The following is a 57,671-nucleotide window of genomic DNA, read 5'->3' as shown; positions in this document are numbered from 1 at the left end:
TACGCGGACTGCCTTCAGGTCGCCCAGGGCTTTCAAATCCAGATTATTATAGCCTGCGCAGCGCATAGCCACCAGCTTCACGCCCAGAGCCTTCAGCTCGTCCAGCACCTCCGCGTCAATGGTATCATTTACAAAGGCACACACCACGTCGCAGCCCTTCGCGGAGTCCACGGTCTGGACATTGAGCTTATGCTCCATGTAACGGATATCAATTTCTCCATCGCTGTTCCATTTTCTGAAAGCCTCAATTTCATAAGGTTTTGCATCGAAAAACGCCATTTTAATCATAATATTTCCTCCTGTCCAGGCCGCGGGGGAATATTTATTACAAATTTTCCCTCGCCCACTGCTTTTTAATATTGTGTATACATTTGATTTTTGTTATACTAATAAAATAACAGGTGAATCCTGATTTGACAATACCGAAAATGATATTTTTTTAACAATATTGTGTATTTTTTAACGAACAATTTGGGGTGGAGGAGTTTCATGAGGGTTTTAGTCTGTAACGCAGGGAGTACGTCCCTCAAATTCAAGCTATTCAACATGCCTGAGGAAGAAGTGCTCGCGGAAGGAAAGGTGGAGCGCGTAGGCACGGATACTGCGATTTTCCATTTTTCCAAACCGGATGGGTTCCGCGTTTTTCAGGAGAATCTTCATGTTCCGACTTATACGGAAGGAATTCAGCTCTTTCTCGATCGGATTCTCGATAAAGAGAACGGTGTTTTATCGGATCTGTCCGAGCTCACGCGCGTGGGCTTCAAGACAGTTCTCTCCAAAGACCATTACGGTATCCATGAGCTGACCCCGGAAGTTCTTCAGGGCATGGAGGACTACATGGTGGTAGCGCCGGCCCACAATAAACCTTATCTGGAGGCTATCCTCCAGTTTCAGAAGCTGACACCCGACGCTATGCTGGTGGGTGCTTTTGAGACAGCTTTCCATCAGACCATCCCGCTGGAACGACGTATCTATGGCATTCCCTGGGAGTGGTATGAAGAATATGGCATCCAGCGCCTGGGATATCACGGCGCTTCCCATAGCTATGTGGCTGAGACGCTTACCGATATGTATGGCTCCACCGGCAAGGCTATCTCCTGTCACCTGGGCGGCAGCGGTTCGCTGTGTGCCATCGACGACGGCAAGAGCGTTGATACCAGCTTCGGTATCTCCCTGCAGGTGGGCGTAATTCAGTCCAACCGCTGCGGCGACATCGACCCATTTATCGTTCCGTTCCTGCAGAAGAAAGGGCTTTCTCTGGACCAGGTTCTGGATGGCCTGACGAAGCGTGGAGGACTCCTTGGTATCTCCGGCGTCAGCAATGATCTGAGAGACGTCCAGGAAGCTGCCGACGCCGGAAATGAGCGCGCCCGGCTCGCCATTGACGTCTTCTGCAACGGCATTGTCCGTCATATCGGCGCGTACTACGCGGAGCTTGGTGGTCTCAACCATCTGGTCTTCACCGGCGGCATCGGAGAACACGGTACCCGCATCCGCGAAGCAGTCTGTCATCAGTTAAAGCATATGGGTATCTTGCTGGATGATGAAAAAAATCAGAGCTGCACCGGAGCGAATACTGTGATTTCCCGTACAGATTCCCCTGTCACCATACACGTTATCCCAGCCAATGAAGAGCTGGGGGTAGCAAGAAAAACCTTCGCCTATCTCAGGGCCTAATACGGTCCGTTTACATTCCCCTCGAAAGGGCCCCGTCCAATGGACGGGGCCCTTTCTTTTTTATTTATTGTATTTCTGTATTTAGATGGAACTGATATTCATATCCACATTACCCGGTACGCCGTCTACGGAGCCCTTGGAGGTGTTCTGCCAGATATCGTAGCGTCCGCCGTAGCCGCACTTGTCTGCGTAGTGCGCTACCCAGATGCGGTAGCTGCCGAACTTGGATACATCCAGGTGAGAAGAGAACCAGCTCTTGCTTGCGTATACCATCGGTCTGTAACCGGAGTTGGCTACAGTGTTGCAGAATGCCACGGTAATCTTGGTTCTGTCGGCCTTGGAAAGTCCGTCCGCACGGCCACGTCCGCCTGCCGCGTACTCACTGTCGATGGCGATCGGCATATTAATGCCGTACTGATTCGCCAGCTTCACGGCCATACTTGCTTCCTCTACGGCCTCAGCCTCGGTGATAGCCTGGCTGAAGAAATAGATACCTACGCGCAGGCCTGCTGCCTTGGCGCCGGAGATATGGGACGCAAACTTCGGATCCTGTACCAGGACACCGGATCCATAGCCACGATAACCACAGCGGATAATCGCGAAGTTGATGCCAGCGTTCTTTACCTTCTGCCAGTTGATGCTGCTCTGGTACTTGGATACGTCGATTCCGATGGTGCCGGAGCGGACGCCCTCGCTGCTGAAGGTGTACTGGATACCCTGGATAACCTGGGTTCCGGTAACTTTATTACCATTCTTATCAAAATAGTAGGTTGCGCCGTCGATGGTCTGCCAGCCGGTATATTTCACACCGTTTGCTCCGTCCTCATAGACCGGAGCGCTGCTGGTATCATAGACCGGAGCGCTGCTGGTATCGTAGACAATCTTGTCTGTGGGCGCTGCTTTCAGGAACATCAGGCCGCGGACTACGACGCCTGCGGTCGGCGCTTCTATCTTCTGAGTCTCTGTGCTGCCCTCGCTGCCATTGTTATTACCGGTGTTCTCGCCGGAATTACCACTGTCGCCGGGATCCGGGGTGGTCGGCTTCTCTGTGAGCTGCGCGCCGCAACGGGTGCATTTTCCATCTGCATCCGGCTCTGTGTGGCCCAGCGCGTCGATCTCGCCCTCTTCCTTCACATCACCATCTGCCTTGCAAACCAGACGATAAGTACCCTTCTCGGTACAGGTCGGTTCTTTGGTAACTTCTTTTTCATATGTATGCGTATGCGCCGGAGTCATATCCGCGCCACAGCGATCACACTTATTATCGTTATTGTTGTCCACATGATCAGACGCCGGCTCTGAGATAATCTTCGCGTACATGGGTGTACCGTACTTATCCAGCTTCTGCTTGGAATATACCGGCTGTCCCCACTGATCTACCTTCTGCTTCGGCTCCGTCTTGGTGGAAGCCACATATTCTACCGTATCCTTCAGGGTCTGGGCAGTACCTGCGCTGTCATTGCCGGAAGTATTGGTATCCTCTTTTGCCACATTGATCTGGCTCTCACTCTTGATCTCCGCGCTGACATCCACGGCCTTATACTCGATATTGGCCTTAACGTCGGCTGTAATATCAGCCGGTGCCGCGTAACCTCCGGACGCCTTCATGGAAATCTTGCATTTTCCGGGAGTCATGGACTTCACGTAAATGATGCCGTCCTTATCCTTATCTGTATAGCTCTCTGTCTTATTTTCAGAATCCTTGACTGTCACCTCAAACGCAGTTCCTGTAATAACCTTTCCGGTCGCCTTGTTGACAATCTTTACCTTCAGATCCTTGTCAAGAGAGGTCGCCTTCAGCACAACCTGGATCTCCTTTGCGGATACCTTCGCCTTCTCGGTGTTATCTCCATCCAGACGGGTCAGCTCCGCCACATAGGACTTGTTCATGGAAAGTCCTATGACGCTGGCCTCTGCCACTTCTTCGCCGGAATCCTCCTGTAAATCTGTAACGGTCGGAATCATATCCTCGGTTACCTGACTTCTGGAGCTGCAGCCGCTAAGCAGCGACACAGTCAGAACTGCAGAGAGCAGTAATGCCCCCACTCGTTTCGCTTTCATAATGCCTCCTCATTCGTCTATGGCCCATTTCCCGGGCTATATTTCTGCTGCCCTCGACTGGCAGTCATTGTCTTCTATAATATAACACCTCTATCTGCGGTTTTCAACCGCCGCAGCTGAAATTTTTACAAAATTATTACAACAATTTCTGGTAATCCTCTTTCAGAAAGCGATGGTAAATGAGATGGCCCATCTCTTCTTTTACGCAGTAATAATACTCGTCTATGGACGGATCTTCAAAATACAGGGCCTCGTCGAAATCAGAGCCCTCCGGCATCTCCTCGCAGATATAAGCTCCAAACTGTCCGAAGACCTTCTTCACATCCTCCACACTCTTGTCGTGGGGATTGGAAAACAGGTCGATAATGGCCTTTAAGAATGCCACATCACCCATATGCTCATGCACATAGCGGGCTCCCGCCGGCGGTACACTGACCTCGATACGTCCTGCACTTACCCGGAAGCTCATAGCCCCCAGCACGCCCGTTCCATCCGCAAATAAATCCGTAAGCTCCGCTACCATTTCCTTCGCTGTCTCACAATTTGTTCCCAGTAAAAGATTCAAGGAGGCCACGGGGTAGTAAAGCCTCATGGTCTCCTCTTCAAACCCAAGCTTCAGCTGGGCCTCTTTCATCTGGTCAATGAGATTCTGTTCCAGTCTCTCTTTTCCCATAATGATTTTATTTCTCCGTACTTCCGGTGTTCAGTGTATAAATCCGATCAAAGGTCAGCTCTGCCAGTACGTCATCCTTGATATCAAAAGAATGCTGTTCTTCCAGATCCGCGCATTTTTCCTGATACAGGGTATTCTTACGCTCGGTTACGATGGAATCTTTCTTATTGGCGGTCGCTTCCTCATCAAAGGTGCTGACCATCTGTACCGCATAATATCCGGTATCTGTCTCGATAATCGGAGCCAGTTCGCCGTCCTTCAGCGCGTCTGCCGCTGTACGAACCTCTTCTGCCGGTGTGGTACTGTCCGCGCCGTAAGTGGTCTCGCTGGCTGAAAGCTGGGAATTCTCATCGCGATTCTCATTAGCTGCGTCTACTGCTGCCTTCAGATCTCCACTCTCTGCTGCCGCGTCCAGAATGTCCTGAAGCTCCTGCTTCTTTGCTGCCTTCTCCTCATCCGTCAGGTCAACCGTATTGCCATCCTCATCCGTCTCAGTACCTGCAGTAGACATGTATACATAGACAATGCGCTTCTGAGCCGCTTCCTCATCGGAAACCTCAGTATCCACATCTTCGGTCAGCGGCGCGTACATCTTCTCCTGGATAGTCATCAGGGTCAGCACATGCTCCACATCCGCCTCGGTTACGCCCAGGGTCTTCTGCACGCCTGCGGAATTATCCTTCATGAACTGGGCAGCCGCATCGGAAATAGCGGTCTTCTCGTCGTCTGTCAGCTCTACGCCGTAATTTGCCGCCTCTGCTTCCAGTACATACATCTGGTTAAACTGCTCCATCAGGCTCTGCTTCGCTGTCTCGCCGTATACGGTTCCGGTACCGGACAGATCCTGTCCATACACATTGGTCATGCCAAGCATGGCCCCGTAGTAGGATTCCATCTGCGCCTGCTGATAACGAAGCAGAAAGCTTACCTCTGCCAGCGGCACATTGGTCGTCTCATCCATCACTGCCACAGTCTGCGTACCGTCCAGTGTATTGCCTTTTCCACATCCTGTCAGTGAGCCTGCAAGCATCAGACCTGCTGCCAGAACTGCGATTCCTTTTTTCATCATTTCCGTAAATCCTTTCCTGCCCGCTTCTTCTCTGAAAAACGGAGTATTCTAAAACTACTGTCCACTTACATCATTCCGCCAGGTGTTTCCGTACAAAATGTGCGGAAATCCCGAGCTCTTCAGCGCGAAACCGCATAAGATGCGATTTCTGTGCATCGCAAGCGTATTACTGTGAAGAAAGGGAACAGTAACATTCTGGGTTTATTATAGACGCTTTTTCCGCTGTGGGCAAGGCTTTCTTGCGTTTCCTGCGAGATTTCACGCTCTTTTCACAGCTGCGTATCATTCGTGGCTTCCGTCTCCGCCAATCTCGGTGATCAAGCCGTCGATTTGCACCGTCTCCCAGACATTTTCATCCACTTTTAGCGGCGTTTCCTTCGCCCAGGAATCTTCCAGATTCTGTAAATATTCCTGTTTTGCGGATTCTTTCAGTTCCTCCAGCCGATCCGACGTGGCGTCCGCATCCAGATCTGAGACATGCTGCACCACATACCAGCCCTCGTCGCTGGCAATCACACCGGACACGCCGCCCACCGGCAGCTCCCGGGCTTTCCCCGCCACATCCGGGTGGGCTCCTCCGTCAGTGTCCTCATTAAAATACACGTCGATAACCGTGTGGGGAAATTGTTCGCCTGCAGCGGAAATATCGCCCAAATCCGCCGCCAGCGCTGCGAAGTCATCCGCTTCCTGCTGAATTTTGGCTAACTCCTCCTCTGTAAATGGCGTGAAATTACCCTCCACATCATAAAGTCCCGTATTAGAAAACAGCGCGTAGGTCAATCTGCCCACCTGTGCCTCTTCTTCGCTTATCTCCGGCTCATAATCCGCCCGGATGGCTTCCGCCACCTTTCCGGCCAGTTCATTCCGGGCAAGATAACGCTCCACACTTTCCCGATCCGCGCCTGCCGCCTCCAGCACCGCCTTTGTATTATTTTCCATAAAATTCTGTGCCCGGCGGGCGATCTCCTCCTGCTCCCCGTCGGTCAGGCTCACGCCGTATTCTCCCGCGTGGGCGCAGAGCAGATGGAGCTCCGTCAGGGTATCCAGCACGCTGCTTTTCAAAAGCTCCTCCAGGGTCTGACCACTGTCGTCCGCCTCCTGCTGCCACATAGTTTCCCCGAAGCTTTCATAGTAGACATATTCCCACTGCTCCTGCAGCATCCTGGTATAGAACAGGGCTTCCTCCAGGTAAATAGGTTCGTCGCCCAGAGTGGCCAGGGTGGTTCCGCTCTCCTGCTCAAGGACCCGGGGGACTCCCGCCTCCTTTTTGCCGCACCCGGCCAGAGCCACAGCTGCCAGCATCATAAGGATTCCCAGCTTCTTTAACCTTTTTCTCATGTACGCTCCTCCAGCAAATCCTGCATTTTGTCGAGGATGCTCTCCGCCAGCTTCAGGGGATCCGCCTCCTCGCCGCGGCTGTTCTTCTGACGGCGGTAGCAGAACGCCGGTTTCTCTCCCTTGATGAATTTCATCCGTCCGTTGAAGCGGGCGAGAAATTCTGGGAAAGCCGCCGGATTCAGCTTTGCCTTTTCATACAGAGCCAGCCGTATCTCATCAGGTTTCTCAACTATCTCCTTAACATATACGTTGTGAGCCCTGATTTTCAGACAGGCTACGGCAAGAAGATTCTGTACGGCCTTCGGAAGATCGCCGAAACGGTCCAGAAGCTCATCCTGCATGTCTTCACTCTCTTCGAAGGTCTCGATACCGGCGATACGCTTGTAGATATCCAGCTTCTGGCTTTCGCTGCGAATATAGGTGGTTGGGATATAGGCGTCGATATCCATATCCACCAGAGTCTGGAATTCGTCCTCCTCCCAACTGAGACCCTTTTCCCGCTTGACGGCCTCGTTCAGCATCTTACAATACAGGTCGTAGCCGACAGCCTCCATATGGCCATGCTGCTGCTCACCCAGAAGATTACCCGCACCCCGGATCTCCAGATCCCGCATGGCGATTTTGAAGCCGCTGCCCAGCTCGGTAAATTCCCGGATGGCGCCCAGACGTTTCTCCGCCACTTCTTTGAGCATCTTATCCCGCTTATACATCAGGAAAGCATAGGATGTACGATTGGAACGGCCCACACGGCCACGGAGCTGATAGAGCTGGGACAGACCCAGATTATCCGCATCGTGGATAATCATGGTGTTGGCGTTGGAGATATCCAGCCCGGTCTCAATGATGGTGGTGGACACCAGTACGTCGATTTCCCCATTGATGAAATCAAACATGATACGCTCCAGCTCGTGCTCTTTCATCTGGCCGTGGGCAAAGGCCACGGTGGCCTCCGGTACCAGCTCGGCCACCTGGGCCGCCACCTCGGCAATGTTATTTACACGATTGTATACATAATATACCTGACCGCCCCGGGACAGCTCCCGGCTGATGGCAGCCCGAACCATTTCACTGTCATATTCCATCACATAGGTCTGGATGGGCAGACGATCCTGGGGCGCTTCCTCCAGCACGCTCATGTCCCGGATGCCGATGAGACTCATGTGCAGGGTACGCGGAATCGGCGTGGCGGTCAGGGTCAGGACGTCCACATTTTCCTTCAGCTTCTTGATTTTTTCTTTGTGGGCCACGCCGAAGCGCTGCTCCTCGTCGATAATCAGAAGTCCCAGATCCTTGAATTCCACGTCGGCGGACAGCACCCGATGGGTGCCGATGACGATATCCACCAGACCCTTTTTCAGGTCGGCAATGGATTTCTTAATCTCGCCCGGCGTCCGGAATCGGGACAACAGATCGATGCGCACCGGGAAATCCTTCATTCGCTGGATGAAGGTATTATAATGCTGCTGGGCCAATATTGTGGTCGGCACCAGATAAACCACCTGCTTATTCTCCTGCACGGCCTTGAAGGCGGCACGGATGGCGATCTCGGTTTTGCCGTAACCCACATCGCCGCAGATCAGGCGATCCATAATTTTCGTGCTTTCCATATCCCGCTTGGTGGCTTCGATGGCCAGCTGCTGATCCTCGGTCTCCTCAAAAGGAAACAGCTCTTCAAACTCGGTCTGCCAGACTGTATCCGGGCCGTAGACAAAGCCCTGCTTCTCCTGACGGGCCGCGTAGAGCAGCACCAGATCGCGGGCCACCTCCTGTACGGCTCCCCGGACCTTCGACTTGGTGCGGGTCCACTCGCTGCCGCCCAGACGGTTCAGCTTGGGTTTTTTGGCGTCGGATCCGGCGTATTTCTGAATCATTTCCAGCTGGGTTGCCAGAATATAGAGGTTGCCGCCCTTTGCATACTCGATTTTGATATAATCCTTCATAACCTTATCGACTTCTACCTTCTCAATGCCGCGGTAGATGCCGAGGCCGTGGTTTTCATGCACCACGTAATCGCCGGGTTTGATATCGGAGAAGCTCTGGATCTTCTGGCCCTCGTAGGTCTTCTGCTTTTTCCGTTTCTTCTTTTCCCGGCCAAAGATATCGGTCTCGGAGAGTACGGCAAAACGGAGCATGGGGTATTCGTAGCCTCTGTGAACGCTGCCATGCACCACCATAATCTCTGATGGCTGTACAACGCGCTCCGGATCTTCACTGTAAAAACTGTTCAGCTCCTCATCCTGAAGATCCGCAGCCAGCCGTTTGGCCCGGGTTCCGGACGCGCACATGAGGATAATGGAATATTTTTCCTTTTTCCACCGTTTCAGATCTTTAACCAGAGTCGGGAAGCTGCTGTTGTAGGGATTGATGGAGCGAGCGTCGATCTGATAGCGGCCTGTCTGCTCCCATTCCGGTGCTTTCTGCTCCAGCAGGCTTAAGGCCACACAGTTTCTGCGGTTCAGGCGGACGGTGATCTCTTCGCTGCTGTACAGAAGCCGCGCCTCCTCCGGCAATGCTTCACCTTTAGCCGCGCGGTTGGCCATGCTTTCTTCAAATTCCTTTTCCACCGACCGGCCCTTTTCCAGAATCCGGGTGGGCTCATCCAGAAAAATCAGGGATTTCCCGGGTGCAAAATAATCCAGAAAGCTAACCGTCTCCTCCTTTTCATCGGGGATCGGTTCCGCCGCCGGATAAATGGTGATTTCTTCCAGATTTTCCATGGAGCGCTGGCTTTCCACATCGAAGCTTCGGATGGAATCTATCTCGTCGTCCCAGAACTCGATGCGCCAGGGAGCGTCCTCCGTCAACGCGAAGATATCCACGATGCCGCCGCGCACCGCGAACTGGCCCGGCGCTTCCACCTGAATCTCCCGCTCGTAGCCCAGGCGGCTCAGCTTTTCCGCCAGGGCGTCGATCTGGACAATGCTGTCCTGGCTGATACATAAAATCGAATCTTCCACTTTTTTCAGAGGACGCAGACGATCCATCAGACCGTCAAAAGTAGTGATAACCGTCACTTCCTCCTGGGTCAATAAAGCCTGTAAGGCCCGGACTCTCTGCTGCACCAGCAGATTGCCCTGCATATCCGCATGAAAAAAGAGGAAATCCTTTGCCTGATAGAGCACGGCCTTCCGGTCAAAGTACCGGCAATCCTCATAGATTTCCTTTGCTTTCTGCTCGCTGTATGTGACGATCAGCCTCTGGGAATAGCCCTGCCACAGGGCGCAGGCTGCGTGTACCTTCTGGGAATCTACGCAGCCGGAGAGCCAGAGGACTCCCTTGTTTTTTTTCAGCTTTTCGGCTATCTGGTCGTACGCGCCGAGCTGCCAAAAGGGCTTGATGAATGCTTGCATGCCGCACCTCTGTTTTTGTTTCACTGTTTCTCTCTGTTATGATCTATTCGTGTTTTTTCTTATTATACAGGTTCATGGCCTCGTCGGCGCGATCCTGTACCATCAGTTCTACGGCGTCCGCAGCCTGGGCAATGGCTTCCTCGACTTTTTTGCGGTCTTCTGCTGCGAAATGACCCAGGACGTAGGCAGCCAGGTCGTAGTCTTTCGGCTTTTCGCCCACGCCCACGCGAATACGCTGAAATTCCTGGGTGCCCAGGTGAGCGATAATATCCTTGATGCCGTTATGGCCACCGGCGCTGCCTTTTTTGCGGACGCGGATGTAACCTGGCTCCAGGGCAATGTCATCGTAGATGACAATGACTTCAGTGGCGGGATCCAGTTTGTAGAAGTTCACAGCTTCGCCGATGCTGTTGCCGCTCAGGTTCATGTAGGTCTGGGGCTTCAGAAGCAGGACCTTCTGGCCCTCGATGACGCCGGTGCCGCAGATGGCCTGGAATTTTTTGGTGTTCATCGTGATGTGGTAGCGGTCGGCGAGATACGTGATCGTGTCAAAGCCGATGTTGTGGCGGGTGTGATCGTACTGCTGGGTGGGGTTGCCAAGGCCGGCGATGATATACATAGGGTTGTTCTCCTTTTATGACGGACGCTCTGTAGGGTTCGGAAATCGTGTGTCCGGTTTTTCACGGACACCCTGATTTCCCGAATCCCACAGAGCTGATTGTTTGAGTCGATAGGGTTCTTTCCTATCATACAGGAGTTTTGCGGCGTTGGCAAGGGGCGAGGCACCTTATCTCGATGCACAGGGAAGCGAAAAAATAGGGGGGGACGGGATGGTAGCGGATTTCCCGTAGGGAGGAGCAGGCTGGCAGCATCTGAAGGAGGCCCTGTCTGAGACCGCAGGCCGAGTTGGCCGGTCAGATGCGTATAAGCCGCCTGCGACGAGTAGGGAAATCCGCGTATCCCGTCCCCCCTATTTTATCGCTTCGCGTTCGTTCGCATCCGTTCGCGTCCGTTCCATCCCCAATAACATATAAAAAGGCGCCGCCCCTTCCGGACGACGCCTTCCCCCTACATTATATCGTTCTCTTTATCACCTAAGCCTCTTCTTCCGCCTCTACCAGCGCAGCCTCATACTTATCCAGAATGATCCCCTGAATATGATCTCTGGTTCCGGAATTGATGGGATGTGCGATATCCCGATACTCTCCGTCTGACGCTTTTCTGCTCGGCATCGCGATAAACAGTCCTTTTTCGCCCTCGATGACCTTGATATCATGAACCACAAATTCATCATCAATGGTGATCGAAACGACGGCCTTCATCTTACCTTCTTTTGACACCTTCCGTACGCGTACATCTGTAATCTGCATACTTCCTGCCCCTTTCTTCTGCCCTTTGCAGGTCAGTTTGTCTTATCAGTGCTTTGTGGGCCGTCCGTCGTTACAGCACGTAACGCTCATTTTTCTCGACGACTATCTTAACCCCATGCTCTCCTACGTAACGGGAGTTAGCACGAATTGTATCGCGGCTTTCAACGATGCAGTTCTCTATGTAAGTATTATCGCCGATATACACTTCGTTGAGAATAATGGAGTTCTTAATCACACAGTTATTCCCCACGAACACTTTCTTAAATAAAATGGAATTTTCTACAGCTCCGTTGATGATACATCCGCTGGATACCAGGGAGTTCTTCACGTCTGCCCCCGGATTATACTTGGCCGGAGGAAGATCCAGCACCTTGGAGTATACATCCGGATAGGTCTTGAAGAAGTATTTGCGGACATCCGCTTTCAGGAAGTCCATGTTGGTCTCGTAGTAGGACTCTACAGACGCGATGTTGCTCCAGTAGTCTGTGGTGCGGTATGCAAATATTCTCTTCAGGTTCTTATAACGAATCAGGATGTCACGTACGAAGTCGTAGCGATCTTCCTGGGCACATTTCTCTATGAGTTCGATCAGCTGTCTTCTGCGGATGACATAGATACCGCAGGAAATGGTGCTTTCCTGGGTCTCCACCGGCTTCTCCTCAAATTCGGTAATCCGGCCTTCTTCATCGGTCTTCAGCACGCCGAAGCGAGATACGTCTGTGTCTGCCGGCATGTCCTTGCAGACTACAGTGATGTCCGCTTTCTTCTCAATGTGGTATTCCAGTACCTTATTGTAGTCCATCTTGTAAACTGCGTCTCCGGACGCGATGACTACGTACGGCTCATGGCTCTTCTTGAGCCAGTCCAGATTCTGGTAGATGGAATCCGCGGTTCCACGGTACCAGGAGCTGTTGTCCGCGGTGATGGTCGGTGTGAAGATATACAGGCCGCCCTGCTTTCTTCCGAAATCCCACCACTTGGAGGAGTTCAGGTGCTCGTTCAGGGAGCGCGCGTTATACTGAGTCAGTACCGCGACTCTCTGGATATGAGAATTAGACATATTGCTGAGTGCGAAGTCGATACCGCGATAGCTTCCTGCCACGGGCATAGCCGCTACTGCACGCTTGTTGGATAACTCTCTCATTCTGTGATTATTGCCGCCTGCAAGTACAATTCCTATCGCTCTCATTACCGTTCACCTACCTTTATCAATGTCTCGCCGCTTGCCAGTACGCCTTCGTTGTAATCATCCGGCGTGGTATCTCCTGCGATAGCCGTATTCTTTCCTATCTTTACATTCGGCGGTATGTAGGAATTCTCGCCAATGGTGACCAGTCCGAAGGAATAGATCTTCGGCTGTACCTTGTTCGGAACTTCTTCACCGATTCCCATCACTACGCCGTCGGAGATCTCGACTTCCTCCGCGATAATAGCCTTGTCAATGGTACAGTTTTCACCGATAGTTGTATTCTTCATAATAATGGAGTCGCGCACCACGGTTCCCTTTCCAATGGTAACGCCTGCGCCGATCACGGAATTGTATACATCTCCGTAAATCTCTGCTCCTCCGGTAATCAGGCTCTTTTCGATCTTCGATTCCGCGGATACATACTGGGGCGGCACTGCGTCGCTCTTGGTATAAATCTTCCAGAATTCTTCATAGAGGTTAAACTCCGGAATGATATCAATGAGCTCCATATTGGCTTCCCAATAGGATCCTAAGGTTCCTACATCCTTCCAGTATCCGTTGAACTCAAACGCAAACAGACGGTTTCCATTGTCGTGGCAATACGGAATGATATGTTTTCCGAAGTCACAGTTTGGCTGGCTGGAAAGCTGAATCAGCGCGTTCCGTAAAATCGGCCAGCTGAAAATATAGATACCCATGGATGCCAGATTGCTTCTGGGATGCTCGGGTTTCTCTTCAAACTCTGTGATCTGGTTATTGTCATCGGTGATCATGATGCCGAAACGACTGGCTTCCTCCATGGGTACCGGCATAACCGCGATGGTTACATCGGCATTATTCTCCTTGTGGAAATCCAACATTACTTCATAATCCATTTTATAGATGTGATCTCCGGAAAGGATCAGCACATAATCCGGATTATATGTATCAATGTAATCCAGATTCTGGTAAATCGCATTCGCTGTTCCGGTATACCATTCGCTGTTTGTACTCTTTTCATATGGCGGGAGTACAGTTACGCCGCCCACATTGCGATCCAGATCCCACGGCATTCCAATTCCGATATGGGTGTTCAGACGCAACGGCTGATACTGCGTCAGAACTCCGACCGTATCTACACCTGAATTAATGCAATTGCTCAACGGGAAATCAATTATTCTGTACTTTCCGCCGAAAGATACAGCGGGCTTCGCTACTTTCGCGGTTAAAACTCCGAGACGGCTTCCCTGACCGCCAGCCAGCAGCATGGCTATCATTTCTTTCTTAATCACCTAATCACCTCTTGCCCAAATTTTTCCTTCATGTCCCATCATTCTGTCCAACCAGTGACAAAATTCCCTCCCAGTCTGTCACTGGTTTCTAACATATTATACCATACCATTTGTAAATAGTGAACATGAAATTGGAAAATTTTGATTTTATTTTAAACATTTTGCGACAGCTTTTTTAGAATTTCTTTGACATATTATCTATAATGTATTAAAATCCTGTTAATTTCTTGTTTATTATTCATATTAAAACGCTATGATAACATTATTTTCCCTTTCTTTTCATAAAATGAGGGTATGATTTTCCTCTTATTTCCAATTCTCAGTTATGCAGATCGCACAAAGACAATTCCGGCAAGCCCAATCTTGCCAACTTTCCGCTCTAATGCTATACTATTGCTGTAAAAATTGCGACAGAGAATCTCTTGGAAACAAGGTGATATGCCGCAGCAAAACTTAAAAAAAAACGAGGATGTGTATAGTATGTATCAACTTCATTTTCATAATCCGGTACCCATTCATTTCATCGGCATCGGCGGCATCAGCATGAGCGGCCTGGCTGAGATTTTACTGAAGGAGAGCTTTCCGGTCTATGGCTCCGACAGCCATGCTTCCGAGCTGACCGACCATCTGACCCGGCTTGGCGCGCAGATCCGCATCGGCCAGAAGGCTTCCAATATTCCCGCAGACTGCGAGGTCGTTGTATACACGGCTGCCATTCACCCGGACAATCCGGAATTCGTGGCAGCGAAGGAGCGGGGTATCCCCATGCTTTCCCGGGCGGAGCTTCTGGGACAGCTGATGCGCAATTACAAAAAAGCCATTGCCGTGTCCGGTACCCATGGCAAAACCACGACCACTTCCATGATTTCCACGATTCTTCTGGCCGCGGACGCGGATCCCACCATTTCCGTGGGCGGCATTCTGCCTGCTATCGGCGGCAATATCCGGGTAGGGGGCTCCGAGACCTTCCTGACAGAGGCCTGCGAGTATACCAACAGCTTCCTGCATTTCTTCCCGACCATCGGGATCATATTAAATATAGAAGAAGACCATATGGATTTCTTCAAGGATCTGGCGGATATCCGTCATTCCTTCCACCGGTTTGCGGGACTTCTTCCGGAAAATGGCCTGCTGATCATCAACAGCGATATTGAGAATTATCAGGAGATTACCGATGGACTGGCCTGCCGCGTGGTGACCTTTGGCTCCACCGCCGAAGCAGATTATCATGCGGAGCATGTGACTTACGACGAGTCAGCTCACGCCACCTTCCGTGTAATAAAGCACGGTAAACCGGGGCAGGAGTACCATCTGAACGTACCGGGCGCACACAATGTGCTGAACGCCCTGGCTTCCATCGCTCTGGCGGATTCTCTCCACATTGCACCTGAGATCATCCGCAAGGGTCTTATGAACTTTTCCGGCACAGACCGCCGGTTCCAGTATAAGGGCGAGATGAACGGCTTTACCATCATCGACGATTACGCCCATCATCCGACGGAGATCAAGGCGACCCTCCACGCGGCACAGCATTATCCCCACAGGGAGATCTGGTGCGTGTTTCAGCCCCACACCTACACCCGGACCAAGGCCTTCTTCAACGACTTTGCGGAAGCGCTAACCCTGGCCGATCATGTGGTGCTGGCGGACATCTACGCGGCCCGTGAGACCGACACCCTGGGCATTAGCTCGAAGCAGCTGGCTGACCGCATCCGTGAACTTGGCACTGACGCCTATTATTTCCCGACCTTCGAGGAAATTGAAAAATTTTTATTGGAAAAATGTATGCACGGCGACCTGTGCATAACTATGGGTGCCGGAAACGTGATAGATATCGGCGAAGACCTGCTTCGCAAATAAGTTATCCACATTATCCACATGCTTTTTGGTGCTTTTCCACCGAAATGCATGTGGATTTTTTTGTGGACAACCTGTTTACATAAGAATTACGCGATTTCTTATGTAAATCAGCCGTTTCTTCCTGTTTTACAGGCTTTCCGGAACTTTTGGCTCTCTCTTCCCGGTTGCAAATAATATTTTTCCACAAAGTTATCCACATTATCCACATTTTTGCTTATACACATCCCCTGCGGGGCTCCCGTTAAAAAAAGCCTGTTCTCTTTTTTTTGATTCTATGCTACAATATAGGAGCTTGAAAAGAACGTGAACACTAACAATTTTTGATTCAGGAGTGCAGCATGAGCGAATTTATTTTACAGGGAGACGGCGACCACGGACATACCCTGGTGTCGAATCTTTTTCTGGACAATTACATGCCGGAAGCCAACGGCGAATATGTGAAAATCTATCTCTATCTTCTGCGCTGCCTGAAGTCAGACACCCAGGAGCTTTCCATTGAGCTCATTGCCAATAAATTCGAAAATACCGAGAGCGACGTGCGCCGGGCATTGAAGTACTGGGAGCGGATGAAGCTTTTGAAGCTCCAGTATGATAATGCGGAGAATCTGACCGGGATACAGATTGTAAATGAGCCGGAGGCAAAGATGGCTGAGCTTCCTGCTGCCGATTGCGCAGTCACGACCAGGTCAAAGCCGCAGCCGACGCCTTCCGCTCCGTCTGCAATTTCCGCCGACTCTGCATCACCGACGACGCCCTCCGGCACTCTTCCCAAGGATCCCCTGACCCCCGACGAAGCCCAGCAGCTCCTCTTCATCTGCGAGCAGTATCTGGGCAAGCCCTTAAGCTCCACCGAGGTCAGCAAAATTCTGGATTTACACGATATCTTCGGCTTCAGTCCGTCCCTGATAGAATATCTCGTGGAATACTCCGTATCAGGCGGACACAAAAGCATCCATTACATAGAAGCAACGGCCCGTGCCTGGCATCAGGCCGGCTGCACCACCGTAACCCAGGCCAGGGAACAGGTGACCATCTATAACCGGGCTTATTTCAAGATTCTGAAGGCCTTCGGCATCGCCGGACGCAATCCGGTGGACGCGGAGATCGCCTGTATGGATAAATGGCTCAAGGACTACGGTTTCTCACTGGAAGTGATTTTCGAGGCCTGCAGCCGCACCATGGCAGCCATTCACCAGCCAAGCTTTCCCTACACGGACAAGATTCTGGCATCCTGGATGAAGCAGGGTGTAAAGTCCTTAAACGATATCCAGAGTGCCGACCGAAACCGGAGCGACCGGAAGTCTCAGACGGAACCCGCGTCAACGGCTCCCAAACGGCCCACCGCGCCCAACCGCTTCCATAATTTTCAGGAACGGGACTATGATTTCAAAGAGCTGGAAAAGCAGCTCATTAACCAATAACCGGAGGACGCCTTATGTCTCTTATGAACACTCAGTATGATTCCATCATGCGCATGTATGCAGCCCGGCAGGCCCGGAGCCGCCAGGAGTATGAAGCGCGCATGGAGCAGATTCAGAAGGATATCCCGGAACTGTCTGCTCTGGAGGCCGATATTACAACCTGTCAGGCCGCTCTGGTACGCTCTGCGGTAGAAGACGCGCCGTCCCGCAGGGACGGGCTCAAAAGCCGTCTGAAGGCCCTTCAGGAGCAGCGCAGCGCCCTTCTTTCTGCCCACGGGCTGACGTCGGAGGCGCTGAAGCCTGTCTACGTCTGCCCGGACTGTCAGGACACAGGCTTCATCGGCGCGGAGAAATGCCATTGCTTTCTCCAGGCTGAAATTGATTTATTATATCATCAATCCAATTTAAATGAGGTTTTAAAGCAGGAAAACTTTGACACATTCTCGTATAACTGGTATGATGGCGATGACAGGGATTCCATGCGCCGCACCGTGGCGGAAGCCCGGCTCTTCATTGAGAATTTTGATAAGCAGTTTCAGAATCTTCTGCTTCTGGGCGCCGTGGGCACCGGCAAGACCTTTCTCTCCAACTGCATTGCCAAGGAGCTCATGGACAGCTGCCATTCCGTCGTCTACCTGACTGCCTTTCAGCTCTTCGATATGCTGTCGAAAGCAGCTTTTGGAGGCGAGCGTAGCGCGCAGAATTACCAGCAGACCTACCCCTATCTCTTTGACTGTGACCTGCTGATCATCGACGATCTGGGCACGGAGCTGCCGAATTCCTTTACGGTATCCCAATTTTTCCTGTGTATCAACGAACGGATTTTGCGTAAAAAGTCCACGCTGATTTCCTCGAATCTGGATATGGAGGCGCTCCGCAGCATCTACTCTGAGCGTACCCTTTCCCGGATCATCAGCAGCTACACCATCCGGCAGCTGCCCGGAAGCGATATTCGAATCAAGAAAAAATTATATAACACTAACTCATAAATTTACGGAGGTAACAATTATGTTATTGCAGCGCAGCCAGCGTGTTCTCGAAACTATTCCCGTCGGGTCTCTGGGCCTGATCCCCTTAAATAGCTGTGAGGAGCTTGGTAAAAAGGTCAACGACTATCTGGTCGAGTGGCGTCACAGCAACGATCTGGAGCACAAGTCCAACATCGCCTTCACCGGCTATGAACGTGACTCCTATCTGATTAAGGCTTACACACCCCGGTTTGGTTCCGGAGAAGGAAAGGGCTCCATCAAAGCTTCTGTCCGCGGAAATGACCTTTATCTGATGGTGGATGTGTGCAATTACAGTCTGACTTACAACCTGTACAATTACACCAACCACATGTCCCCGGACGACCATTTCCAGGATCTGAAGCGCGTCATCGCTGCTATCGGTGGAAAAGCCCGCCGTATCACCGTAATTATGCCCTACCTCTATGAGAGCCGCCAGCATAAGCGGAGCTCCCGAGAATCTCTGGACTGCGCGCTGGCCCTGCAGGAGCTGGTTGCCATGGGCGTTGAGAACATTATCACCTTCGAGGCGCACGATCCCCGTGTCCAGAACGCTATACCCCTTCACGGCTTTGAGACCGTGACTCCGGCTTATCAGCTGGTCAAGGGCCTTCTGAACAGCACACCGGGTCTGCAGATCGACAGCAATCATATGCTGGTCATCAGCCCGGACGAGGGCGGTATGTCCCGCGCTGTCTATCTGGCCAACGTGCTGGGTCTCGATATGGGTATGTTCTACAAGCGCCGGGACTACACCCGCGTGGTAAATGGCCGCAATCCCATCGTAGCTCATGAATTCCTGGGCTCCGATATCGAGGGCAAGGACATGATCATCGTGGACGATATGATTTCCTCTGGTGAGAGCATGATTGAGGTTATGAAGGAGCTGAAGAGTCGCGGAGCCAACCGTATCTTCGTCTTCTGCACCTTCGCCCTGTTTACCAACGGACTGGCGGAATTTGACAAAGCCTTTGAGGAGGGCCTGCTGACCAAACTATTCTCCACAAATCTGGTATACCAGACGCCGGAGCTCTTAAGCCGCCCATATTATGTAAACTGTGACATGAGCAAGTACATCGCCCTGCTCATCGATACCCTGAACCACGACGTATCCATCAGCGACCTCCTGGATCCCTACGACAGAATCCAGGCGCTGCTGACACGGTATCGGAATGGGGAGCTGCATTAATAATTCTAAGTACGCAAAAGGGAGCTGCATCGCAGCTCCCAATTTTAATATCTTATTTAGACTTTAAAGCGGTAACCAACGCCCCATCGCCGTGCGCAGCACTTTATTCCTGCGGAGCAGGACTATATGGGGCATGTTTTATCAGACTTTAAAGCGGTAACCAACGCCCCATATAGTCTCAATATACTGCGGCTTCGCCGAATTCACCTCGATCTTCTCCCGAATCTTCTTAATATGCACGGTTACCGTTGCGATATCTCCCACAGAATCCATATCCCAGATCTTCCGGAACAGTTCCTCCTTGGTAAATACATGGTTCGGATTCTCCGCCAGGAAGGCCAACAGATCAAACTCACGGGAGGTGAAGTTCTTCTCCTCGCCGTTGACCCAGACCCGGCGGGCGGTCTTGTCGATCTTGATGCCGCGGATCTCGATGATACTGTTCTCCTTCACATTGCTGCTCACCAGGCGCTCATAGCGGTTCAAATGAGCCTTCACGCGGGCTACCAATTCACTTGGGCTGAAGGGCTTCGTCATATAGTCGTCCGCGCCCAGACCCAGACCACGGATTTTGTCAATATCATCCTTCTTGGCCGAAACCATAATAATCGGAATATTCTTCACTTCCCGAATCTGACGGCAGATTTCAAAACCGTCCACGCCCGGCAGCATCAGATCCAGAATCACCAAATGGAATCCCTCTTCCAAAGCCTTTTTCAGGCCACTGGTGCCATCCGAAGCAATCTCCACCTCAAAGCCGCTCAGCTCCAGGTAATCCTTCTCCAGATCCGCAATGGCCTCTTCATCCTCTACAATCAAAATCTTACTCATGTTGCCGGTACCTCCTGATATTTTCTAAGAACAAAGTACATCACTGTTCCTGTATTTTCCTTACTCGTGGCCCAAACCTTTCCGCCATGATCCTCGATGATCTTCTTCACGATGGACAGTCCGATGCCGCTGCCGCCCTTAGACGAATTGCGGGACGCGTCGGTCCGGTAGAACCGGTTGAAGATCAGCGGCAGATCCTTGGTAGCAATACCCTTGCCGTTGTCCTCGATTTCCACCTGGACGAAATCGCCCACGTCCTTCACGCGGATATTAATGTAGCCCTTGGGCTTGTCAATGTATTTAATGGAATTGCTGACGATATTATTGATGACACGCTTGATCTGCTCCGCGTCGGCGATGACCTGTACGTCCTCATCCACATAGTTGAAATAAGCCAGCTCGATATTCTGTTCCTCCAGCTCCAGGGAAAGCTCCTCTACGCAATCCGCAAAGTAAGCATTCACATTAATCCGGTCAAAGGTGTACGGGATCCGGTTCGTATCAATCTTGGAATAGAAGGTCAGCTCATTGATCAGCCGCTCCATGTCATTGGCCTTATTGTAAATAGTACGGATGTACTTTTCCTGCTTTTCCGGCGTATCCGCCACGCCGTCCATGATGCCCTCCACGTAGCCCTTGACCGCCGTGATAGGCGTCTTCAGATCATGGGAAATATTGCTGATCAGTTCTTTATTCTGCCGCTCGGACTCCAGCTTCTCCTCAGCGGATTCCTTCAGGCGCCGCCGCATTTCCTCAAAATCCGTACAGAGCTCGCCGATCTCGTCGTCGCCGCCCGCCGGCATCTCAAAATCCAGATTGCCGTCGGTAATCTTCTTAGTGGCCACCTGCAAATGGTGAATAGGGGTAACGATACTCTTATAAATCCAGGCCGTCAGAATCAGGCTGGTGAATATCAAAATCATGACCAGCACCAGCACGCTGTCCGTTACCATAGATTCCACCTCGGGAATCATACTGCCGACGGACGTGACAATAAAAGCTGTTCCTTCCTCTCCATCCGTAAAAGAGAAATCCAACTGCTTCACCAGCGCCTGCAGATCGCCGCCGATATAGATTCCCACATCCTGATCCGATTCCTGCATCTTATAATCCGGGAGGCTGCCCAGCAGTTCTTCCTGATCCGTATCCTTTCCTACATAGATATAATCCTGGTCTTTCCGCACTACCAGGAAGGAATACCTGGCCTCCAGATCCAGGTTCACGGAATCCAGATAGGCGGTGTCCTCGAAGGCGTCCGGATCGCTCTCAGACTTCGCCTGCATCCCGGTATAAGCGTCCTTGGTAATCCGGCTCAGCATGGCCGGCGTATTGGACAGGGTCTCATAGCTGGCATTTTCCACGCCGTAGAGCTTCTTGACCGCGTTCATCTGGTAGCGGCTGATGCCGAAGAAGGCCAGCGAGGTGAACATAATCGGAGCCAGTATTAATATTAAAAAGGTAATCAGAAGTTTTGTCTTCAGTTTCATGATGAGCCCTCTTTATTTTACAAATAATTACAATTCTCTGGGATATCCACGGAATGTCCTAGGCTTTTATATAATTTCCTTCGAATGCCATCCGACAGGATAAATCTATTTTATTATACCATACTCCCCCGGCGGGCGCTTCGAAACTCTCTCAAAAAAATCTAAATTTTTTGTAAACATTCACTCCATAAGTAAAGAGCATCGGAACCCTCCGACGCCCTTGCCGTTTATTTTCCATATTTTTCTTATTCTGCCATAAAAGCTGCCGCCCGCTCCGGGGACATGAGTACGGTGCCGGTTCCCCGGTACACGATGGTGTAGCCTCTGTCCGTGAACAGGTGCGACAAATCGCAGGCCATAAACTCCTCCGCCCAGTGGGCCATATAAACCACATCCGGGAATTTATCCGGGTGCAGCTCGTAATAATCATGGAGCTGGATACTTCCCTCGTGAACCTGCCAGGTGGAATAATTACCGCAGCCGGCATCCGAATAGAGATAAATCCAGGGCGCCACGCCCACCACCATCAATTCGTCATCCGCAGTGAGCTTCAGCATATCCAGTTCATCCAACACGTTCGCGTACCATTCTGCTGTCCCCCGGGTTGTATACACACCCTTCAGCGGTCCGCGCTCCATCCGGGTATCCAGAAGCCAGCCACGCTCATCGCCCCAGTCATAGGTCATCCGCAGCCAGAAGGTGCCCGCAAACTGTATCAGCAGCACACCGGCTATACAGAGCGATGCCACCCGCCGGCGCTTCGCCGCCCGGCACAGTCCCGCCTTTCCACCACTGTCCGCCCGCCGCGCACACTGCCACCGCTGTCGCTCTTCCTTCATCCAGTCCGCCGCGAAAATCAGTCCCACACAGGAGCACATGCCGTAAGCCACGCTCAGGGTCACAATTCCCGTATTGGTCGCGTACTGCACAATCATCGTGAACAACATGGCCGGAAGATACCAGCCATAAAACAACCGCTTTTCCTTATGCTCTGTGACAAAATAAGCCTCCAGGCACCAGAACGCCAGCGGCAGCATCTGATAATTCACTGTAATATGTTCAAAAACAAACCCATAATAAATCAGATAAGGCACGACGCACACCGCCGCCAGAATCATATATACAGGGCTATGGCTGTACCGCTTTTTATCAAACAGGGTCGCACCATACACGAATAAAAGCCCCACAAACATCCATTTATAATTTTTAAAGCACAGGTGGAAATACCGCCCGGTCTTGTAAAGATACCCCTCCTGATGCTCGGAATCTCCCACAATGTGAGGCACATTGGCCAGCATCTCTGATAAAGTTCCCCGCTGGAAGATAAAGGCCAGGAACAGTAGCAGGATAATACCTGCGCCCAGGGTCATCCACAGGAAATTCCGAAACTGCAGCACGCCCTCCGGCTTCGTCCCTCTCCGACGCCCGCGCACCGTGGCAATCAGGCAAATCAGTCCGTACCCGGCGTACATCAGCACCGCGAAGGGATTCGCCAGCACGATCACCGCCATCAGAATGCCGCACAGGATATATTCCGGCACCGAATGCTCCATATCCGCCGAGAGCACCGCCAGCAGTACCGGCAGGATGCCGAATTCGATGGAATTATAGGACATGGCGCAGATGCTGAAGGGCGCGAAAATCGCGAACAAAAACGTTGGTCCGAAGGAAGCATATCCACGCCGCTGAAACCGCAGATAGAAGAACAGCGTCAGCACGCCGGAGTACACCAGATAGACAAACCGGCTCGCCATCACAATTCCTTCCGTAGACCCCATGACCGTCCGGATCAGGCTGTAAATGGGATGTAACAGAAAGGAACAGAGCTGCTGGGTCGGATTCCACTCATCGATCAGAATTTTCTCTCCCCGGAAAATACGCTCCGAACAGCCGATAAAATACATCTCATCCGCCGTATTGAAGCCGTAGATGCTCCTCCATATGAAAATCACCTGTAATAAAAGAAACAGGCCGATAAAAATCAGGTGCTGCCGCCTGCGGTCTGTCTGCATGGTCTCTACGTTCACTTTCTATTCTCCCATTTATTTCCAATTATGCTCGCAACGCAGAGGCTGCTGTTACACAGCCCCTGCGTTTTTTTCAGCCTCTTAAACTCTGTCCGTGCAGCCGCACATCTTCATACGCGTCTCCACGATGGCTTTCACGTGCTCCATGGCTACCTTGCCATACTTCTTCGGATCGAAGGCGTCCGGGTTTGCCGCCAGGAATTCCTTCACGCCGTCGGTATAGGCGATACGAAGCTCTGTGGCAAAGTTGACCTTGCAGATACCGCGCTTGATGCTCTCTACCACTGCTTCCTCGGACAGGCCGCTTGCTCCGTGCAGTACCAGCGGGATATCTACGACTTTCCGGATCTCAGCCAGGCGGTCCAGATCCAGCTTCGGTACTCCCTTGTATACACCGTGAGCGGTTCCGATGGCTACGGCCAGGGATGTTACGCCGGTGCGCTCCACGAATTCTTTTGCCTCCAGCGGATCTGTATAACCATTGCCCTCGCCGCCGTCCAGATCGTCCTCTTTGCCGCCGACCTTGCCAAGCTCCGCCTCTACCGGGATTCCGGAAGGTCTGCAGGCGTCTGCTACGGCCTTGGTTACCGCTATATTTTCCTCAAACACATTGTGGGAGCCGTCAATCATGATGGAAGTGTAGCCGGTCCGCAGCGCCCGCATAGCCAGGTCAAAGCTATCGCCGTGATCCAGGTGCAGACACACCGGAACGCTGGCGCGCTCAGCGGCCGCCTTTACATTTGCCAGATACATATCCAGTCCCGCGTACTTAATGGTGGACGGTGTAGTCTGCAGCATCAGCGGCGCCCGAAGCTCCTCTGCCGCCGCGATAACGGCCATTACCATTTCCATATTCTCCACATTGAAAGCGCCTACGGCGTAGCCGCCCTTCTGTGCGTCCAAAAGCATCTTTTCTGATGTAACAAATGACATGATCGTTCCTCCTCGTCTGATTCAGTGTTATCTTTCTCACCTTATCTATCATACCCCGTATCTCGAAAAAGCGCAACCTCCAACGGGGTTTTCCTGTCCGGAAAAAAATCTCAAAAAAAGCAGAAGCCCGCATTCTATTACATCAAAGTTCCGATTACGATTGCGACAGAAGATACCATCGACTGTTTTGAATAAATCATTGTCCTATCACCTTGCTCACACGAAAATACGCCGAAGGCTTTCGCCCCCGGCGTATTTTCCGTGATCTCTCACATTCCCCTCTTATAAGTAACCCTTCTATGCCGCTCACACAGCTTCGAAAAGCTCTTATCATATAATAGTTTTTATGTAATAGGGATTCCATCGAAATTTCCTATTACATAAAAAATACTGCAACAGGCGTCAAAACAGGCGCACAAATCACAGCATCCAAACATATCAGAATTCTTTTCGGACTTCCAATAGCAACCGGCTGTCATAGTTTTACCCTTAGACCCTTTTGGCTTTGCGTCCCTGCTTTTCAGCAGGTTTGCCCAGTATTCTCTTTTTGCAATATTGTTCATTTTAGCAGAGTCCCTTCCATATTGCAAGTCAGATTTTTGTCAAATTTTTTCTCCCGTCATCTGTTAATTAGTCATCTTCCCAGATATACGTTTTTTTATTGTTCGAAGCAAGGTTCGTTCACCGATAGAGACTCCTTTCCGGGCTTTTTGCTCTATAGGAATCATAGTTTTCGCGCTTTAACGCAACACAGTGTTTCCTGTAGAGCAAAAGGAGCACGGAACCTCGCAGTTCCATGCTCCCGTATGTAACTTCTCTTTTCGAATTAACGGATAGTCTTGTACAGCGGGCCGTATGCCTTGCATGCACGGAAGTCCTGTCCCTCTTTGTTCATACCGAATGCGTTCCATGCTGCCGGACGGAAGATCTCCTCTTCCGGAACATTGTGCATACATACCGGGATTCTTAAGATGGAGCAGAGGGTAATCAGGTCTGCGCCGATGTGACCGTAGCTGATAGCGCCATGGTTTGCGCCCCAGTTGTTCATCATATCGTAAGCGGTCTTGAATGCGCCCTCGCCTGTGCAGCGCGGTGCGAACCATGTGCAGGGCCATGTATAGTCTGTTCTCTTCCACAGAGTATCGGATACATCATCCGGCAGGTTGATGGTCCAGCCCTCTGCAATCTGCAGAACCGGTCCAAGTCCTTTTACCAGGTTCAGGCGAATCATGGTAGCCGGCATCTCAGCTCTGGTCAGGAAACGGGAGGAGAATCCGCCGCCACGGAAGTAGCCGTTGTCAGCTGCGTTCCAGGTGGTTGCTTCCATAATCTTCTTCTGATCCTCTTCGGTTACATCCCACCACTGCTTCATGGTGCCGTTGCCGTTCTCATCCTTTACTTCGCCGCAGGCATCCAGACAGCATGCGCCGGAATTGATCAGATGGATAAAGCCGTCAGCCTCTTTTGCCTTGCCTTCCAGATCGTAGCCGGTAACTCTCTTCACTGCGTCGCCGCTCCAGTAGGTACGAACATCCGCGAACATCTGAGCGCGGCCGGTCAGCAGCTTCATGAACAGCATACCCAGACCGTTCAGTACGTCGTTCTCGGTAGCCAGGATATACGGCTCTCTCGCGCCTTCCCAGTCAAAGGAGGTGTTCAGCATTGCCTCTGCGAAGTCTCCGTTCGGGTAGAAGTCTGTCCACTGTCTCTGTCCCTGGAAACCAGCTGCCAGAGCATTGTGTCCGATAGCTTCCTCGGAGAACTTCGGATCCAGGTTATCGCAGCCGTTCATCAGCTCTTTGATGATAACTGCCATTTTTACAACAAACTCGAACTGCTCTTCCTTCTGCTCCTCAGTCATCTGAAGCTCAGGCGGGTTCTTGTCAAAGCCGATAGTACAGGTCTCTTTCGCCCACTTCAGAGCCTTCTCAAACTCTTCATGATCGTAGATACCCTCTGTCATACGACGGATAATTTCAACCTCGTCTACAGACTCCACACGCATTCCCAGATATTCCTCGATGAATTCCGGGCTGATGATGGATCCGCCGATACCCATGGTAACGGAACCAATCTGCAGGTAGGATTTTCCTCTCATGCTTGCTGCTGCCACTGCGGCGCGGCCGAAGCGGAGAAGCTTTGCCTTTACGTCCTCCGGGATAGTCTCGTCGTCGGCGTCCTGAACGTCATGTCCGTAGATACCGAATGCCGGAAGTCCCTTCTGTGCATGGGTAGCCAGTACGGAAGCCAGGTATACAGCGCCCGGTCTCTCGGTAGCATTCAGTCCCCATACGCCCTTGATGGTCAACGGGTCGGTGTCCATGGTCTCGGATCCGTAGCACCAGCAGGGAGTAACGGTCAGGGTGATGTCTACGCCTGCTTTACGGAACTTGTCTGCGCAGGCAGCTGCCTCGCCTACACGACCGATGGTGGTGTCTGCGATAACCACCTTTACCGGCTCACCGTTGGAATAACGGATATTCTCCTCAAACAGCTTTGCCGCTGCTTTTGCCATACCCATGGTCTGCTCTTCTAGGGATCCTCTTACATCAAGAGCTCCTCTTCTTCCGTCGATAGTCGGACGGATACCGATTACAGGATAATCGCCAATTAATCTAGATTTTGCCACTTTTTAAACCCTCCATTTTATAAAAATAGATTTTCACGTTTCTGATGATCACATTATATAACACTTTATAAAAAAATGCACGTAATTTTCTGTTATGATATGGACATTTTTTGTGCTAATTGTTATACTTCTTCTATATAAAAGAAACTTCTTTTATCACATTCGACTGACAATTTGCGTGGCAGGAGATTATTTGTTATGAAAGCTTTCCATGAAGTGCGAAATTACGACTCTGACTATATGGTCTGGCACTCCCGGTATGAAAATATCGGGTTTCTGGCCCATTGGCATAAGGAAATCGAGCTGATCTACGTCCGCTCCGGTTCCTGCTCATTAAGCATCACCGATCAGACCTTTCTGGCCCGGGCCGGGGATCTGGCCATCTGTGAAAGCGGCATGATTCACTACAGCAATTCCCATGGCATGGACAATTCTCTGGATTTTATCATTTTTGACACCTCGATTCTGGGACCGATTTTTCAGAATCCCGGCTTTACGCATCCCCTGGTCACCCGGGAGGAGCTGGAAGCCTGCGGGCTGTCAGAACGCCTGCGCGCGCTCATCGACACGGTTTCCCGTGAGCTGGAACAAAAGCAGCCCTTCTATCAGGAAGTGGTCAGTTCTTCCCTCCAGACCTTCTGGGCGCTGCTGAAACGCTATCATCCCCGGAATGAAACGGAACATCTGCCGGATGACCGCCGTTCCCGTACCCTGGGGGAATTACAGGAGCTGCTCTCCTATATCGACGAGCACTATGCAGACAACATCACCCTGGAATACGCCGCTTCCCGGATGAATTTCAGCAACAGTCATTTTTCCAAGACCTTTAAAAAGCTCATGGGTATCAATTTTGTAACGTATCTGAATCTGGTCCGGGTGGAACAGGCCGCGTCGCAGCTTCGGAACACCGAAAATAAGATTACCGACATTGCCCTGTCCTGCGGCTTCAATAACATCCGCACCTTTAACCGGGTTTTCAAGGATATCACCGGCTGCACGCCCTCCGAATTCCTGCTGCTGGCCGATCCGGATGTATACAAGAGAACCTATTACAATCGCCGCTCCGCGGAGAAGGAGTATGTGGAGCACGATTCTTTAACCCTTGTGAAAAATCATCAGTAAAAGGAGGTTCTGCCATGCTACAACACCCCACTCTGATTCGCAAACGTCTGATTCCCCTGGAAACCCTTCGTCTGGAAAAGGATGTGATCATCCATCAAAGCGACCGGCTGCTGGTCACCCGATGGACCACCATCCGGCCCAAAAAAGAGCTGCATCACGGCGCTTCCTGTTTTCTTTTGAAAGAAGGCTGGAAGGTCAGCCGCTTTCTGGACCACCAGGGCAATCTGATCTGCTGGTACTGTGATATCATTGCCACCAGCTACGATACTGCTACGGACACCTTTACCTTCACCGATCTGCTGGCGGATGTGCTGATTTATCCTTCCGGCATGATTAAGGTGGTGGATTTGGACGAGCTGGCCGAGGCGGTGGAGAAAAAGCTGATTACCACCGAGCAGCTTCTGGATTCCCTTCGGAAGTTGGACGCTTTGCTTCGGCTGATTTATGACGGAGCCCTGCTGCCGGCACTGGAGAAATACTGGCCGGAGGAGCTATAAAAACAACGGGGTTTTTATGCAGCCGGGAGCTGGCGCAAAAGGCCTCCTGTGGTTTTCCATATCCGTTGTCTGCGCAGTTTCTCGTTACATCTGTTCGCTCAGCCCGGACTGAAGTCCGTTCTGAACGTACAGATGTCTCGAAAAGGCAGACAACTGGATATCAGAAAACCGCAGGAGGCCTTTTGCGCCAACTCCCTTTTTCTACTTTTTCTACATCTTAAAGCGTAGATGCTACCGTATAGCCCTCCAGAGTTGCTTCCTGGATTTTTCTCGGTTTCTCACAGTCGCCTATCATATAGGTCTGCGGCACAATGCCGTAAAAGCTTTCGGCCACTGCTTTATTGGCACGGACACCGGTTGATATGATTACCGTATCTGCCGGAAGGAATACTTCTTCTCCATCCTTTGTTTTGACGCGTACTCCCTCCTCTGTGATCTCCTGACATCCAGTCTCCATCATCACATGCAGAGTCTTTGCCTGCTCCATCTTATGGCGCAGTGCAATCTTATACAGCATATTGCCCTGGGCTGCAAGCTCCGAAGCCATTTCCACAATGGTAACATTTTTCTTTTTCAGAAGCGATAATTCCAGACCAATTTCTGCTCCGATAGTTCCGCCTCCAATGATTACCACATTCTGGCCTATCTGCTCTTCCTGCTCGATGGCTGCATAGAAATTGATAACATGCTTTCCATCAATTCCTTTGATGGGCGGCGTCGCAGGGGAAGCTCCCACTGCCACAATCACTGCATCCGGCCGGATCTCTTTTACCATCTCCGGTGTAGCCGTGGTATTCAGCCGCAAATCAATCGTTGACTTTGCAATCTGGGCCTTCAGGTATTCCAGATAAGCCTTGATATCTATCTTGAAACGCTCCATGGCCACATAATGAATCGCTCCGCCGATATGATCACGCTGTTCCAGAAGAATGACCTCATGACCTCTCTCGTAAGCAGTCAATGCCGCTTTACAGCCTGCAGGTCCTGCTCCGATGACCAGAATCTTCTTTTTCGTTTCTGCCTTGGGAAGTACTCTGGGCACCCAGTCCTCATTGGCAAATCTGGGGTTGACGGAACAGCCTACATTTCTACGGTTTGTAGAGATGTGGTAGCACTGGAGACAACGGATACAGGGAACAATATCCTCCGGTCTGCCCTCCAGGGCCTTTATGGGCCAGTTGGGATCTGCTGCCAGCGGTCTTCCAAGGGCCACCAGATCTGCGCATCCATCTGCAATGATTTTCTCTGCCTCGTCCGGATTCATGATAGCTCCGACTACAGACACCAGAATATCCACATTTTCCTTTATCTTCTTTGCGTATTTTACATTCGGCATATGCTCAGAAAAATTGGTGGTTGCCATGTAGACATTTGCCTCATGCTCGATGTCCAGTCCACAGGAAACCTGTACCACATCGATGTACTTCTGTGCCGCCTTCACAAAGGTCAGCACATCCTCAAATTCAATTCCGCCCGGCATCCACTCATTTGCAGAGACACGCATTTCAATGGGAAAATAGGGTCCTACTGCTTTCCGTACCTCTCTCAGAATCCGCAGCGGGAATTTCATCCGGTTTTCCACGCTTCCACCGTATTCATCTGTACGTTTATTAAACAGCGGAGACAGAAACTCTGTTGCAAGCCAGCCGTGTCCGAAATGCATGAAAATCATATCAAAGCCAATGGACTGTGCATCCTTTGCTGTCTGTACATACCAGTTCACTGCTTCATCCATCATGGCCTCGTCCATGGCACGCACCTCAACTCCATCCTCACGGACAAAGCTGACCGGACCCAGAGCATAATCTCCCGGTGCCACCCGTGCATACTGTCCCGCATGGCCAATCTCAATGGAGGCCTTTGCGCCGCCCTGATGTGCCCGCAGCACCCGCTGTCTCGTTTTCTCTACCTGATATTTGCTAAAGGCATAGGGTTCATCCGGCGATGCCCAGGAGGATTTTCCCGGCTGTGTAATGACCGAACCTGCAATCACTACACCGGGACGTCCCAGTGCTTTATCCTCGTAAATCTGGCTCATGGGATTTGCAATAATACGGTTGCTTACCATAATGGAATTAATTTTCAACGGTGAAAATAAATGCGGATATCTTAAACTCATGTCAGTCTCTCCTCCTAATCTAAGCATGCTCCGTTGGAAGCAATTACTTTTTTGTACCATTCAAACGAATCTTTTTTACTTCTCTGCAGAGTACCGTTTCCTTCATTGTCCCGATCTACATAGACAAAGCCATAGCGTTTTTTCATTTCTCCGGTTCCTGCAGAAACCAGATCGATGCAACCCCAGGGGGTATACCCCATAAGTTCTACACCATCCTCTTCTACGGCCAGCTCCATCTGTTCAATATGCTCACGCAGATAGCTGATTCTGTAAGAATCGTGGATACTTCCGTCTTTTTCTACTGTATCCACCGCTCCCAGTCCGTTTTCTACTACAAACAAGGGAATCTGATACCGGTCATACAGATAATTCAGTGCCAGCCGCAGTCCAACCGCGTCTACCGTCCAGCCCCAGTCGGAGGTTTTCAGATAAGGATTTTTTACCGTGTGTAGCATATTTCCCGCTGTCATATCCTTCTTCATTTCTCTGGAGGCCACATTGGAATTGTAATAGCTGAAGCCGATGTAATCCACGGTTCCTTTTTTTAATGCAGCCCAGTCTCCTTCCTCTGTCTGCAGCCGGATTCCTTTCTGTTCAAAAAACTTTTCTGCTTTTCTAGAATATGCGCCCCGCACCTGCACATCGCTGAACAGATAATGCATGTCAATGGCCTGCATACATTTCAGCTGATCCAGTGGGTGACAGGTTTCCCCGTAAAAGGTGGGATACAGCATCATCATGCCAATCTGAAACTCCGGATTGATCTCATGTCCCAGCTTTACCGCCTTTGCGCTGGCCACCAGCATATGATGGGCTGACTGGTAAATCATCTGATCCCAGTTTTCTCCCTCTTCCAGACGCAGACCTGCTGCAATCTCCGGCTTCAGTATAATCACATTGATTTCATTAAAAGTCATCCAGTATTTTACTTTATTCCGGTAACGCTTAAAGATGGTTCTGCAGAAATCCAGGTAATGCTCTATCATTTCCCGGCTTCTCCAGCTTCCGATTTTTTCTACAAGATAATAGGGTGTCTCATAATGGGAAATGGTTACCACCGGCTCGATACCGTATCTGAGACATTCATCAAACAAATCATCGTAGAACTGAAGCCCTTTTTCATTTGGCTCTGTTTCATCTCCGTGGGGATAAATCCGGGTCCAGTTGATAGAGGTACGGAAGCACTTAAAACCCATTTCTGCAAATAATGCAATATCCTCTTGATATCTATGATAAAAATCAATGGCATCATGACTTGGGTAATATCTGCCTTCCACAACACCTCTGGTATATTCTCTTTCCTTATCTACAGCTCCGGCTGTGATGCAGTCCGCGGTACTGATTCCTTTTCCATCTTCGTCCCAGGCCCCTTCACACTGATTGGCTGCCACAGCGCCGCCCCATAAAAAGTTTTCCTGAAAAGCTCCCATATACGCCTCCGTCTATTGTGTGATAATGGAAAGGAGAGGCAACTGCCTCCCCCTCCTGCTATTTTTAATTACCATTTTCTTCCTGACAAATCTGACGATCCACCATCTTGAAGAAGGGATACCAGATAGCCGCTGTAATCAGAATCAGAATAATCTGAAGGATTGCTGTGGGAATACCCTGAGCCAGGAAACCTGACACAATCTGAGGCATGGTCCAGTTTACAGCAGTTCCGTTTAATCTCGGTGTGATGCCGAGTGCGATGGAGCAGTAGCTAATGCTGGTACATACAATCGGATTCAACACATACGGAATGAACAGCAGCGGATTCAGCATAATCGGAATACCGAAAAGCAGCGGCTCGTTGATACCAAAAATTGCCGGAATAATGGACATTCTTCCCAGAGTCTTCATACGCTTGCTCTTTGCCAGGAATGCCATCATAAATGCAAGACCGAAGGTTCCTCCGATACCGCCCGGCTGGCAGAGTACAGAGAAGGAGTCAATGATGATATTCGGCAGCGGCTGTCCTGCTGCCATTGCTGCCAGGTTCTGCTCAGAAGCTGCCATGGTAAGCGGTGTAAAGATACTTAAAATTGCATTTCCATGGATTCCGCAGAACATAAACAAGGTACACAGAATCTGCATAACCAGGTAAGACGGGAAGGACAGACCAAAGCCCTGCAGAGGTGTCTGGATAAAGCTGTAGATAACCTGATGTACACAGCCAAAGCTTGTCTTTGCCATCAGGGTGCTGATAATAATTGCTGCAACTGCACATACAACGGTGGAAAGTAAGGCTTTAAAGGACTCCTCTACCATAGGCGGCACGCCGTCCGGCATATGAATGTACAGCCCCTTATCCTCCATGACCTTATGCAGTCTGACTACCAGAACGGTTACAATGATACAGGTAAACAGTCCCGGAAAGCCCAGCCAGGTAGTCGGAATATTAGTATACAGCTCTGTCGGTGTCAGAATCAGGAATGTCATAAAAGTAGAAATCGCGCTGGGCAGCGGTGACATTCCCAGTTTGCTTGCATACTGATAGGGAAGTACAAACGCAATATACAGAGTAATAATGCTTAAGGTCAGAGACTGCATATACATAAATACCATAGCCAGTCCCGTATTTCCAACAAAAGTCTGCCATGCCGGAATATCCAGGAACGCTCCCAGGCAGGCAAAGGAACCAATCATGATGACCGGAAGCAGAATCTGGAAGGTTGCTCCCAGTGCACTCAACAGCTTAATGGTGCTGATCTTATTAGCCAGAGGCATCAGCATCGTCTGTAGTTTGTCCATCAGTTTATTCATTTCTCTTCTCTCCTTCGTAAGAATTTATTTATCCGCCAGCCTGATAGCTTCTTCCAGAATTTTGGCGCCATTCATCATTCCAAAGTCCATCGGGCTAATCGTTTCAATCTTATCCGCATGCTGCGGAAATGTTTTCTTTGCCAGATCTTTCTTGTATGCCAACTGCGGCCCAAGGAGAATGACATCCTTGTCATCAATAAAATTCTCCATCTGCGTAAAGGGATAAGCTGCAATATCTGCCTCAATTCCCTGACTTTCTGCAGCTACCCGCATCTTTTTTACTACCATTCCTGTACTTGCACCATTTTCACATACCAAAGCAATCTTATACATGTCTGATCTCCTTATATAATTCAATAATTTCCTCTGCCATAGCCTCTGTCATATCTGCGCTGGTCAGATGATCTGCAGCATGCACCAGAAGCATGGAAAACTTTAAGTCCTGATTTTCTGCATCGTAAAATAGCAGCTCACTGTGGCTCTGATGGCACTTTACAATTGCCTCATGAGCCTCCTTCATCAATGCTTCCGCTTCTTCAAACTCCCCGGCACGGGCTTTTTGAATCGCAGTCATGGCCAGGCTTTTTCCCTGACCTCCGAAAGCAATGATCTCCATGCTTTTTTCAATTCCGTCCATTTTCACACCTCTCTCCTCAGGCCCTGCCTGTTCTCTGTATCTATCATAAAAAATCGGCGTTCCAAAATCTATTTCTGAAATTGCACGCTTGCGGTGCAAGTTCTAAAATTGCATTCTTTGCAGACATATTTTATAATTCTTATATTCTTGGAAGGAGTTTGGTACCATGAAAGAAAAAGCACTCGATGTATTATCTTATCTGAATAATCAGGCAGACTGGACAACAGCCTCGGAAATATCTCTTGCAGTGGGGGCTTCCGTCCGCAGTGTCAAAAGCTATGTCGCCGAACTGAACGCTGCCTGTCCGGAACTTATCGCTTCTTCCAGAAAAGGATTCCTGCTTGAACACAGGGAAAAGGCCTTTCAGCTTCTGAACGAACAGGATACTGCAATTCCCCAGACTCCGGAAGGGCGGAAATCCTACATCATGCAGAAGCTCCTCATTGAAAATCAGACCTATGATCTGGATACCCTGGCTGATGAGCTGTGCATTTCCCCTCTGACTCTGAACAATGAAATTGCCAGGTTCAAAAAAGAACTGATTCCTTATGATCTGGTTTTTCATACGAAAAATAATCAGATTTGGATCGAAGGGATTGAAAAGAATAAAAAGAAAATGATCTCTCATATGATCTATGAGAATACAAAAGATTTCTGCTGCAATATTGATATGATTCAGAATTATCTTCCAGAATTCGATTTGCGAATTGTCCGTCAGATTGTAACCACAAAGATTATGGCTCATCATTTCTTTATTGATGATTTTTCTCTGCTGAATTTTATTCTGCATATCGGCATCACCATGGAGCGCTCCAAGTCCCAGCCACACCTCTACGATTCGGCTGTCCCGTTTTCTTCTCTGGAAGAAGCTGCGCTCCCCGCCCATATCTGCACAATTATGGAAGATATTTCCAGTGAAATCGAACGGTATTTTCAGATTCAGTTTCATACAGCCGAGCAATACGATCTGGCTCTGCTTCTGATGACCCGATTAATCCGGGAAACAGAACCTGAGTCCGTCTCCTCCCTGACCAATCTTGTTCCCTCCGATGTGCAGGATCTGGTGGAACTGATTCAGAACCGTGTCCGCTCCACCTTCCATCTGAATCTGAATAATCCAGATTTTCTGATTCGCTTTACTTTACATATAAAAAACCTTCTGATTCGCCTGGAAAATCAGATCGATTTAAAAAATCCGCAGTTATATTCCATCAAGAACAGCTACCCTTTTATCTATGATGTATCGGTCTTTATCGCCAATATCATTTCCCAGGAAAAAGGAGTCCTTTTATCCGAGGATGAGATTGCCTATATAGCCCTTCATATCGGAGTGCTGATTGAGGAGCAGCGCTCTCTGCGGGACAAAGTAAAGATTTTAATTATCTGTCCCCAGTATTATGATACCAAGCTGAATCTGGTCAAAAAAATCGGAGCTATGTTTGATGATGTCATTATTATCAACGGTGTGCTGACCGGTCCGGAAGATCTGCCACTTTACCGGGATTATGATCTGATTCTGTCGACACTTCCTGTAAGTCCCCGCCCTGCCACACCGCTGGTGCTGGTTCCCTACCATCTTCGGAATTCCGATATTATCGCTATTTCTGAAGCCCTTGAACAGATTAAAAAATCCCGCATGAAGCGAATTCTGGAGCAGAAGCTGAAATTTCTTTTTTATCCAGAGCTGTTTTTTTATGAGCCAGCCTTCCGGACAGCCGAATCCGCCCTGTCCTCCATGGCAGATCAGCTAAGAGAACATCATTTTGTAGGCGATGATTATAAGACCCGGCTTTTTGCCAGAGAAAAAATCAGTCCCTGTGCCTTTGGCAATATTGCCATGCCCCATCCCATGGAAATGTGTTCTGAGAAAACGGCCATTGCCGTAGCGATTTATCCCGGTTCCATTCCCTGGAATACCAATTTCGTAAATCTGGTACTGATGCTTGCAATTAATGAAGAAGATCGCCCTCTGTTTCAGGATATTTTTGATTTTGTGACAGATGTCATTTCCGATCCCAAGCATCTGCAGGCACTTATGAATACCAGAACCTATGAAGACTTTATTCAGCTTCTTGTTTCTTTATCATGAAAGGAGAATTCCACATGAATACCAACGCACCTGCCTTGAAACGTTTTCTTGCTTTTCTGATTGACTGGTATCTTTCTTCCCTTTTTGGAAGTATTCCGGTAATCATCGTACAGTCATCTGCCCAAAAAGATCTGATTCTTCTGAATCAGCTGGACGGCCTTTCCCTGCCACTGGCCTGGACAGCCTGTATTGCTGCCCTCTTCTGCCATTTTCTCTATTACTGTTACCTGCCCTCCAGACCTGGCAAAAATGGTCTGAAAGGCCAGACCCTCGGTATGCGACTGCTGCATCTGCAGCTGCTTTCTGAGACCGGAGAGCCCCTCTCTCTTGGTATCCTTACCGTCCGTCATATGGTTTTTGTTATTCTTCTACAGGGTTACCTGACCAGTTCCCATCTTTACCTGGTATCACTCTTCCAGATGACGACTGATGCCTATATTGTTCCTTATGTTCAAACCTTTTATTATATTATGGTTCTGTTATCTCTGGCACTTTATCTGTTCTCCAGACGCAGACAGCTTCTGCAGGATCGACTGACCAGAAGTAGAATGACTGCACTTTAGAAATCTTTTGCATATAAAAGGGCCTGTATCGAAATGCCGCGCGAGGCATTTCGATACAGGCCCTTCTATAACAATTCTTTTATTCTTCTTATACTTCCATGGTAATGGTGCGTCCTGTATGATGATAGGGCACCAGCTCCACACCGGCGGATCGGAACATCCGCTTGGACGCCAGCGTAGCCGGCGTATCCGCATATTTGTCGCAGGCATAAACCACGGTCTTCAGGCCTGCCTGGATAATAGCCTTGGCACATTCATTGCAGGGAAACAGGGCCACATAAATCTTTGCGCCCTCCAGGCTTCCGCCCCGGTAATTGAGAATCGCGTTCAATTCCGCATGGGTCACAAAAGGATACTTGGTATCATTGCTTTCTCCGGTTCTTCCCCAAGGAAATTCATCGTCATCACAACCCTTGGGGAAACCATTATAGCCCATGGACATAATCTTATTGTCCTGACTGACGATACACGCGCCCACCTGGGTATTGGGATCCTTGGAACGCATTCCCGAAAGCAGCGCCACGCCCATAAAATACTCATCCCAGCTGATATAATCCTGCCGCTTCTCTCCCATGCCTTTACCTCCGCCAGTTTTACTTGGTTCCGAAAATACGGTCGCCCGCGTCTCCCAGGCCCGGAACAATATAACCATTTTCGTTCAGATGCTCATCCAGGGCTCCGATGTAGATATCTACGTCCGGATGTGCCTCCTGCAGCTTCTTTACGCCTTCCGGAGCTGCAATGATGCACAGGAAGCGCATATTCTTTACGCCGTGATCCTTCAGCATCTGGATAGCCGCGATAGCGGATCCGCCGGTTGCCAGCATCGGATCTACCACAAATACATCTCTTTCGTCACAGTCCTTCGGAATCTTACAGTAATACTCTACCGGCTCCAGTGTCTCTTCATTTCTGTACAGTCCGATATGGCCTACCTTTGCGGACGGAATCATGGTCAGAACGCCCTCTACCATACCCAGGCCTGCACGGAGAATCGGGATCACTGCCAGCTTCTTTCCTGCCAGCTCCTTTACGGTAGTCTTGCAGATAGGAGTCTCAATCTCTACATCCTGAAGCTTCAGATCCTTGGTTGCCTCATAGGTAATCAGGGTACCAATCTCACTGATCATCTCACGGAATTCTCTGGTTCCTGTTTCCTTCTTGCGGATAATACCGATTTTATGGGCAATCAGCGGATGATCCATTACTACTACTTTTGACATTTCTTTCGTCTCCCTTTTTATCTTATACTTTTATTCGTGTTCAATCTTTGCAATTCTTCTGGCGTGGCGCTCTGCTCCGGAGAAGGGTGTATTCAGGAAGGTGTCCACAATCTTGATCGCCAGTCCCGGTCCTACCACACGGCCGCCCATCGCCAGTACGTTGGCATCGTTGTGCTGTCTGGTCGCCTCTGCGCAGAAGCAGTCGGTACACAGCGCCGCACGGATTCCTTTATAACGGTTGGCGGTAATGGAGATGCCGATGCCGGTTCCACAGATCAGAATTCCCTTGTCGCACTCTCCGCTCAGGATGGATTCTGCCACCACCTTTGCGTAATCCGGATAATCCACAGCGTCCTTTGCGTTGTCACAGCCGAAGCTCTTGTATTCCAGACCATTTTTGTCCAGATAGGCAATCACTTCCTGCATCAGATCGTATCCGCCGTGATCGCAGCCTAATGCTATCATTTGTTTGTCCTCCTATGACATTTTAATAACTGTTCAGTACCTGATCAGTTACGATGCAAAATCCATGAGAATCGGCTTCGCCGACGGAATTTTGCACCCCTGAATCACTTTCTTACACCCTCAGCAGCTAGTGCTTCGGGCTGTACTGAACAAATTACATAATTTTAGATGTTTTCAGACTGATTTCACTATCAGTCCACAGTTCTGGGTAAATTATAGCATTTTTTTACCGGAATAGCAACGAATTGTTCATATGATTTATTCCATATTATGTAAACTTATTTCCCCATCATTTTTTATTCAGATATTTCAAAATTCCCATCTGAATGGCCCATACAAGCTTCGCCTGATAGTCCTCATTCCGGAGCTTCGCGCACTCCTCCCAGTTGCTTAAGAACCCGCATTCCACGATGACTGTCGGTGCCTCCGTCTTTTTCAGAAGATAATAAGTGTCATTGGCCTTGGCCTGCCGGTGGTTCGCAGGTTCCGCCACGCGCACCAGCTCTTTTTGAAGAATCTTCGCCAAATCCTCACTCTCCTTTGAAGTCTTGTAATAGAATACCTGCGCACCGTGAATGCTTTCTTCATGGTAACTGTTCTGATGAATACTGACCACGCAGGCCGGTTTTTCCTTGTTGATCAACTCACATCGCCGCCGCATATCCTGTACCTTTTTATTGGATGTCCGCTCGTCGTAGAGACCGCCTGCGTCTTCTCTGGTCATCAGCACCGCCACATCCTGCTGCTCCAGCAAATCCCGCAGGGCCAGCGCCATTTTCAGATTCAGGTCCTTCTCCTGCACGCCGTCCACGCCGATTTTTCCCGGATCGTCGCCGCCATGACCTGCGTCGATAATCACCAGCCGGGAATCCGTTCCTGCAACCTGTTTTGACACTGCCTCCCGCAGGCCGCCGCTTCGCCCGCACACTGCGGCTGCCGTAAGAACCAGCGCCGCCATCAGGATTCCCAGCCTGTGCTCCCGGCCCTGAAATACCCCTCCCAGCCTTGCCGCCCTTCCTTTCCTATCCTGTATTTTTTCAAAAAAACCCATAAAAAATCCGCCATATATTCTGTTTTTAGAATATATGACGGATTCAGTTCATTCTTGCCACATAACTGCTCTATCTCTCATTAAAACAGCTTCGTACTCTCCAGCTTCTCTTCAAAATGCTCGTTCCACTTGATAATCGGCAGTCTCAAAACCAGTCCGAGAAGCAGTGACGGAATCAGGTACAGGAGCAGGGTACCCAACTGTTCCCAGTAGTAGTTGCCGTAGAAGCCTGCCACACACTCACGCATGGCATTCATGCTGTATACAAAAGGCAGGGCGCTGTACAGCTTCCGGAAGAAAGCCGGCGCCAGGTCGATGGGGAAGTTTCCGCCTGTTCCTGCCACCTGCAGAACCATCAGGATAACGCTGACTGCCTTTCCGATGTCGCCAAAGGAAATGCACAGGGTGTAAATCAGGTTTACATAAACCAGACTCGTCACCCAGCCTGCCAGCATGAAGAGCACCGGACTCTTACACTGGATTCCCAGGAAATACAGGTCGCCCAGGCAAATCAGAGTCGCCTGCAGAAGTCCCAGAATCAGGAACAGCAGGTATCTGCCCAGATATTTCTGATAATTCCTTACCTTTGTAAGACCGATAAGCTCTTTCTCCTTCACGCCTGCCTTCAGCATAGCCGCCATGACCACGCCGCCCACCCAGATGGCCAGGGTGGTGTAGAAGGGAGCCATGGCAGAGCCGTAGTTCTCCACCTCATAGACATGCTCTGTAGTCAGTTCCACCGGCGTGGAGATAAAGCTGCCCACCACATCCAGATCCTCATCCAGCAGAGAATCTATGGTGTCCAAGCTGTCACGATCCTTCTCGTTACGCAAGCGGTCAGCCAGATCGGTGAGATCCTCTGCGCCCTTATTCAGGATAACTCCGGAAGTCTTCAATGTCCGCTCCAGCTTTGCCAGATCCGACTCGGTAGAATCAGAAAGCTTGTAGACGCCATCCAATCCCTCGTCCATGGAATCCAGAAGAGAGGAAACCTTGGAATCCGCATTTCCTACGGAATCCGCCAGGTCGTCCAGAGCGCCTTTGACGTTGTCCTCGTAGTCTTTCTGGACGGTGGCTGCGCTATTCACCATTTTTGTCACCAAAGCGTCCAGCTCTTTCTGGGCAGCTGCCGCATCGGTGGTCATGCTGCCTACGGACGTGGATACCTGCGCAATCGCTGAGCGCAGACTCTTCATCAAAATAATGGTATTATTCAGGTCACCCGCCACTGCATTGAGACCCGCGTCGGTTCCTACCGCTGATACCAGGCTGTTGGCTGCATCCGTCAGCTTTGTGGCGGAATCACTGTAGGATGTAATCGACGCCTCCAGTTGTGCGTCCAGACCTGTCAACGTGTTCTTAAGCTGTGTCATGTCATTGGAGGCGGCTGCCGCCTGAATTCCCTGCTGCACAGCTGTCGCCATCTGCTTATACAGAGCAGCGCTGGATTTCAGCGCTTCGTTCAGTTGGTCTGTCGTTCCGTCCATGGCACTTTTCACATCGTTAATGCTTCCCTCGATATTGCCCAGGGAATCCAGATCGCCATCCGTGCGGTTCTGGGTGTCTTTCAGAAATGTGGATGTGGTACTCAGCATGGTCTGTGTCGCGGATGCCATACTCTCAAATGCATCCACGGTTCCTGCTGCCGCCACCAGATCCGCAGAAATATCGTCCAGATTGTCGATCAGGTTATCCACCAGATCCGACTGGTCCGCCTCATCAGCCACATTTACCACGGTTTTCATGGCTTCTAACGCCGCCTTGGAAATTGCCTTCACAAATTTCTCGCTGACCTCTCCCTGTACCGCGTCTGCCTTTTTCTCCGTCACGATGGAAGCAATGGCGTTCTTCTTACCATTCGCATAGTACAGAAGCTCCGGATTTTTCAGATTCTTATTCACCGAGAACAGCGTCATCATATCCTCGCTGAAGCTTTCCGGCACTACGATGGCCGCGTAATATTTCCCGGACTTGGTTCCCTCGACCGCTTCCTCGCTGTCCGTGAATACCCAGTCCATTTCGTCATTTTCATGGAAATAGGTCAGCACCCGATCGCCCAGATTGATATCCAGCGGCAGAAGTTCTCCCTGGTAGCCTGCATCATCGCTGGCCACCGCGATTTTAATATCTGAGGTATTTTCATACGGATCCCAGCTTCCGCCGATATTGAACCAGGCATACAGCGTGGGCACCACCAGAATACCCACCATGATAATCATGGCAATGGTATTTCCTTTTATTTTACGTATATCTCTCAAAAAAATCTGTATGATGTTTCTCATGCCTGCTCCTCCTTTAACGCTGCCAGAAGCTCTCCGTCAGAGAGACCCATCAGTTTCAGCTGCTTCTGCATCCGTTCATGGTGATATTCCAGCCAGATCAGATACATGGACAGGCCAATCAGTGCGCAGATCCACAGCACCAGGAATACCAGCTTGGATTCTACACTGAACATCAGTACCAGGAAAATCAACGGCACAATCGCCATAGCCAGAAAGCCGAAGCGTTTCCGTCTCTTATAGTTCTTCTCAAAGCGCCGCGCGCGTTCAGTATATTCCTCTCTTGCCTCGCTGTCGCTCTGAAGCGCCCTCGCCACCAGCTCCGGCGTCAGATCTGTCGTCTTATCATTTTCCTCATAGATAATCAGATCTGCCTCTGCCAGCTTCCGGTCAAACAGAGCGTTCAGATTCAGGAGCAATGGCCGCAGCACCAGTCCGATAAACAGGGAGAGCAGTAAGTATGCCGCCAGGATTCCGATATTTTTCAGCCAGGTATTATAATACATGCCACCGATGCACTCACGCATCGCTGTATTGCTGTAAGTGAAGGGCATCAGCCGGTAAATGGCTTTGTAGAAGCCACCCATCATTTCCACCGGGAAGGTTCCTGTGGAGCCCGGAATCTGGATGATAACCAGAAATACGAAGATGGCGCGGCCAATATGCTTAAATGCCGCCGTAATGGCGTAAATCAGGCTCAGATAAATAAGACCCGCTATGACTCCCGTCAGGATAAAAAGTCCCGGATGGACACACTGTACCTTTAAAAGATACAGATCGCCCAGACAGATAATCAGGGACTGTACCACCGACAGAATAATGAAAAGAATCTGGCGTCCGAAATAAGCCTGGTTCAGGGTGAACTTCTTCACCTTCTCGTCCTCATCCACCTCCTGTTTCAACAACGCAATCAGAACCATGCCGCCAACCCACAGGGCCAGATTGGTATAGAACGGGGTCATACCGGAGCCATAATCCTCTACCTCATAGAAGGTCGTTGTATTCAGCTCGATCGGTGAAGTCATAAATTTGGATACTGCGTCCGGATCCACATCCTGCAGATCCAGAATGTCCTTGTATGCGTCAGACGCCCGCAGTGTCTCCAGATCGTTCTGGATACCTGCCAGCCGCTCATCCAGGTTTGCCAGAGTATCGCCGGTCTTGCCCAGTGCCTCAGATCCCTCTGTCAGGCTTTTGCTCAGCTGATCCATAACGCCCTGCATCTGATCCGCCGTAGCGGAAGCATCCTCCAGGGCCGACTTCAGATCGCTGCTGACACCGGATACGGTATCCAATGCGGAATGAAGACCCGGCATCAGATTTCCATTCAGGCTGGAACGGAAATTGCGCAGGGTAGTTTTTCCCTGAGTCAGAATTGTATCCATCTGAGTCTTAGATGTACTGATAGTTGACATAATAGTCTGGAGTTTTCCGGTCTTGGAGTCCAGCTCGGTAAGCTGGGCCGCCATGGCGTCGCTCTTCGGAATCAGTTCATTCTGGAGAGTCGGAATCAGGACTTCAGAAATCGTGGTGATCGCATTATTTAGGGTATCGAGCTGTTTTTGACCCTCCTCCACCTGTTTAGATACTTCTTCTTTTTTCTTTTCGCCAGCTGCTTTTTTCGCTTCTACAACTGCTTTTTCGCCTTCCAACTGCTCCTTATATGCCTTCGTTGCTTCGTACTCCGGAGTTCCTTCTTCAAGGGTAGCCAACTGCTGCTCGCACGCTGCAATACCTGCTTCATATTGCTTCAGTCCGGCTTCCGCTTCTTCCAGCCCAGCTTCAATCTGTTGCAGTCCCGCTTTGCCGAGTGCAAGTTTATCCTCGCCTTTTTTCCTCAAACCCTGCATCTGCGTCAGAACGCCCTGCAGCTGTGTCACCGCGCTCTGTCCATCCTTGCTCATATTTTCCGCAAGGCTCTTACCGGTACTCACTGCCGTTACCGCCTGATTGGCTGTAGACTCCAGTCCGGCCAGTTTTACGGAAGCTGTGGTATAGACATTATTCAGATAAGTTTCCCCATCACTGAGGCTCTGATCAAACGTGCTTCCAAAGGCCCTTACATTCTTCCGGCTGCTTTTCAGCAGATCCTTCGCGTCCTGCAATGCGCTGCTTCCTGCATTCGCCGCTTTTACTGCTTTCGTCAGGGTCGTCTTGCCGTGCTGAATCTGCGTCGTCCCCTGGCTGATGGTTGACTGGAAATCCGCCAGCACCTGCCGGTACTCCCGGAAATTGTCTCTCGCATCGGAAATCATACAGAGAATATTGTCGTTGGTGGTCTCCAGATCATCCGCCAGAGATCCGCCCAGATCCTGCAGCTCCTCCGCAATAGCCTCGGAAGCTACCTTATAAAATTCTTCCTCAATCTTGCTCTGAATGGTGGTAGAACCTGTATTCGTAATCTTCGGCGCTACCGCGTTCCGCTTCTCATTTACATAATATGTGATCTCCGGACCTCCGAGGGTTCCGTCCTCAATCTGCAGCAGATCCGCGCTGAAGGTTTCCGGTATCACAATAGCAGCGTAATATTTTCCCGATTTTACGCCATCTACCGCATCCTCCTCGTCTGTAAATACCCAACCCAGATCGTCATTCTCTTCCATCTGGTCAAGTATCTGCTGCCCCGCGTCCAGGGTTCGCTTTTTGTTCTCGGCCCCCACGTCATTGTTGGCTACGGCCACCTTGATGTTGGCTGTGTTGCCGTACGGGTCGCGGTTCGCTGCAATATTAAACCACGCATACAGCGCCGGAATGATGCACATTCCCACGGCCACAATGATCGCCGCCGGTGATTTCACCAGCCGAGAAATATCTCTTTTGAAAATCTCCATCACTTTCTTCATCGAAATCCTCTTCCTCCTCCGAATATATGTTTTTCAATACGAATACTCGTTGATCTTTCCCTAAAAAATATATTATAATGTAAAAATAACAAAGAGCAATGACCAGTATGTTTCGTTTCGTAACATACTACACATCTGAGAATAAAGTGAGTACATAGAAATGGATAAAAGAGTAAGTAAAACACGAGACGCTATCATCGACGCCTATCTGGAACTGATTTATGAGAAAAAAGATCAAAAGATTACAATTTCAGAACTGGCCCACCGGGCTAATATCGCCCGCAAGACCTTTTACCTCCACTATGAAACCCTGGAGGATATCATGCGGGACGCCGCCCACCGAAAGATAGACGAGCTTCTTCATCTTCTCGAAAAAAAAAGATTCTTTTCCAACCCCTTCGAGGTAGACGTATTATTCCAATGTCTGAATCAGCTCATGGAACCGGATATCGAATTTTACCGTTTTATTTCCAGGGAAAATCCCTACGCGTTTTTCTGGTCGGAAGTGAAGCGTATCATTATCGAAACCACGGTGGAAGTCTATCAGGATAAGGTAGATTTCCCGGCGCAGGAGCTGCGGCTTTACGCAGAATATTTTGTATCCGGCGTCATCGCCGTCTATGTGGCCTGGCTGCGCGGAGAGTTGACGCTGCCGCTCAGTGAACTGGCGCGTATCTCCGGGGAAGCTACTTCACACGGAATTCGGAAACCTGAAAAGCCTAAGGAATGATAATCTGATGAAAAAAGACAGGGAAACGTGTTCTTACAAGCAAGCTTGATGATCACGCTTCTCTGTCTTTTTTACGTCGTTCTGGTTTTTTAGTTCACGTATTTCAAAATCGTATCCCAGATATCCTGCCGCTCGAATCCGAGCTTCCATGCAGAAATACCTGCCAGATTATATTCTTTAATCAACGCCGCCTTCAGCGCGATGGATTCCTCTTCTTCCAGCCAAACCTTATAGGTCTTGCCGTCCGCCACATACTCGGCGTAATACTGACCCGTGGTCTCGTCCCAGGTCTTTTCCGCGCCGTTAGTGGCCAGAATCTTGTCGATGGTGTCCATGCCGTAGGCCTTGCTGCTGACTACATTTGGTACGTAATCATCCGTATCGGACTCCTGCGCCAGCTCCTCAGCAGTCTTAGGTCTCTCCTCCCAGAGTCTGGTGTAAAACGGTACTGCGTTGATAACCTTCTCCGCCGGGACCTCCTTCAGGGTCTCCTCGATGCCTTCGCGCACCCAGTTAATGCTTGCCACGCTGCCGGCCTCCTCAGAGCCTGCGTAATGCTCGTCATAACCCATGATAATCAGGTAATCAGCCACCACACCCTGCTCCTCGCGGTTATAGAAGCGATTATGATCCGCCGGACGGTAATTGTCTACGGAAAGAATGATGCCGTTCAGGCGGCACATGATGGACAGCTCCCGCAGGAACTCCACGTAACCCTTAGCGGAATCTTCATTGATATACTCAAAGTCTATATTGATACCGTCCAGATCAAACTCGATGGCCTTGGCAATCAGGTTGCTGACCAGCCGCTGTCTGGATGAGGTCCGGGACAGGATTTCGTAATCGGTAATGGTGTCCTTGTGGGTGATATCCTCCACCAGCGCCCACACCTCGATGTTGTTCTGGTGACAGTAGTTTACATAAGTCTGGCTTGCCAGAGAATCAATGTTGCCGTCGTCGTCCTTCAGGAAGAACCAGGTGGGGGAAATGGTGGTCAGCCCCTTTGTATTCGCGATAGTCTCCAGCACCTTGCTGTTGGCGTCCCCATTGGTCACCTGATGCCATGCCATATTAATGATGTAGTCTTTGCTGATATTCGTGTACTCAGGCTCTGTGTAATTGGACTCTGTAGTCTCCTCGCCCTTCTGACCCAGATATTTATTGCGGATGTAACCGATAAAGCCGTTGGACGTACGAACCTTCGTCCAGTCGCCCACGTCCTCGGTCTCCTCCAGCACGTACAGGGTATCGCCCTTGGACACATCCGTCAGAATCGGGCTCTTAATGCCTGCGCGGTAGCGGACATTTCCGTTCTTCTTCACGGTCACGGTCTCTGCCGTACCGAATTCCGTTTTGATATTGACGCGGTTCACCTCGTCGGTCATCAGCTCATATGTAAGGCCTGTATATTTCTGAATATATTTCAAAGCCACATAAGCCGTATCGCCGTCCACCTTCACCGGTGTGTAATCCTCCATGCAGGACTGCTTCGCTACCGTGTAGGTATTACTTCCCACAGACGCGGTAATCAGCTCCGTCGGCGTCGTATACAGCAGCAGATTTTCCTGGGAATCCCAGTAGAAACGGGAATTCAGGTAATCGTACAGGGTATCGGTGGTCACATAGGGCTCACCGTCGATGATTCTGGCTTTAAAATCCATCATCTGATCATTTAAAATCACTGCCGCCTCATCGCTGGCTGTCACCTCGAAATAGGTATTCCAGCTCATGCGTTCCTTGGAGGGGCTATATTTTTCATACAGGAAAGCAAACATTACGCCTGCCAGAATCAGTACAATCAGTACAAATACCGCCAGCATCGGCGCTGCTTTTCTTCTTCCCCGGGATCTTCTTCGTCTTCTTCGTTTTGTCGTTGCCATGGCAGAAACCTCCTATCGGGTCTATCATAACAGAAATTCACCGCCGCGTCACCCATTTTCGACAGCTTTCCGTCATTTTTTACAGCGGATAAGGCTCGCGGCCCGCTCTGTAGGCTCGGAGGGGACCTCGCCTGTTTTTCACCCGCGGCCCGCAGCCGTCCGCTCCCCAAAAGGAGATCGTGATATATTATCCCGGAAAATGCCGCCTGATACTCTCTCTGAAACCTTTTTATCTGTCAATCGTGGAAATCGCGCCGAACTGGCACCTGAGAAATAAAAGCCTGGCTTACTTAAGACTTCTGTAAAAATTATGTTCTTCGCTGCCTCCCTTCCCCGGGCGGCTTTTCCGGATTCATTATACCCTGTCTTTTTCCGGAAATGCAAGCAAATTGGAAAATTTATGAAATTTTTATAGAAAACCAGTTTTTTTCATATTTTCAGCGCAGATTCAATATTGTATCTCCCAGTCATTTTGTATATAATAGAATTGAAACCTTTTTAAGCTATATATAAATTGGATGTGAGGATATATGAAGATAGAAAAGATAAACGATAACCAGATACGCTGCACCCTGACCAGAGACGATCTGAATAACCGTCAGCTAAAGCTCAGTGAACTGGCCTACGGTACAGAAAAGGCCAAGGAGCTGTTCCGGGAAATGATGCAGCAGGCAGCCATCGAATTTGGTTTTGAGGCTGACAATATTCCGCTGATGATCGAAGCGATTCCCATGCCCAACGAATGCATCGTCCTGATTATCACCAAGGTCGAGGATCCGGAAGAGCTGGACACCCGCTTCGCCAAATTCGCACCAGGCGGCGACAGCCCCATGCCCGAAGACGCGAACGATCTGAGCGGTATCCTTCCGGAAGGCGCCGACAATGTCCTGGATATGTTCAAGAAGCTTATTGAAAAGAAACTCCAGGACTCTACCGCTTCCAGCAAGGAAGAAAAAGCAGAACAGGCCGTCTCTCTCGCTTCCGAGATTGACCTGACCCGCCTGTATTCCTTCCAGGATCTGGACACAGTCATCGATGCGGCCCATGTGCTTCAGGGCTTCTACCAGGGTCAGAACTCCCTGTACCGTCTGAAAAAGGATGGCGACTACTGCCTGATTATCCACAAGAGCAGCCACACGCCGGAGGAATTCAACAAGATTTCCAACATTCTCTCCGAGTACGGCAGCAACGAGAAATACTCTTCCGCAGCCGAGGCCTATATGACCGAGCATGAGGATCTGATGATTGCAGGTGAGGCGCTGCAGAAGCTGGCCGGACTGTAAAAGATTTTTTATAAAATGAAACGCAGAAAAGGAATCCCGTAAAAAGGATTCCTTTTTATTGCATCATATTAATCTGTCGCAAAAGGCTCGAACAGATGCTTCTCCTGCTCCCGGCTCCGAAGAAGCTTCTCTATAGTTCAAAAAAGAGCTTAAAACCTGTAAATACAGACTTTAAACTCTTCTATGAGAGGCGACAACCAGATTTGAACTGGTGATCAGGGTGTTGCAGACCCACGCCTTACCACTTGGCTATGTCGCCATCAACTCTTGTATTATATCATATCGGAAATAATTCGTCAAGATATAAATGACTCCTACGGGAATCGAACCCGTGTTACCGCCGTGAAAGGGCGATGTCTTAACCGCTTGACCAAGGAGCCTTATTTATCTGCCCCTTTGGATGGGCGTTAGCTCGGTTTCTTTTGCCGTGCCCGATTATCTTACCATAGTTTCGTTGGATTTGCAAGAGTTTTTTCCCTTTTTTTATCTCCGAATTTATTTTCCAATTTCTTCCTGTTTGTTTTTTTGCCAGCGCAGAAGGGTGTCACAAAAGAGGGTAAATGTTTCCTCTTATTTTATTGTTTGCGACACCCCATGCAGCAGAAAATCCTATTTCCCGGTATTCACCACGTTGATCGGTTTTCCTTCCAGATAAGCCTTTACATTATTTACGGCACAGTCCATAATTCTCTGCCGTGCCTCCTTGGTCGCCCAGGCGATATGGGGTGTAATAAAACAGTTTCTGGCCCCGAGAAGCGGATTGTCACCCTTGATAGGCTCGGCACTTACCACATCTACACCAGCCGCCCTTACCCTGCCACTGTTCAGGGCATCTGCCAGATCCTGCTCCACGATCAGCGGGCCGCGGCCATTGTTCAGGATAATCACTCCATCCTTCATCTTTCCTATCGTTTCCCGGTTAATGATTCCTTCTGTCTCCGGGAACAGGGGGCAATGCAGGGAAATGACATCGGACTTGGCCAGCAAGGTATCCAGGTTTACATAATCCGCAATTTCTCTGCCACTTTCATATTCATGGGGTGAACACGCCAGCACATTCATGCCGAAGGCCTTCGCAATCCTTCCCACCTTCTGACCGATTCTTCCAAAGCCGATAATTCCCATGGTTTTGCCTGCCAGCTCAATCTGAGGATAATCACAGAAGCAGAAATCCGGACACGTCTCCCAGCGGCCCTCATGAACTGCCTCGGAATGATGGGCCACATGATGGCAAATCTCCAGCAGCAGTGCAAAGGTAAACTGAGCCACCGTATCCGTGCCATACCCCGGCACATTCGTGACCGGAATTCCCTTTTCTCCTGCATAGACATAGTCTACCACATTGTAGCCGGTAGCCAGTACGCCGATATAACGGATAGAAGGACAACGGTCCAGCACGTTTCTGGTAATCGGTGTCTTATTGGTAATGACAATCTCCGCATCACCGATACGGGCAATCGCTTCTTCCTCGTCAGTCAGAGAGCTTCGATCGTATACCGTAAAGTCCCCCAGATTTTCCAATTCTTCCCAGTTCAGATCACCGGGGTTTTCTGTATAGCCATCTAATACTACGATTTTCACAGGTTTTCTCCTTTCGTCTGCTTCAACATTATATCATACTTCCCCTCCGCCCCGAAACTGTATTTTGGGCCGGCAATTCTGTCTTGCCACCTGTCCTGCCAGGTGCTACAATAAAGTCAGTTTGTAATGAAATTTATTATTTACATGGATTTTTATATGGAAGGAGATTCACGGTATCATGACAACCGCACAGCGCAGAACGGAAATTTTACAGATTTTGAAGAAGGCAGCTGCCCCGGTGGCCGCCAAGGAGCTGGCTGCACGCTTCGGGGTAAGCCGGCAGGTGATTGTGCAGGATATGGCCGTGATACGTGTCTCCACGCCCTGTATTCTGTCCACCACCCGGGGCTATGTCCTTCAGCAGGACAACGGCAGCTCCCGGGAATTCAAGGTCTGCCACGCACCGGAGCAGATAGAAGATGAAATGAATCTCATCGTAGACTGTGGCGGCCATATCAAAAATATCAGCATCAGTCATCGTCTCTACGGACGCATTTCCGCCGATATGGATGTGCGCTCCCGGCAGGATGTACGGGAATTCGTCGAAACTCTGAAAAACAGCAGCTCCAGCGTCTTAAGCAATGCCACCTCTGGCTACCACTATCACCTGGTGGCTGCCGACACCCCGGAGCGGCTGGATATGATTCAGCAGAAGCTTCGGGAAGCCGGTTTCCTGGCACCCTTACAGCCCTGGGAGCAGGAGGGATAAATTTATAAATATTATAAGTATAACACAGAAGCTATTTATCAAATTCTCTTGCAGATCTCTATCAGACTTGCAATTTCATCATCACTGTAGCAGATCCCAAATGCCTGTTCCAGCGGTTTCAGGTTCTCGACCATCTCTGTATACAGCTTCTTATTTCCGCTGATGATTTGATTTTTTCTGGAATTTGTTCCAATCACCTCTCCTGCCTTCAGCCTGCTGACGGAACAGGCCAGATGCATAAACATTCCCAACTCCTGATCCTCATTCAGTCCTCCCGCACTCTTTTTGATTCTCGCCACGACTCTGGGCAGATGGCGCTTCAGTCTGTTAATATCCAGATCCGGAAGACTCTCCTGCAAATATTCGTAGATTGCCTCATAATCTACCGGAGCCGATAATTCCGTTTCCGGAAGAGACAGCAGTAATGACAGCTTTTCTATCGGGGTTTCAAACAGCTTCGCCACAGATATAAAGGGAATGTTATAGATCCCCGGATCGTAAGTTCCAATCATACAGACAATTTCATGTTCCTTCAGAATTGCATTAATCTTCCCGAGCAGGAATTTCTGATCACTGATCGCCAGTGGAATGATCTGAATGTCCTGCAGTTCCGCATTTTTTTCAATATACTTTTTTATCTGCACCGCTCCCCCCTGTCCTGTCATGCAGAGGGTCAGAATCACCTTATCCTGTTCCAATTTCCGATAACTCTCCCGCATAAAGGGCAGGGTATTCTGACAGCTCTCAAGGACTCCCCGGTAAGCCTCTTCCAGATCTGTGTTCATTCCGGCTTTCTGCGAACACTCCAATGCCACCAATGTAAACGGAACCTCGATACAACGAATCGGAATTCCTGTATTCTGCATAGCCAGCCCTGCAATGGTTTTAATAGACCCTGTATCATGCAGCAGCAAAATCCCATTTCCCCCGTGAATTTCCTGGATTTTCTTCACAAACAGATGATAGGCCTGCTCTGTTGACATATCCAGTGGAAAATCAAAGGCATAGGTATTCCTGTTTACCGACAAAGCATTGACTACACTGCAGATGGATGAGGCCGCACTGCTTCCGTGCATGGCAATCAATACAACGGGCCTTTTTTTCTCCTGCTCTTCCCTATCCTTGGTGCTTAGAAACATGGTCAGGATTACCGTTTCTTCTATCGGCACCGATACCTGAAATTCTTTTTCAATTTTTTCTGCAAATTCCAGGCATAGTCGATATTCATCCTTGTATCCTTCCATCGTTTCCACCAGAGTTTCCTCTGAAATTCTCCTAGGATCTCCGGTCTTCTCCAGAAACGCTGACAGATGCAGACAAATGCCATAAAATGTTGCATCCGGATAGGCTTTACCTGTTTTGCCTCCCGCATACATCAGAAATTGATCTACCATGGAAGTGATTCGTGAATCAACAATTTTAGCAAGGGATTCTCTGTCCAGTTTCTTTTCCCCATAGATGCTTTGCAGTTCCTTCAGGGTATCCGTGAGCTCATCATTGATGAGCTCATTAATTTCTTCCTCTTCCATTCCCTGCTTCCGCAATTCCTTTTCTTTCTTCTCAATCAGGGTATAGATATTTTTTTCTTCCTTCCCCTTGACAGCTGCAAGACGGTTAAGCGCTGTCGCGGAATAAGCATAGGAATAGTCCCGTGGAATAATTTCTTCTATCTGCTCATGAAATTGTTTCCATTTCAGCAGGCCATTTCTTATCTGTATGGGAAAATCATAAATATATGCATGCAGCTCCTGCACGCTTGACTGAAATTCCCGCACATAGGCATTGGCACAGCCCACCCGGATATCATTGCCCAACTGCCGGAGCTCTCCTGCACAAGGGTACAGCATCAGACAATACAGAAGCTCCGAATTCAGCTTTATCGTTCTGCCCATTTTTTCTGCTTCTTCCATGAAAAAGCTGCTGATAAGCTGAAATCTTTCCCGAAATCCTCTCTCAGCCAATCTGGGAATCCCTATCTGCACTGGGAACCATTCTGTGACAATCTCCGGAAGCTCTGTCGGATTTTCCACATCTGCTGCGCAGACTATCATACATTCTGCCATCTGCTCCTTTTCCTGAAAATACCGGAAAATGGCCACCTGATGGTTGTGGTTTAATACCTGTAAATGATTCAGGAGCAAATGCTTTCCGCTGCTGGTCTCCAGTTCCTGCAAAAGCCCTGTTTCGTTTTCTCTGTAATATTGACAGTTGATTTCCTTCCACTTTATGTCCGCAGAAAATCTTTTTATTTCTTCGCAAAATGCGAAAATTTCTTTTCCAAAGCTTGTTTTCCCGGTTCCTGCTACTCCCGTCAGCAAAATATGCAGCGGTCTTTCCGGATACAGTACAGCGGCCTTCGCCAGCTGAACTGCGTTCTTCAGGCTCCCGTCTTTTCCCACCAAAGCACGAAAGGACAGATGCTCATCCTGAGCATCTGCCGTTTTCAGACGGTAATATACCGGCCGGGTTCCACTTTTTTTCAGAAGTCCTTCCTCAGTCATACGATTCAGCTGGGTAGAAATATTGCAGCGCTTCATTCCCAATGCCTCTTCCATTTCCTGAGTCGTACTTCCCCTATAATTTTCTTTATGTTCCCGCTCTGTCTTTTCCAGATATTCGAGAATTCTATCACGGTTTGTCCTCATAAGCCCTCCCCGCCGGTTTTCCTGTCATTCCAAATCTTCTCCGTTGGATGCAATTACCTTTTTGTACCAGTAAAATGATTTTTTCCGATATCTTTTATAGGTTCCTTTTCCTTCATCATCCACATCTACATAGACAAACCCATATCGTTTGCTCATCTGCCCTGAGCCTGCACTGACAAGATCCAGGCAGCCCCAGCTGGTATACCCAAGCAGCTCCACGCCATCCAGCAGCACTGCTTCTTTCAGTGCTTTGATATGCTCCCGGTAATAATCAATATGATAATCATCCTCTACCGTATCATTCTTCAGCTCATCTGCTGCCGCAGTCCCGTTTTCTACAATAAACAGCGGCTTTTGGTAACGATCATACAAAGCATTCAGCGTAATGCGAAGCCCCATCGGATCATCCTGGCGCTTATATTTGATAGGACCCAGATAGGGATTTGTCAGAGTAGCCAACGGATTCCCCGCCAACTCTGCATTAACCCTTTCATCTGCGGATACCACATGTGTAGCATAATAGGAAAATGACAGAAAATCAACCGTATTTTCTTTTAAAATTTCTTTATCATTTTCCACAAAAGGAAGCCGGATTCCTTTTCTTTCCAGTTCTTTCAGGCCATAGGAAGGGTACTCTCCTCTCGCCTGCACATCTGTGAAAAAGTACAGTTTGCGGTTATTGGTCATCGCCTGGAACACATCTTTGGGAGCACAGGTATAAGGATACCATTCTCCAGCGCACACCATATTTCCAATTTTATTTTCCGGATCAATCTCATGTCCTATCTTTACCGCCCAGGCGCTTGCCACCAAAATATGATGCGCAGCCCGATACAACTGGGTGTCTCTGTCTTCCGCGGGATCCAGCACCACTCCGGCCGCCACATAAGGAAGAACCAGTGTACAATTGACTTCGTTAAAGGTCAGCCAGTAATGAACCAAACCTTTATAACGCTCAAACAGCACGGTTACATAATGCTTATAGAATTCAATCAGCCTGCGGTTTTTGAAACCTCCATATTCTGTAACCAAATGCAGCGGATAATCATAATGGCAGATAGTAACTAAGGGTTCTATTCCATATTTTTTCAATTCCAAGAAAATATCCTCATAGAACTTCAAGCCCTCTTCGTTTGGTTCTGTCTCATCTCCATTAGGGAAAATGCGGGACCAGCTGATAGACATTCGGAATACTTTAAATCCCATTTCTCCCATCAGACGGATATCCTCTTTATAATGATGATAAAAATCAATACCGGTCAGTGCCGGATAATTCCGGCCATCTTTAAAGGAAAGATCGGATATCTCCCCAAACATATAGGCAAATCTGTCTGTTCCCTGGGGAACTACATCCATGCTGGCCAGTCCCCGTCCACCTTCCCGGTATCCTCCTTCTATCTGGTTCGCTGCAGTGGCGCCACCCCACAAAAATGTGTCCGGAAGTCTGTTCATGCAGCTGCCTCCTTCTCTGCCTGCTCCTGTCTGTAAAGCTGATTGTCATAGGTCTTGAAAAACGGATACCAGATTACCATTGTTAAAGGAATCATCAATGCCACAAAAACAAGAACTCTCCAGTCCAGACAACAGATAAAGATGCTTAAAAAGATGGGATAGGTTCCGCTAATCAGCAGATACGGTGCCGTCACCAGACCCGCTGTGCACACCAGCCAGTACAGAATCGCTACCACCAGGCTGCCACATATGAATGGGATCATCAGAATCGGGTTAAACATAATCGGTGCACCGAAAATGGCCGGCTCAGAAAGCCGGAAAAAGCTCGGCACAATTGTCGCCTTTCCAAATGCTTTCATCTGCTCTGACTTTGCCTTCAGACTAAGTACACATAATCCAAAGGTATTTCCAGTTCCTCCCAAAAAAGTAATGGCAAGAGTCATAAAAATTGGATGGAACACCGGCTGTGCTCCCGCTGCGAAAAGCTCCGCATTGGACGCAAAAGCAGCCATGGTAATCGGGCTTGTTACGGCCATGGTAACCATCTGTCCATGTACTCCACAGCACCAAAGCACCAGAATAAACAGGCAGAGGAATATCGCTCCCGGAACCGAATTTACTACTCCGACCGGCTTCGCCAGAATCGCCTCAATGCAGGAGGAATACTGCGTCCCGGCATCCATACTCCAATCAGCTGATTTAACAGAAAGAACAGGGTAATATTAATTCCCATGGGGATAATCGTAGCAAAGGATTCCGTCAGAACCGGCGGACACACCTCCGGAAGCCGGATAGTAATATGATGTTCCTGACAAAACCGGGTAATCTCTGTTGTCAGCAGACCAATGACAATTGCCGTAAACATACCCTGGGCTCCAAGATATTTGGAATTTATCATCAACGACGTAGTTCCATCTGCAAGGGCCACATAGCCTGCCGGAGCTGCCACAATAAAAAAGGTAATCATTGCAGTCATTCCATTTACGGCCTCTTTCATCCCGTAGGACTTTGCCAGGTTATACCCGATGAAAAATGCAACTGCAAGAGACAGCAGACCCATCGTCATGTTATAGGGAATCAAAATAGTCATTTTATTGGCTGTAGCAAAATGAAACCAGCCTGAAAAAAGTCCCCAAAAGCCACCCTGAGAAATCATTTCTTCTGTCACTGGCGGATTTGCTATCAGCATAAATACCGCACCTACAAATATCATCGGAAGGATGCTCATAAATGCTTTCTGCATTGCTGCCAGATGTCTCTCACTCCCCAGGAAATTTGCCAGCGGCGTCATTTTTTCCTCGATCCATTTCATAACCTTGTTCATCTTACTTACCCCCGTTAATCAGCTGTTTTACCATTTTCATAATGTTGTCCACGCGTCCCAGTGCATAATCCTGAGGCGGAATGGTTGCCACCGGGCGATCACTTGCTATCTTCTGAACCTCCTTCAGCTTATAAGCCATCTGCGGTCCAATCAGAAGACAGTCATAATCCTGATAGATTCCTGCACATTCATCTACCGGTACAGCCCTTACCTCCAGCTCTTCTCCGTTTTTTTTGCCCCAATCGTTCATCTTGTTCATCAGGATTCCTGTGGATAATCCATTTGCGCACATCAATAAAATTTTCATATTATTTCTCCCTGCCTGCCTTGTCTCTGTGTAATACAATAAGCTCCTGAATCAGCTCAATCGCCAGCATGCTCGTCATCAGGTGATCCTGTGCATGTACCAACAGAATTCCCATCTCAATCTTCTGACCACTTGCCTCTGCAGCTAATAAGTCCGTCTGGGCATTGTGAGCTTTTGTATTTTCCTTTTTACTTTCTGCAAGTAATCTGTCTGCTTCTGCAAAGTCTCCTTCCTTTGCCTTCTCCAAGGCCTGGAATGCCATGCTTCGTGCATTTCCAGAATAACTGATCAATTCCATTGCAGTTGTTTCATAGTCCATATTTCAAACCTCCTGTTACTGTTTTAAGAAGCACTTCTTTTCCTGATTTCAGGTTTTTCCTTACAAAATGCATTGTAATAAAGTTTTTTGTCAGCGTCAACAGACGCAAACGCTGTCCAACATTCCTCTGTTTAAACACTATTTTTCAAAAGTAAACAGTACCTTTCAGTCCTGATTTTATTGCGTGGTTTACCCGCTGTCATATTCTTATTCTAAATACAAATGACTCTTGTCAGCACCTTAAAATATATGTGAGAATCTGTTTGAAATTAAACACTGTGAAACACTAAGATTTTTGAAAATATTATTTGATTTTTTATGAAAGAATTTTTTAAAAAAGACCTGCAAGCAACGCTTACAGGTCTTATCAGCTCCCCGAGTAGGGCTCGAACCTACGACATTTCGGTTAACAGCCGAACGCTCTAC

General features: G+C 49.5%; 46 protein-coding genes, 2 tRNA genes and 1 riboswitch (1 of these 49 running past the window's edge). Of the genes, 12 read left to right on the top strand and 36 right to left on the bottom strand.

The genetic code is table 11. The features are described from left to right. A protein-coding gene (locus WMO29_RS07140; RefSeq protein WP_178039312.1) for a 2-hydroxyacid dehydrogenase crosses the window boundary here: on the bottom strand, positions 1-288 show its start. The gene continues 684 nt to the left of window position 1, outside the view; only the first 288 of its 972 coding nucleotides appear in the window; it begins with the start codon at positions 286-288; the stop codon falls past the left edge of the window. A gap of 201 nt (positions 289-489) precedes the next feature. Here WMO29_RS07140 and WMO29_RS07135 point away from each other — a divergent pair, with 201 nt between their 5' ends. Beyond that, the gene (locus WMO29_RS07135; protein ID WP_349164340.1) at positions 490-1,677 is read left to right on the top strand and encodes an acetate/propionate family kinase; all 1,188 of its coding nucleotides are present in this window, start codon (positions 490-492) and stop codon (positions 1,675-1,677) included. A gap of 81 nt (positions 1,678-1,758) precedes the next feature. On the opposite strand, the gene WMO29_RS07130 is transcribed toward WMO29_RS07135, so the two are convergent. The 9 genes from WMO29_RS07130 to WMO29_RS07090 form a co-directional block, all read right to left on the bottom strand. Beyond that, entirely contained in the window at positions 1,759-3,738 is a 1,980-nt protein-coding gene (locus tag WMO29_RS07130) for a glycoside hydrolase family 25 protein (RefSeq protein ID WP_349164339.1), read from the bottom strand. A gap of 136 nt (positions 3,739-3,874) precedes the next feature. After that, positions 3,875-4,411 (bottom strand): DUF3877 family protein, encoded by a 537-nt coding sequence (locus tag WMO29_RS07125; protein WP_349164338.1) that lies wholly within the window; start codon positions 4,409-4,411, stop codon positions 3,875-3,877. Positions 4,412-4,418: 7 nt separating this feature from the next. Beyond that, positions 4,419-5,480 carry a hypothetical protein gene (locus WMO29_RS07120; protein WP_349164337.1) on the bottom strand — a complete coding sequence of 354 codons (1,062 nt, stop codon included), beginning with the start codon at positions 5,478-5,480 and terminating at the stop codon, positions 4,419-4,421. Between the two features lie 282 nt (positions 5,481-5,762). After that, the gene (locus tag WMO29_RS07115; protein ID WP_349164336.1) at positions 5,763-6,818 is read right to left on the bottom strand and encodes a hypothetical protein; all 1,056 of its coding nucleotides are present in this window, start codon (positions 6,816-6,818) and stop codon (positions 5,763-5,765) included. Further along, on the bottom strand, positions 6,815-10,168 hold the full coding sequence (gene mfd, locus WMO29_RS07110; RefSeq protein WP_349164335.1) for a transcription-repair coupling factor: 3,354 nt from the start codon (positions 10,166-10,168) through the stop codon (positions 6,815-6,817). The genes WMO29_RS07115 and mfd overlap by 4 nt, the downstream gene beginning before the upstream one ends. Before the next feature lie 43 nt (positions 10,169-10,211). Continuing rightward, positions 10,212-10,787 (bottom strand): aminoacyl-tRNA hydrolase, encoded by a 576-nt coding sequence (gene pth / locus WMO29_RS07105; protein ID WP_178039319.1) that lies wholly within the window; start codon positions 10,785-10,787, stop codon positions 10,212-10,214. 475 nt (positions 10,788-11,262) lie between these two features. Further along, positions 11,263-11,538, bottom strand: coding sequence for a septation regulator SpoVG (gene spoVG / locus WMO29_RS07100; protein WP_178039082.1), 276 nt, complete (start codon positions 11,536-11,538; stop codon positions 11,263-11,265). Positions 11,539-11,608: 70 nt separating this feature from the next. Next, positions 11,609-12,727, bottom strand: coding sequence for a glucose-1-phosphate adenylyltransferase subunit GlgD (glgD, locus tag WMO29_RS07095; RefSeq protein ID WP_178039081.1), 1,119 nt, complete (start codon positions 12,725-12,727; stop codon positions 11,609-11,611). Next, positions 12,727-13,998: a glucose-1-phosphate adenylyltransferase gene (locus WMO29_RS07090; protein WP_178039080.1), complete on the bottom strand. Its 1,272-nt coding sequence runs from the start codon at positions 13,996-13,998 to the stop codon at positions 12,727-12,729. Before WMO29_RS07090 ends, glgD begins: the two co-directional genes overlap by 1 nt. Positions 13,999-14,478: 480 nt before the next feature. On the opposite strand from WMO29_RS07090, the gene murC reads away from it, so the two are divergent. The 4 genes from murC (at position 14,479) to WMO29_RS07070 (ending at position 19,475) form a co-directional block, all read left to right on the top strand. Beyond that, complete coding sequence (gene murC / locus WMO29_RS07085) at positions 14,479-15,858, top strand: UDP-N-acetylmuramate--L-alanine ligase (RefSeq protein ID WP_349164334.1); 1,380 nt, start codon at positions 14,479-14,481, stop codon at positions 15,856-15,858. Positions 15,859-16,196: 338 nt separating this feature from the next. Then, a complete protein-coding gene (locus WMO29_RS07080; protein ID WP_349164333.1) occupies positions 16,197-17,279 on the top strand; it encodes a DnaD domain protein in 1,083 nt (360 codons plus the stop codon). 14 nt (positions 17,280-17,293) lie between these two features. Further along, on the top strand, positions 17,294-18,268 hold the full coding sequence (locus WMO29_RS07075; protein WP_349164332.1) for an ATP-binding protein: 975 nt from the start codon (positions 17,294-17,296) through the stop codon (positions 18,266-18,268). Between the two features lie 19 nt (positions 18,269-18,287). Beyond that, entirely contained in the window at positions 18,288-19,475 is a 1,188-nt protein-coding gene (locus tag WMO29_RS07070) for a ribose-phosphate pyrophosphokinase (protein ID WP_178039076.1), read from the top strand. 141 nt (positions 19,476-19,616) lie between these two features. On the opposite strand, the gene WMO29_RS07065 is transcribed toward WMO29_RS07070, so the two are convergent. From WMO29_RS07065 to WMO29_RS07045, 5 genes are all read right to left on the bottom strand, one after another. Further along, on the bottom strand, positions 19,617-20,306 hold the full coding sequence (locus tag WMO29_RS07065) for a response regulator transcription factor (RefSeq protein ID WP_349164331.1): 690 nt from the start codon (positions 20,304-20,306) through the stop codon (positions 19,617-19,619). After that, positions 20,303-21,793, bottom strand: coding sequence for a HAMP domain-containing sensor histidine kinase (locus WMO29_RS07060; protein ID WP_349164330.1), 1,491 nt, complete (start codon positions 21,791-21,793; stop codon positions 20,303-20,305). The genes WMO29_RS07065 and WMO29_RS07060 overlap by 4 nt, the downstream gene beginning before the upstream one ends. Before the next feature lie 245 nt (positions 21,794-22,038). Next, complete coding sequence (locus tag WMO29_RS07055) at positions 22,039-23,820, bottom strand: hypothetical protein (protein ID WP_349164329.1); 1,782 nt, start codon at positions 23,818-23,820, stop codon at positions 22,039-22,041. Between the two features lie 81 nt (positions 23,821-23,901). Next, a complete protein-coding gene (gene gatY, locus WMO29_RS07050) occupies positions 23,902-24,753 on the bottom strand; it encodes a tagatose-bisphosphate aldolase subunit GatY (protein ID WP_178038522.1) in 852 nt (283 codons plus the stop codon). A 460-nt stretch (positions 24,754-25,213) separates the two neighbouring features. After that, a riboswitch (cyclic di-GMP riboswitch) is annotated at positions 25,214-25,297 on the bottom strand. Positions 25,298-25,579: 282 nt separating this feature from the next. After that, positions 25,580-27,382: an L-fucose isomerase gene (locus tag WMO29_RS07045; protein ID WP_178038521.1), complete on the bottom strand. Its 1,803-nt coding sequence runs from the start codon at positions 27,380-27,382 to the stop codon at positions 25,580-25,582. Positions 27,383-27,580: 198 nt separating this feature from the next. Here WMO29_RS07045 and WMO29_RS07040 point away from each other — a divergent pair, with 198 nt between their 5' ends. Continuing rightward, positions 27,581-28,504: a helix-turn-helix transcriptional regulator gene (locus WMO29_RS07040; protein WP_349164328.1), complete on the top strand. Its 924-nt coding sequence runs from the start codon at positions 27,581-27,583 to the stop codon at positions 28,502-28,504. 14 nt (positions 28,505-28,518) lie between these two features. Continuing rightward, the gene (locus tag WMO29_RS07035) at positions 28,519-29,001 is read left to right on the top strand and encodes a ribonuclease FAU-1 family protein (RefSeq protein ID WP_349164327.1); all 483 of its coding nucleotides are present in this window, start codon (positions 28,519-28,521) and stop codon (positions 28,999-29,001) included. 217 nt (positions 29,002-29,218) lie between these two features. On the opposite strand, the gene WMO29_RS07030 is transcribed toward WMO29_RS07035, so the two are convergent. The 5 genes from WMO29_RS07030 to WMO29_RS07010 form a co-directional block, all read right to left on the bottom strand. Further along, positions 29,219-31,120: an oxidoreductase gene (locus WMO29_RS07030; RefSeq protein ID WP_349164326.1), complete on the bottom strand. Its 1,902-nt coding sequence runs from the start codon at positions 31,118-31,120 to the stop codon at positions 29,219-29,221. Between the two features lie 14 nt (positions 31,121-31,134). Further along, entirely contained in the window at positions 31,135-32,550 is a 1,416-nt protein-coding gene (locus tag WMO29_RS07025) for a 6-phospho-beta-glucosidase (protein ID WP_349164325.1), read from the bottom strand. Positions 32,551-32,614: 64 nt separating this feature from the next. Continuing rightward, the gene (locus tag WMO29_RS07020) at positions 32,615-33,865 is read right to left on the bottom strand and encodes a PTS sugar transporter subunit IIC (RefSeq protein ID WP_349164324.1); all 1,251 of its coding nucleotides are present in this window, start codon (positions 33,863-33,865) and stop codon (positions 32,615-32,617) included. A gap of 24 nt (positions 33,866-33,889) precedes the next feature. Beyond that, positions 33,890-34,198, bottom strand: a complete 309-nt coding sequence (locus tag WMO29_RS07015) for a PTS sugar transporter subunit IIB (protein ID WP_349164323.1) — start codon at positions 34,196-34,198, stop codon at positions 33,890-33,892. After that, complete coding sequence (locus WMO29_RS07010; RefSeq protein WP_349164322.1) at positions 34,191-34,502, bottom strand: PTS lactose/cellobiose transporter subunit IIA; 312 nt, start codon at positions 34,500-34,502, stop codon at positions 34,191-34,193. The genes WMO29_RS07015 and WMO29_RS07010 overlap by 8 nt, the downstream gene beginning before the upstream one ends. A gap of 166 nt (positions 34,503-34,668) precedes the next feature. On the opposite strand from WMO29_RS07010, the gene WMO29_RS07005 reads away from it, so the two are divergent. Together WMO29_RS07005 and WMO29_RS07000 are read left to right on the top strand one after the other, a co-directional pair. After that, positions 34,669-36,591, top strand: coding sequence for a BglG family transcription antiterminator (locus WMO29_RS07005; protein ID WP_349164321.1), 1,923 nt, complete (start codon positions 34,669-34,671; stop codon positions 36,589-36,591). A gap of 14 nt (positions 36,592-36,605) precedes the next feature. After that, entirely contained in the window at positions 36,606-37,154 is a 549-nt protein-coding gene (locus WMO29_RS07000; RefSeq protein ID WP_349164320.1) for an RDD family protein, read from the top strand. A gap of 88 nt (positions 37,155-37,242) precedes the next feature. Here WMO29_RS07000 and WMO29_RS06995 read toward each other — a convergent pair whose 3' ends face one another. From WMO29_RS06995 to WMO29_RS06970, 6 genes are all read right to left on the bottom strand, one after another. Continuing rightward, the gene (locus tag WMO29_RS06995; protein ID WP_349164319.1) at positions 37,243-37,728 is read right to left on the bottom strand and encodes a deoxycytidylate deaminase; all 486 of its coding nucleotides are present in this window, start codon (positions 37,726-37,728) and stop codon (positions 37,243-37,245) included. Between the two features lie 19 nt (positions 37,729-37,747). After that, a complete protein-coding gene (gene upp / locus WMO29_RS06990; protein ID WP_349164317.1) occupies positions 37,748-38,377 on the bottom strand; it encodes a uracil phosphoribosyltransferase in 630 nt (209 codons plus the stop codon). 30 nt (positions 38,378-38,407) lie between these two features. Beyond that, positions 38,408-38,842, bottom strand: a complete 435-nt coding sequence (gene rpiB, locus WMO29_RS06985) for a ribose 5-phosphate isomerase B (RefSeq protein ID WP_349164316.1) — start codon at positions 38,840-38,842, stop codon at positions 38,408-38,410. 289 nt (positions 38,843-39,131) lie between these two features. Next, a complete protein-coding gene (locus WMO29_RS06980) occupies positions 39,132-39,800 on the bottom strand; it encodes an N-acetylmuramoyl-L-alanine amidase (protein ID WP_435391119.1) in 669 nt (222 codons plus the stop codon). 173 nt (positions 39,801-39,973) lie between these two features. Further along, the gene (locus tag WMO29_RS06975; protein ID WP_349164314.1) at positions 39,974-42,175 is read right to left on the bottom strand and encodes a YhgE/Pip domain-containing protein; all 2,202 of its coding nucleotides are present in this window, start codon (positions 42,173-42,175) and stop codon (positions 39,974-39,976) included. After that, positions 42,172-45,015 carry a YhgE/Pip family protein gene (locus WMO29_RS06970; protein WP_349164313.1) on the bottom strand — a complete coding sequence of 948 codons (2,844 nt, stop codon included), beginning with the start codon at positions 45,013-45,015 and terminating at the stop codon, positions 42,172-42,174. Before WMO29_RS06970 ends, WMO29_RS06975 begins: the two co-directional genes overlap by 4 nt. 160 nt (positions 45,016-45,175) lie before the next feature. Here WMO29_RS06970 and WMO29_RS06965 point away from each other — a divergent pair, with 160 nt between their 5' ends. Further along, positions 45,176-45,745 (top strand): TetR/AcrR family transcriptional regulator, encoded by a 570-nt coding sequence (locus WMO29_RS06965; RefSeq protein WP_349164312.1) that lies wholly within the window; start codon positions 45,176-45,178, stop codon positions 45,743-45,745. A gap of 89 nt (positions 45,746-45,834) precedes the next feature. Here WMO29_RS06965 and WMO29_RS06960 read toward each other — a convergent pair whose 3' ends face one another. Continuing rightward, positions 45,835-47,625 (bottom strand): glycosyl hydrolase family 18 protein, encoded by a 1,791-nt coding sequence (locus tag WMO29_RS06960; RefSeq protein WP_349164311.1) that lies wholly within the window; start codon positions 47,623-47,625, stop codon positions 45,835-45,837. A gap of 530 nt (positions 47,626-48,155) precedes the next feature. On the opposite strand from WMO29_RS06960, the gene WMO29_RS06955 reads away from it, so the two are divergent. Then, positions 48,156-48,908 carry an adaptor protein MecA gene (locus tag WMO29_RS06955; protein ID WP_178038512.1) on the top strand — a complete coding sequence of 251 codons (753 nt, stop codon included), beginning with the start codon at positions 48,156-48,158 and terminating at the stop codon, positions 48,906-48,908. 188 nt (positions 48,909-49,096) lie between these two features. On the opposite strand, the gene WMO29_RS06950 is transcribed toward WMO29_RS06955, so the two are convergent. The 3 genes from WMO29_RS06950 to WMO29_RS06940 all read right to left on the bottom strand — a co-directional run bounded on the left by WMO29_RS06950 (position 49,097) and on the right by WMO29_RS06940 (position 50,489). Next, positions 49,097-49,167, bottom strand: a tRNA-Cys gene (locus WMO29_RS06950). 49 nt (positions 49,168-49,216) lie between these two features. Further along, positions 49,217-49,288: transfer RNA gene (locus tag WMO29_RS06945), tRNA-Glu, on the bottom strand. A gap of 229 nt (positions 49,289-49,517) precedes the next feature. Beyond that, complete coding sequence (locus WMO29_RS06940; RefSeq protein ID WP_349164310.1) at positions 49,518-50,489, bottom strand: D-2-hydroxyacid dehydrogenase; 972 nt, start codon at positions 50,487-50,489, stop codon at positions 49,518-49,520. Positions 50,490-50,667: 178 nt separating this feature from the next. Here WMO29_RS06940 and WMO29_RS06935 point away from each other — a divergent pair, with 178 nt between their 5' ends. Beyond that, on the top strand, positions 50,668-51,198 hold the full coding sequence (locus WMO29_RS06935) for a 3H domain-containing protein (RefSeq protein WP_349164309.1): 531 nt from the start codon (positions 50,668-50,670) through the stop codon (positions 51,196-51,198). Positions 51,199-51,236: 38 nt separating this feature from the next. On the opposite strand, the gene WMO29_RS06930 is transcribed toward WMO29_RS06935, so the two are convergent. Genes WMO29_RS06930 through WMO29_RS06905 form a run of 6 tightly spaced genes read right to left on the bottom strand, consistent with a single transcriptional unit; the run spans position 51,237 to position 57,245 of the window. Beyond that, positions 51,237-53,843: a PRD domain-containing protein gene (locus tag WMO29_RS06930; RefSeq protein ID WP_349164308.1), complete on the bottom strand. Its 2,607-nt coding sequence runs from the start codon at positions 53,841-53,843 to the stop codon at positions 51,237-51,239. A gap of 24 nt (positions 53,844-53,867) precedes the next feature. After that, a complete protein-coding gene (locus WMO29_RS06925; RefSeq protein ID WP_349164307.1) occupies positions 53,868-55,295 on the bottom strand; it encodes a 6-phospho-beta-glucosidase in 1,428 nt (475 codons plus the stop codon). After that, entirely contained in the window at positions 55,292-55,978 is a 687-nt protein-coding gene (locus WMO29_RS06920; RefSeq protein ID WP_349164306.1) for a PTS transporter subunit EIIC, read from the bottom strand. The genes WMO29_RS06925 and WMO29_RS06920 overlap by 4 nt, the downstream gene beginning before the upstream one ends. Then, positions 55,915-56,619, bottom strand: a complete 705-nt coding sequence (locus tag WMO29_RS06915) for a PTS transporter subunit EIIC (protein ID WP_349164305.1) — start codon at positions 56,617-56,619, stop codon at positions 55,915-55,917. The genes WMO29_RS06920 and WMO29_RS06915 overlap by 64 nt, the downstream gene beginning before the upstream one ends. Position 56,620: 1 nt before the next feature. Then, positions 56,621-56,926, bottom strand: coding sequence for a PTS sugar transporter subunit IIB (locus WMO29_RS06910; protein WP_349164304.1), 306 nt, complete (start codon positions 56,924-56,926; stop codon positions 56,621-56,623). 1 nt (position 56,927) lies between these two features. Next, positions 56,928-57,245 carry a PTS lactose/cellobiose transporter subunit IIA gene (locus WMO29_RS06905; protein ID WP_349164303.1) on the bottom strand — a complete coding sequence of 106 codons (318 nt, stop codon included), beginning with the start codon at positions 57,243-57,245 and terminating at the stop codon, positions 56,928-56,930. Between the last annotated feature and the right edge of the window lie 426 nt (positions 57,246-57,671).

This window comes from Laedolimicola intestinihominis (assembly GCF_040096155.1).
GTDB classification, from domain to species: domain Bacteria; phylum Bacillota; class Clostridia; order Lachnospirales; family Lachnospiraceae; genus Laedolimicola; species Laedolimicola intestinihominis.
This window is presented reverse-complemented; position numbering and strand designations above follow the sequence as displayed.

Coding starts and splice junctions, on each gene's coding strand:
- WMO29_RS07135 (WP_349164340.1), top strand. CDS start 490: ATGAGGGTTTTAGTCTGTAACGCAGGGAGTACGTCCCTCAAATTCAAG.
- WMO29_RS07130 (WP_349164339.1), bottom strand. CDS start 3,738: ATGAAAGCGAAACGAGTGGGGGCATTACTGCTCTCTGCAGTTCTGACT.
- WMO29_RS07125 (WP_349164338.1), bottom strand. CDS start 4,411: ATGGGAAAAGAGAGACTGGAACAGAATCTCATTGACCAGATGAAAGAG.
- WMO29_RS07120 (WP_349164337.1), bottom strand. CDS start 5,480: ATGATGAAAAAAGGAATCGCAGTTCTGGCAGCAGGTCTGATGCTTGCA.
- WMO29_RS07115 (WP_349164336.1), bottom strand. CDS start 6,818: ATGAGAAAAAGGTTAAAGAAGCTGGGAATCCTTATGATGCTGGCAGCT.
- mfd (WP_349164335.1), bottom strand. CDS start 10,168: ATGCAAGCATTCATCAAGCCCTTTTGGCAGCTCGGCGCGTACGACCAG.
- pth (WP_178039319.1), bottom strand. CDS start 10,787: ATGTATATCATCGCCGGCCTTGGCAACCCCACCCAGCAGTACGATCAC.
- spoVG (WP_178039082.1), bottom strand. CDS start 11,538: ATGCAGATTACAGATGTACGCGTACGGAAGGTGTCAAAAGAAGGTAAG.
- glgD (WP_178039081.1), bottom strand. CDS start 12,727: ATGAGAGCGATAGGAATTGTACTTGCAGGCGGCAATAATCACAGAATG.
- murC (WP_349164334.1), top strand. CDS start 14,479: ATGTATCAACTTCATTTTCATAATCCGGTACCCATTCATTTCATCGGC.
- WMO29_RS07080 (WP_349164333.1), top strand. CDS start 16,197: ATGAGCGAATTTATTTTACAGGGAGACGGCGACCACGGACATACCCTG.
- WMO29_RS07075 (WP_349164332.1), top strand. CDS start 17,294: ATGTCTCTTATGAACACTCAGTATGATTCCATCATGCGCATGTATGCA.
- WMO29_RS07070 (WP_178039076.1), top strand. CDS start 18,288: ATGTTATTGCAGCGCAGCCAGCGTGTTCTCGAAACTATTCCCGTCGGG.
- WMO29_RS07065 (WP_349164331.1), bottom strand. CDS start 20,306: ATGAGTAAGATTTTGATTGTAGAGGATGAAGAGGCCATTGCGGATCTG.
- WMO29_RS07060 (WP_349164330.1), bottom strand. CDS start 21,793: ATGAAACTGAAGACAAAACTTCTGATTACCTTTTTAATATTAATACTG.
- gatY (WP_178038522.1), bottom strand. CDS start 24,753: ATGTCATTTGTTACATCAGAAAAGATGCTTTTGGACGCACAGAAGGGC.
- WMO29_RS07040 (WP_349164328.1), top strand. CDS start 27,581: ATGAAAGCTTTCCATGAAGTGCGAAATTACGACTCTGACTATATGGTC.
- WMO29_RS07035 (WP_349164327.1), top strand. CDS start 28,519: ATGCTACAACACCCCACTCTGATTCGCAAACGTCTGATTCCCCTGGAA.
- WMO29_RS07030 (WP_349164326.1), bottom strand. CDS start 31,120: ATGAGTTTAAGATATCCGCATTTATTTTCACCGTTGAAAATTAATTCC.
- WMO29_RS07025 (WP_349164325.1), bottom strand. CDS start 32,550: ATGGGAGCTTTTCAGGAAAACTTTTTATGGGGCGGCGCTGTGGCAGCC.
- WMO29_RS07020 (WP_349164324.1), bottom strand. CDS start 33,865: ATGAATAAACTGATGGACAAACTACAGACGATGCTGATGCCTCTGGCT.
- WMO29_RS07015 (WP_349164323.1), bottom strand. CDS start 34,198: ATGTATAAGATTGCTTTGGTATGTGAAAATGGTGCAAGTACAGGAATG.
- WMO29_RS07010 (WP_349164322.1), bottom strand. CDS start 34,502: ATGGACGGAATTGAAAAAAGCATGGAGATCATTGCTTTCGGAGGTCAG.
- WMO29_RS07005 (WP_349164321.1), top strand. CDS start 34,669: ATGAAAGAAAAAGCACTCGATGTATTATCTTATCTGAATAATCAGGCA.
- WMO29_RS07000 (WP_349164320.1), top strand. CDS start 36,606: ATGAATACCAACGCACCTGCCTTGAAACGTTTTCTTGCTTTTCTGATT.
- WMO29_RS06995 (WP_349164319.1), bottom strand. CDS start 37,728: ATGGGAGAGAAGCGGCAGGATTATATCAGCTGGGATGAGTATTTTATG.
- upp (WP_349164317.1), bottom strand. CDS start 38,377: ATGTCAAAAGTAGTAGTAATGGATCATCCGCTGATTGCCCATAAAATC.
- rpiB (WP_349164316.1), bottom strand. CDS start 38,842: ATGATAGCATTAGGCTGCGATCACGGCGGATACGATCTGATGCAGGAA.
- WMO29_RS06980 (WP_435391119.1), bottom strand. CDS start 39,800: ATGGCGGCGCTGGTTCTTACGGCAGCCGCAGTGTGCGGGCGAAGCGGC.
- WMO29_RS06975 (WP_349164314.1), bottom strand. CDS start 42,175: ATGAGAAACATCATACAGATTTTTTTGAGAGATATACGTAAAATAAAA.
- WMO29_RS06970 (WP_349164313.1), bottom strand. CDS start 45,015: ATGAAGAAAGTGATGGAGATTTTCAAAAGAGATATTTCTCGGCTGGTG.
- WMO29_RS06965 (WP_349164312.1), top strand. CDS start 45,176: ATGGATAAAAGAGTAAGTAAAACACGAGACGCTATCATCGACGCCTAT.
- WMO29_RS06960 (WP_349164311.1), bottom strand. CDS start 47,625: ATGGCAACGACAAAACGAAGAAGACGAAGAAGATCCCGGGGAAGAAGA.
- WMO29_RS06955 (WP_178038512.1), top strand. CDS start 48,156: ATGAAGATAGAAAAGATAAACGATAACCAGATACGCTGCACCCTGACC.
- WMO29_RS06935 (WP_349164309.1), top strand. CDS start 50,668: ATGACAACCGCACAGCGCAGAACGGAAATTTTACAGATTTTGAAGAAG.
- WMO29_RS06930 (WP_349164308.1), bottom strand. CDS start 53,843: ATGAGGACAAACCGTGATAGAATTCTCGAATATCTGGAAAAGACAGAG.
- WMO29_RS06925 (WP_349164307.1), bottom strand. CDS start 55,295: ATGAACAGACTTCCGGACACATTTTTGTGGGGTGGCGCCACTGCAGCG.
- WMO29_RS06920 (WP_349164306.1), bottom strand. CDS start 55,978: ATGGATGCCGGGACGCAGTATTCCTCCTGCATTGAGGCGATTCTGGCG.
- WMO29_RS06915 (WP_349164305.1), bottom strand. CDS start 56,619: ATGAACAAGGTTATGAAATGGATCGAGGAAAAAATGACGCCGCTGGCA.
- WMO29_RS06910 (WP_349164304.1), bottom strand. CDS start 56,926: ATGAAAATTTTATTGATGTGCGCAAATGGATTATCCACAGGAATCCTG.
- WMO29_RS06905 (WP_349164303.1), bottom strand. CDS start 57,245: ATGGACTATGAAACAACTGCAATGGAATTGATCAGTTATTCTGGAAAT.